Source organism: Bradyrhizobium sp. 187, from assembly GCF_023101005.1.
Classification (GTDB): Bacteria; Pseudomonadota; Alphaproteobacteria; order Rhizobiales; family Xanthobacteraceae; genus Bradyrhizobium; species Bradyrhizobium canariense_D.
Genome location: NZ_CP064693.1, coordinates 1,255,540 through 1,312,101 on the forward strand (window position 1 = coordinate 1,255,540; position 56,562 = coordinate 1,312,101).

Consider the following 56,562-nt stretch of genomic DNA (forward strand, 5'->3'; position numbering starts at 1 on the left):
CGACAGCGTGCCGGCGGCGACGCCAGCTTTGGCGCGGGGCATCGCCTTCGGCGGCGATTGCGGTGTTGCCCGCGTCGATCTGTCCATTGATAGCGGCAAGAGCTGGCAGCCGACCCAGCTCGGTGCTGAGCATGGCACATACGGCTTTCGGCAATGGCAGACGCAATTCACCTTGCCGGCGCGCGGCGCGCACACGCTGATGGTTCGTTGCACCAACACTAAGAACCTGGCGCAGCCAAACTTCCGGATCTGGAATCCGGCCGGCTACATGTTCAATACCATTGAAACGACCCATGTGGCCGCGGTTAAAGGATGATCTGAGAATGCTACGCGCTGTTTTGCCGGTGGTCACCCTTCTCGGTCTTGCTCTGTTGCCATATTCTGATCTGGCCGCAAGCGTCACCACGTTGAAGTCGCTGAAGCTGGATGTCCCCACCAGCGACACGATGTTCCCCGCCGGTCCGGAATCGGATGCGATCAACAACAACTGTCTCGCCTGCCACTCGGCTGACCACGTGTTGAACCAACCGTCGCTCTCCAGGGAGGCCTGGCAAGAAGTCGTCAACAAGATGATCACAGCCTACAAGGCTCCTGTCAGCCCTGACGACGCCAAAGCTATCGTGGACTACCTGGTTCGCACCAAGGGCACTTCATAGGTATTGTGACGCAAGCTGCCCGCGATAGCATCCCTCGCGGCGGTAAACTTCATGAACTGAGTGAACGCGCATGACGAAATTTGAAATTGGCGTTGGAATGTTGGCAACGGTCTTCTGCTTTGCAGCCGGGGCGCAGACCATCAACGTGATGATCCTTGATCAAACCGGAGCCCAGACGGTGCTGCAGGCGGCACGTGAGAACGCAGAGCAGCGGAATGCGCCCTCGGCGATCGCGGTGGTTGATCCTGCCGGCGATCTGCTTGCTTTCCAGCGGATGGATGATGTCCGCCCGGCAAGCGCGGACCTCGCTATCGAAAAGGCACGAACGGCGGCGCGGCTACAGAGGTCGACGGCAGAGATCGAGGACAGCATAAATCAGGGCCGCACGGCGTTCGTCACTGCCGGCATCCCGGTGCTGCGCGGCGGCACGCCGATCCGTGTCAATGGTGCAGTCGTGGGCGCAGTAGGTATTGCCGGCTTGAGTAAGGAGACCGACGCCGAGATTGCGAACACCGCCGCGGCGGCGCTGAGCCCTTCACCCATGAGGGCTCAGCGTAGGTGACTGGAATGATCTGTTCTTGGGGGCTGTCGGCGCGGAAGGTGATGCGATAGTGAGTTGCGGCGGGCGCGGGCGAACGAGCTGCGACGCTCCCTTAAGTCGCGGCGTCGTTCGAAGAGGCTATTGCAGGTGCGGCTGGCGGCGGCACTCGCCAACGGCTTTTGGCACCTGGGAGAGTTCCCGCGCGTCTACCGTCGCGCCTTTCGTGAGCTGCCTTCGCAAACGCGCGCATGGGCCAAGCAATGCAGACAGTTGGATTTGTCAACTCAGCTGCCCCACAGGAAGCAAACTGACACTGGTCTCGCCGTCGTCTCCCGTCCTTTTCGAGACAGCGTAGTCGATCCGTTTTTGCGGATGCCTGTATGTCCATTGTAGCCACGTCGCGCGAGTTGGGGCAGGGCAGCGATATGTCCATCGCCGGGAGTAGCTCGGAAGTGACGAATTTGAGGCAGATCGACGCGACTGCCGCCTTTGGCGGAAGTGGCCGGCTTTAAGAGAAGGCGCCCTAAACCTTCGTATCGGTCCGCGACACCATTTAGATAACGGGACGAATACCGACATTCAATTGAGTTGCTGATCGTGGTCGTCCTAGGCTGCATGCGTTGGAAAGCGCACGATCTCACGAAGTGCGATCGTGAAAAAAGGATGATCCACGAACAGCTGCGATGAAGCCAAGAGGAGACTACAATGCCCAACTGCTCCGATAGTCTTAGATCTGGCAATGCCGCGCGATGCGCAATTTGTGATGGCAAGTTTGGTCTCGTCCGGCACTACTCGTGCCGAACGCCTCTTTGTTCCCAGAAGTGCGTCGATCGCTTCAGAGCTCGCAGGGAAAGTGACCGCAATTGGGTGGGCTGGCTCCAGATCACCTTCAACCAGCCGCCGGAGAACCGCGCGAGGGCTGTGTGATGGTCCAGATCTCACAACGCGGCAAGGCATATTTAGAGACAGCACGGACTTTGCTCCGCGCCGCCCAAACCATGACCGACTCAGCGATTGCGGGTCAGCTTAAGGCCCTTGCCGACGACTACGAGCGGCGATCCGAGCAAGCTTCGCAAGTTGATGCAGCCAAAGCATTATCACCATCGTCTGCTGGCGCTGAGCGCGAATGGCGTGCATGACCTGGTGGGCAGCTTCAAACATGTTCCTCGAATTCTGTACCATTGAAGCGCTGAACCTGCGCCCCGGCTCCAAGGAGCTAGAGGCATTCAACGTCGAGCGAGTGCGCGGCGACCTCAAGTGCAATCTCGGCTGCAAGAAGAAGGAAGTGATCCACGCGCTCGGCCTGCATCCGCGCACCGTGGCCAAGGCCATCAAGATCATCCGGGCAAATGCCCATCGCAGCAATGGGGCTCTCCAGTCGTGATCAAGATTATCGCCGTGCTCTGCAATCTTTCCTCTCCGGCAAATTGCCATGAGCAGACCGTCACCACCTCGGACTTCGCAGACGTCTCGATGCAGTCCTGCCTCATGGGCGCGCCGCAGCTTGCCGACTGGATGAAGCTGCATCCGGCAGAACGCCTGGCGGGCTGGCGCTGCGTGATCGGCACACAGGATGGCAGGGCAGCTTAGGGTCGAAAGCCACTTCCCCGGATGCGTTGAACCGCTGAAACGCAAAGGCTGCGATCACTGACCGGGACCGCTCGACAATCAGCGGGCCCTACCGATCGAGTAAGTCTTTGTTTGCGGTGCACGGGTCCGGAAGCAGGGCCGAGATACCAGAAGGTTAAGGGACGGGAACGAACCGGAAAGAGTTGCCGCAGGATGGCGCGACGTTTTGTTGCCAATTTCAAAGGGACAATCCGCAGCTGGGAGCTGCCGCCGCTGCATGGCCGCTCTTGCCCGCTGGTGTGCCAAGGCGCTAACCTTGCCACCTTTCCTGGCATCTTCGATGTGCGGCGATGATCGACCGTTGGACGAGGAGCGCGGTGGTTGCGATCGGGTTGCTCGTTGCGTCCAACTGCGCGGACCACGTCGCGTTCTGTAAACATACCGACCGCGGTATCGCACTCGGTCCGGACAACGTCCTTAACCACAAGCGCGCTTATCTTGTTAGCGCGCATCAACTGCGCGGCAATGGCGACGGTTTCGTTCATTCTGACCGTAACAACGCGAGAGGCTTTCTTGCGCAGCACGTCTCCGACTTGCATCATAACCTCCTTCAAATGGGGGGCCCGGGCTCGTCGCATTGGCTTGGCCGTGGTCCGTTCCTACAGGCAGCTCAGCGCGTATCGAGCTAAAATCGGACGAGAACGTTCGCATTTGAGAGACGCCATCGGCCCCCTGCCCGCATCTCGATGGGACTCTCGCGCCACGACAGCACACCAACGCTGTTTTTCAGATCGATTCGATCACAAGATCCGATGAATACAATGCGATAGGCGTTGCGCTCGCTCATTCGGCAGGCGCCGGATGGACGTCACGTGATACTGCTTGATGTCGCCGCGCACCGAACAGCCAATTCTGCAGCCGATCGAGGTAGAGGTAGACGACGGGCGTCGTGTACAAGGTGAGGATCTGCGACAGAGCGAGACCACCGACGATCGCGTAACCCAACGGTTGACGGATCTCCGATCCAACGCCGGTGCCGACCATCATCGGCACGGCGCCAAGGAGCGCTGCCATTGTCGTCATCAGGATTGGTCGGAAGCGCTTGATACAGGCCTGGTAGATCGCTTCCTCCGGCGTCAGACCTTCGGCTTGTTCGGCCTGGATGGCGAAATCGACCAGCATGATGCCGTTCTTCTTGACGATGCCGATGAGCAGAACGATCCCGACCACTGCGATCACGCTCAGGTCGAAATGCGCGGCCATCAGGAGCAGCAGTGCGCCAACGCCTGCGGAAGGGAGTGTCGAGATGATGGTGATCGGGTGAATGAGGCTTTCATAGAGCACCCCGAGGATGAGATAGATCACGAACAGCGAGGCAGCGATCAAAATCGGCGTGCTTTTCAGCGAGGCACCGAAGGCCTGCGCATTGCCCTGGAAACTGGTCTGCAGCGAGAGCGGCGGATGCAGCTCCTTCTCGACGGATTGTATGCCGCTCACTGCGTCGCCGATTGCGGCACCGGGTGCCAGGTTGAACGAGATCGTCACGGAGGGGAATTGCCCTTGGTGGTTCACGACGAGCGGCGAGACCTTCACCACTGAATCGACCAGCGTCGATAGCGGCACCTGCTGACCGCTGGAGGATTTGACGTAGATGTTATTGAGCGCCTCGGGCCCATACTGGAATTTCGGATTGACCTCGAGGACCACATGATATTGCTGCAGCGGCGTGTACATCGTCGAGACGATCCGTTGTCCGAATGCATCGTCGAGCGTGTTGTCGATCGTGTACGGCAGGATGCCATAGGACGAAGCGACCTCGCGCTTGATCGTGATGTCGAGCAGCGGACCGGCATTGAGCTGATCAGTCGTCACGTCAGCGAGCGGAGGCAGCGTCTTGATCTTGTCGAGGAAAAGAGTGGCCCAATGGCTGAGCTCACCCGGATCGGCGTCGTTCATGGTGTACTGGAACTGTGTCTTGTTCAGCCGCGCGCCGACCGTGATGTCCTGCGCGGGCTGCATGTAAAGGGTGATGCCCTGGATCTTGGCGAGGTTGGTTCGCAATCGTCCTATCACTTTGTCGATCGGGTCGCGCTGGTCGGCCGCCTTGAGCTGGATGAACACGCGGCCGTCATTGACGGTGGAGGTACCTCCGCCAGCGCCGACGGCCGAGCCAATCGATGCTACGGCGGGGTCACGCATGACCGCATCGAGCATGGCCTGCTGGCGCTCGGCCATCGCCTGGAATGAAATGTCCTGGGCAGCTTCCGATTGACCCAGGATCAGGCCAGTATCCTGCTGAGGGAAGAAGCCCTTGGGAATGATGACGTACAGATACCCGGTCACCGCGATGGTACCGATCATCACCATCATGGTGATGAAGTGATGCCGCAGCACGACCTTCAAGCCCGCCTCATAAGCGCTGAGCAGCAGATCGAAGCCGCGCTCGGACCAGCGATAAAGGCGGCCGTGCTCATGGCTCTCGGGTTTGAGCAGGTAGGCGCACATCATCGGCGTGAGCGTCCTGGAGATCACCAGGGAAAGGACCAGCGCGACACTCACGGTGATTGCAAATTCGCGGAACAGCAGGCCGACATAGCCGCTCATCAGGAAAAGCGGAATGAAGACGGCGATTAGAGAGAACGTGATTGCCATGACGGTGAAGCCGATCTCGCCGGATCCCTTCATCGCGGCGTCGTAGGGGGATAAGCCTTCCTCGATGTGCCGCGTGATGTTCTCGATCTCGACGACGGCGTCGTCGACGACGAATCCGACCGCGATGGAAAGCGCCATCAACGACAGATTGTCGAGGCTATAACCCATTTCATAGAGGACCGCGAAGGTGCCGATCAGCGAGAGTGGCACGGTGACAGCCGGAATGATGGTTGCCCAGAAACTGCGAAGAAAGATGAAGATCACCATCACGACGAGAGCAATGGTCAGCAGCAGCGTGAACTGGACGTCCGCGACCGAAGCCCGGATCGTCTGGGTGCGATCCGAAATAACGTTGAGCTTGATGTCGGCGGGAATCGACGCCTGAAGCGTCGGCATCATCGCCCTGATGCGCTGCACCGTCTCAATGACATTGGCTCCGGGCTGACGCTGTACGGAAAGGATGATGGCGCGGTGGTTATTGTACCAGCCGGCGATCAGATCGTTTTCGCCCGCGCTGACGGCGCGTCCGATGTCCCGAATACGAACCGGCGATCCGTTGCGGTAGGCAATGACCAGGTCGGCATATTGCTCCGGGTGAAACAGCTGGTCATTGGTGTTGAGAGTATAGGTTTGACGCGGGCTGTTCAGCGTTCCCTTGGCGAGATCCACGTTCGCTTGGCCAAGTACGGTCCGTACATCCTCCAGATTGATCCCGCGCGCGGCCAGCGCCTGTGGATCGACCTGCACCCGAACTGCGGCTTTCTGCTGGCCGCCGATGCCGACAAGGCCTACACCCTGTATCTGCGAGATTTTTTGCAGAAGAATGTTCTCGGCATACGCGTCGACTGTGGTGAGCGGCAGGCTGCCCGAGGTAAGGCCGAGCACGAGGATCGGCGTGTCGGCCGGATTGACCTTCCGGATCGTGGGCGGATAGGGCATGCCGGTGGGCAGGTACGGGCTTGCCGCGTTGATGGCTGAAAGCGTATCGCTGACGGCGCCGTCGATCTGGCGGTTCAAGTCGAATTGCAGCGTGACCTGGGTGTAGCCGAGCGCGCTCGCCGACGTCATTTGCGTCAGTCCGGGAATTTCCCCAAACTGGAGCTCGAGCGGCGAAGCGACCGATGAGGCCATCGTCTGCGGGTCCGCGCCAGGCATCTGGGCGGTGACCGTCAGCGTCGGATAGTTGACGTTCGGCAGAGCGGCCACCGGCAGCAACGGATACGCGACAAGGCCGGCAGCCAATAATCCGATCATCAGCAGCGCGGTCGCGATCGGTCGTTGGATGAAGGGTGCTGATATATTCATGGGATCGGTGCCTGTAATGCGTCTTGAGCGGCGGCTTCTTCCGCAGCCTTGCCATGCAATGGGATGACGAGCGTTCCCGGCCGCAGCTTGTATTGTCCGTCGACCACCACCTGCTCATCGGCCTTCAGACCGGAATCAATCAGCGCCTGACCGTCACTGACCTGGGCAACCTTGATCTGGCGGAGAGATACCGTGCCGTCCGGATTGACGACGTAGGCATATGGTCCGTTCGGTCCTTGCTGGACGACAGAGGCGGGAACCGTCAGGCCGTTGTGTCGCGTATTGAGCAGCAAGCGTGCATTGACGAGTTCGCCCGGCCACAGGCCGTTCTCCTTATTGGCGAAGTTCGCCTTGAGCTGGATCGAGCCGGTCGTCTGCAGGATCTCGTTGTTGACGAGCCCGAGCTGTCCCTCGCCCAGGCGGATCGTGTTGTCCTGATTGTAGGCCAGAACAGATAGCGGTACCTTCGTCTCCCGCTGCTGTTGCTGGATCTGCGGAAGAACGGTCTCGGGCAGGGTAAAGATCAGCGAAATCGGGTCCAGCTGTGTCACCACGCAGAGGCCGTTCGTATTTGACGGGCTGATGATGTTGCCAACATCGATCTGGCGAATGCCCACCACGCCCTCTATTGGAGATGTGAGTCTCGTGAAACTGAGCTGCACGTTCGCAGCGTCGATCAGAGCCTGGTCCGCCTTGATCGCCGCCTGTAGCTGACTGACCTGCGCATTCTGCGTTTCAACCAATTGAGGCGTCGCCCAGCCCTTGTCGCCGAGCTGGGAGTAGCGGGTCTGATTCGCTCGTGCATTTGCGAGCTGCGCCTGATCGCGTTCGAGGTTGGCGGCATATTGATCGATCAGGGCCTGATAGGGCCGTGGATCGATCTGTGCGAGCAGATCGCCGGCGTGGACCCGCTGTCCTTCGGTAAAGTTGATGCTGGTGATCTGACCCTGGATCTGCGCCCGTACGATATCCGTGTTGTAGGCAATCACCGTACCGACGCCAGTCAGATAGATCGGAACGTCACGCTGGGTGACAGTCCCGGCAACGATCGGAACAGGTGGCGCCGGAGTCGGTGCAGCCGCGGCCTTCGCCATCGGGTGAAAATGCGTCAAGTGCAGCAGGCCGGCACTCGCGGCGACCGCAGCCAACACGGCGACAGAAATGACGATCTTCTTTTTCATAGAGGGTTGCTCCGGAGGGCAGAAGCTCAGCAGCCGCCTGGTAAGCCTGTGGATGTCGACGTGCCGAGGGATGAGCATCCAGGTGTGACGACCGAAGCGGACGCCGCAGGCTGCGTCACGATCGGCATTGCCGGTAGGATCGGCGCGACGCTGCCTGTCACCAGCGGGACTGCCGGCGTGGGAAGCAGGGCCGCAGAGCTGACACCGAGATTGCCGATCTCTGTTGAACCAAAGGGGAGGCCGGTCTTGGGACTGCCTCCGGGCGTTGTCGGAACGGTCGAAGTCGGGCTGGAGGATGCGGCGATGCTGCTCGAACCGGAGCCGCACATGCCCGACGTGCCAGCGGTATCGAGCGTGCCCGAGATGGGGCTCTGCATCGTTGCTGACGTCATTGACAATGATGAGGTCGTCCCTATTCCCGACGACGTCGATGCCGCTGTGTTCCCGACTCCGCCCGTTGCTGGTGTTGACCCAGCCATCGCCATTCCGCCGCCGTCATATGTCGACGTCGAGCCATACATTTCGCTTGGCGAGGACCCAAGTGTCGAGCATGCAGTCCCGGTCGTAGGTGTGGCAATGCTACCGGTGACAACAGGAGCCGGGCTGAGGCCTGCTGAAGGCAGCTCGGTTGCGCCTAAACCAATTCCCATCGGTGAAATCGGCGAACCAGTCGTGCTGCCGAGCGGGGAGGTTGCACCGACTGTAGGCGTCGGAACGGCCATTCCTGTCATCTGAGCGAATGCGGCACCGCTCGCGAACAGCGCAAAACCGGCGGCGATCAACCAACACCTCACGTGCATCCTCCATTCGAACCAATTGGGCGCAGGTAAGAAGTGTCCATGCGTTGGCGCGCTCCTTCCGAATTCGCACGAAGATGGTAAGCTGGACGGATTGCCGACCATGCTCGGATACGCATCGAAAGAAGACCCGCCGAAGCGGGTCTGTCTGCTTGCCGGAGTGGCGCGCCTAGGGCATCGCCGCGGGGCGGCGTGCCGATGGCTTGGCGGTGTCAATCGTTGACCTTCGGACCGCCGTGATAAACGTGCTCATTGAGTTCCGTTGCGGTTGTCGGCGCCTGCCCGTCAAATGCAGCGTAGGCGTTGCCGGCGCGGGCGATTGCCGTCTCAGACATGCGCGGGGGATATGTTGAGATACCCGCAATAGCCGGCAGAACGAATGCAACGAGCATCGTGATGGATGCGATCATGGTCGAGAGCTTTCTCATGGTGTATCTCCTATTGGTGAACCCTAATAGATAAGTTGGCTGGCGCGGCCAGATAGGACAAAGCGTTTCCCGAAGAGTTGAACGTGCCGGTACGCGGCTATCCCTGATCAGGCAAACTAGCGAGCACCTTGTCGAGCGTGATTGGATAGTTCCTGATCCGTGCGCCGCAGGCGTTATAGACAGCGTTGGCGATCGCAGCTCCGGCGCCGCAGATTCCGAGCTCACCGATTCCCTTGCTCTTCAGCGGATTGGATCGCTCGTCCAGCTCGGGAAGGAACACCGCCTCCAGGCTGGCAGGAATATCCGCATGTACCGGCACATGATACTCAGCCAGGTCGTGGTTGACGAAATGACCAAAGCGGGGATCGAGCACGAGATCTTCGTGCAGGGCAGCGCCCACACCGAACACCATTCCGCCAATGGCTTGCGACCGCGCTGTCTTTGCGTTCAAGACGCGGCCGGCTGCGAACACCCCGAGCATCCGCCGCAAGCGCACTTCTCCGGTGTCCTGGTCAACGCCAACCTCTGCAAAATGGGCACCGTAGGACTGCTGGGAGAAGTCCTGGTTGTTGCGGCCCGGCTTGATCTCGCCATCGGCTTCAACTCCCGAGCCGACAAGTTCTGGAAGGCTCACAGAACGCTCACCCGTCGCAATGTGGCCGTCGCCGAAACGTGCTGTATTGGGGTCCATGCCGGCGAGCCCCGCAAGTTTCTCGCGCAGCGCCTGGCACGCTACGAACAGTGCTGATCCAGAACTCGCCGCGCCGAACGAACCACCTGAGCCGGCCGCCTCCGGAAAAATCGTATCGCCGAGATCGACGCGCACTCGTTCTATTGGCAATCCCAGCATTTCCGCCGCGATTTGTGCCAGGATCGTGTAAGTCCCGGTGCCTATGTCGGTCATCGCCATTCTCACCGTAGCTATGCCATCGGGATCCAGCCGCACATTGGCTTTTGAGAACCGGAGGGGATTGCCCCGGGTTGCCGCTGACATGCCCATTCCGACCAGCCATCGTCCATCGCGAACCTGACCGGGCGTCGAATTGCGCTTGTCCCAGCCGAACCGGCGGGCGCCCTCCTGCATGCATGCAACCAAGTGACGACTGGAGTAAGGAATGTGCTTCTCAGGATCCTCGGCAGGCTCATTCCGGATCCGGAGCTCGATCGGATCGAGCCTCAGCTTGTTGGCAAGCTCATCCATAGCGCACTCGAGCGCCATCAATCCGACTGCCTCGCCGGGCGCGCGCATCGAGGATGCGACGGGAATGTCGAGCGGCACCAGGCGATGCCGGGTCAGCCGATTGGGGCCGGCGTAGAGCGAGCGGGTTTGAAGCGCGGCAGCCTCGTAGACCTGTTCGCTCCGCAAGTTGCCCGAGAAGACATCGTGGCCGATTGCGGTAATCCGCCCGTCGCGGTCGCTCGCAACGCGGACGCGCTGGATGGTATCCGAGCGATGCGTCGTCACATGGAAGATCTGCTGCCGGGTGAGCGCGACCTTCACGGGGCGCTTGAGGTACCGCGACGCGATTGCGGCGAGGATAGCATCGGCGTTCACCCATAGCTTGCCGCCGAAGCCGCCGCCGATGAAAAGGCTGACCAGCCGCACGTTTCCGACGGGGATATTCAAGGTCTTGGCGATGACCCGCTGACCCTGGTTCAGCATCTGGTTCGCCGTATGCAGAATCAACTTGTCGCCGTCCCACATCGCAAGCGTTGCATGCGGCTCCATCATCGCGTGGCTTTGCAGTGGTGTGCTGTAGGACACGTCGATCTGCACTGGAGCGTCGGCATATGCGTCCGAGAAGTTTCCGACTTCGCTGTCGGCCGGCGCACCGTCCGGCTGGTGTGGGACGCGGGCCAGAGCGAGGTGATGAGGCAGGGCGTGTTGTCCCTTCTCCCGATCGTACTTGACTTTGACCAGATAGGCGGCGGCCCTCGCCTGCTCGAACGTCTCGGCGACCACAAACGCGACCGGTTCGCCGTAGTGGGACACGACAGGACCCGTGAGCACAGGATGCGCTTCACGATGATTCCCGGTGCCCTGTTTGGGAGCGTCGCGATAGGTAAGGACAAGTTTGACGCCGGGCGATCGCTCGGCAGTCAGCGTTTCGATCGAGGCTATCCGCCCTTTTGCGATCGAAGCCTCAACGACAAAGCCGTAGAGCGCATTCTGCTGCATTTCATAGGCGTAGTGCGCGCCGCCGGTAACCTTTAATCGCCCATCGACGCGATCAAGCGGTTTTCCGACGATCTTCTCGGCATCCAGCGCGTTTGCCCCGACAGGTCCATCCATTTCCATCTTGATGATCTCTCAAGTGCGGGTGATTTGGCCGAGCACGGCATGCAGGGCGCGGCGGGTCAGCGGGATCTTGAAATCATTTGAGCCATATCCATGCGCGCCCTCCACAACCGCGTCCGCGGCTGCGTCGAACGAATTGGCGCCGGCAGCTGCATTCGTGAGACTGTGTTCGGCGGCGGCGACGCGCCAGGGCTTGGGAGCGAGACCACCGAAGGCGAGCCGCGCCGAGCGGATTCGTCCGCCTGCGCTGTCGACGATGGCGGCCACCGAAACCAGCGCAAAAGCGTAGGACGCGCGATCGCGCACCTTCCGGTACATCTGAGCGCCCGGAGGCGGCGGCGGCAATGTGACAGCCGTGATGATCTCGCCGGAGGCAAGCGCCGTTTCAATTTCCGGCGTGCGGCCGGGGAGCCTGTGGAAATCGGCGATCGGAATCGTGCGGGCTTTTCCTTCGCGATCGATCGCCTCGATTTTTGCGTCGAGTGCGCGCATGGCGACCGCCATATCCGACGGATGCGTCGCGATGCACGCCTCGCTCCCGCCGAGGATCGCATGGATACGGTTGAAGCCGGCGAGCGCCGAACAGCCCGAGCCGGGTACGCGCTTGTTGCAGGATTTTGTGACGTCGTAAAAATAGTAGCAGCGCGTCCGCTGCAGTAGATTGCCCGCCGTCGTTGCTTTGTTGCGCAGTTGGGCGCTCGCTCCGGCGAGCAGGGCTCGGCTTAGCACGCTGTAATGCTGCCGTACCCGCGGATCCGCCGCGAGGTCGCTGTTGCGGACCAACGCGCCGATGCGCAACCCGCCTTCCGAGGTCTCATCGATTTTGTCGAGCGGCAGCCGGTTGATGTCGACCAGGGTCGACGGCGTCTCCACCTGCAACTTCATGAGATCGGCAAGTTGGTGCCGCCGGCAATGATCTTGACGCCGGGCTTGCTCGCCGCAATAGCTGCAGCCGCGACCGATTGCGCACGCCCATAGGAGAAGGCTTTCATGGCTGTTCTCCCATTGCCTGTTTGATCGCCGCGACAATGTTCGGGTAGGCCGCGCAGCGGCAGATATTGCCGCTCATCCGCTCACGGATTTCATCGTCGCTTAGCTCTGCTGCCGGTTGGGTCAGATCCGCGGTCACATAGCTCGGCATACCCTCGCGGGTTTCGGCCAGCATGCCCACTGCCGAGCAGATTTGGCCTGAGGTGCAGTAGCCGCACTGAAACCCGTCATGCTCGACGAACGCCGCCTGCATGGGATGCAAGTCTTGGCCGAAAGCGAGCCCCTCAATGGTGGTGATCGATTGGCCGTCGTGCATGGCTGCGAGCGTAAGGCACGAGTTGATGCGGCGTCCTTCGACCAGAACGGTGCAGGCACCGCACTGGCCGTGATCGCATCCCTTCTTCGAGCCGGCGAGCGCCAAATGATCACGCAGGGCGTCCAGCAGGGTTGTACGGGGATCGAGCGCAAGATGGTGCAGATGGCCGTTCACCCGCAGTTCGATGGACATGAGGGACGGTTCCGCCTGATCGGTCTCGGCGGCAAGCGCGCCACGTGGAAGGCTACCCAACAGGAGCGCGGTGGTGCCGGTCTCGATGACCGTACGGCGCGTGACCTCCATCGTTGGAAAGATGGATGATGTACTTTCCATGTCTGTTCCGTATTTGCAGAGGCAGATCAAAGATAAAGATGTTGGGGCACGCTCACATCGCTCATGACCAGAACGTGTCCGGTAGATTGACAACGATCGGTACGGGCGTGCTGCGCACCACGACCCACCGGAAAGGCAAGACGGATGGATTGATCTCCATATGCGGAACAAAAGCAGGAACGTGAATGAAGTCGCCGGCCTTGGCTCGTGAAGAGAACTCGCCCTTGCCGCCCCATCGCACTTCGCAACGGCCTGACAGGACGAATGCGATCGTGTCTTGTTCGCCGTGGTGGTGGATTCCGGTTCGTGCGCCCGGCTCCACTTCAAAAAGGCCGCCCCAGATTGTCGAAGTGATGCCCAGCGACGGCCCGATCGCGGCGAAACGATGGGAGCCCGATGTTTGAGCGGTCGTCGTGTCGAACCGATCGCGGCTCACGATTTGGATTGCGGATCGTGTGTCCATCATGCCGCCTCCCGATCCGGCGGCGCCATGAATTCGGGGCCTATCGGATCCTTGATTGTCTCCCGAAGAATTCGGTCGATTTCGGCCATGGCGGCATCATCGATTCGCCAGCCGAGCACGTCGGTGATCGGCGAGAGTTGCGCCGCGCGCCTGGCACCCCACAACGCAATGTTCAACTCGCCGCGATCCAACACCCAGCGCGCCGCCAGATGGATCACTCTCCTGTTGAAGCGCTCCTGCGCGAACTGGTCGAGGCGCCCCACGGCGTCGAGATATTGCTGAAAGCGTGGCGGTCGAAACTTTGGATCGCTCTTCCGCAAATCGTCGCCGGTGAAATGGCTCGATGCCGACATGCTGCCGGACAGCAGGCCTCGGCACAACGAACCATAAGCGAGCAGGGCGATCTTCTTCTCCCGGCAATAGGGGAGCACGTCCTGCTCGATCGCGCGTTCGAACAGATTGTAGGGCGGTTGCGCCGTATGAAGTGGCGCGACCTTACGGAATTCATCCATTTGCGCCGGGCTGAAATTGCTGACGCCGACCGCCCGAATCTTGCCGCCACGGTGCAGCGCGCCCACAGCCTCGGCCGTTTCGGCAATCGGCGTAAGGGGATCGGGCCAGTGCACCTGATAGAGATCGATGACATCCGTCCGAAGCCGACGCAAAGACCCTTCGGCTTCCTCGATCATTCGGGTCTTGCGCGCATTGCGAAATGGCTTGCCGTCCTTCCAGTCGAGTCCCGCCTTCGTGGCGATGATTGCGTTCCAGCGCCGACCGCCGGCGAGGGCCTTGCCGACGATCTCCTCCGAGCGACCGAAACCGTAGACGGGCGCTGTATCGATGAGATTGATTCCGCGATCGAGCGCTTCCCGGATCGTCCTGATCGCATCGCTTTCGTCGGTTCCGCCCCACATCCAGCCACCGATCGCCCAGGTGCCGAGCGCAATGCGCGACGCGCGAATGGATGTGCCGGGAATGTCGATGTATTCCATCTTCGTGTTTGGAACGACCTTCATTGTTTACTCCTTTGTGGGCTGCGCCCGATTGCATGAGACGGCGCGCGGGGGATGATCGCGCGAACCAGTCTCGGTGCACTGGTCGGACGCTGGCTTCTCTGAAACTCGCGGCACCAATTGCAGACCGGCGGCATTGGGTGGGCGAACTTGACAAGTCCGAGGTATTCCCGCTGGCGATGCGTCGCCATTGAATTGCACTTCAGAGTCGTCACTATGAATTGACGCCCTCGACAGGCGGCCATCGGTCTGGATGACGCGAGCGGATCCAGACCGAAGGCAAGGAGCTGCAGGTGCATTAGCTGCAGCTGAGCGGCAACGGCTGATCAGGATGCAAGACGTACCAATCGTAGCAGTCGGAGCCGCCATAGTACCCGTACCCTGGGCGGTATCGGCCGTAGTGATTCATGGCGTGGTCATGGATACCTGTCCCATGAGCAAGGGAATGCTCGGCAAGGCCGAGATGATCACGACCGCTCGGACCCATGTCGCTACGCATTGCCATGCCGCCGACATGAACGCCTCCGCCGAGGCCGCCCACGTGGGCACCGCCGCCGATACCGCCCATGTGCGCGCCTCCTCCGAATCCGTCCATGTGTCCGCCACCGCCAAAACCTCCGCCGTGACCGCCACCGCCGAAACCGCCGCCGTGACCGCCGCCACCTCCGCCTCCGCCGCCGCCTCGTGCGTCCGCCGCGCCAACAGCCAATGCGGAGGCAAGCGCGGCCGTGGCCATGATCATCATCACTCGTTTCATCAGAACACTCCTTGTATTTGATTTCATCGGCCGGCGCGGCATCCGTACGTGGCTGCGGGGCCAGGCTTTCGTGATGCTGATAGAGTAGGAATGCTCGACAGCGTCGCCATTCAAATTGCCATCACAAGGGCCGGAGCAGTGTCTGCTCTCGGCAAGTTGAGAAATTCCGAGACCTTCGAGACGCTCGGTTGTTGCTCACTGCCGTAGGGAAGGATCAACAGAAAAACGGGCTGGAAGAGAATCCAGCCCGCTTTTTGTCTGTGCGCTGATCGACGGAGTCACAAGCGCCAAGGCGCAAGAAGAACTGTCGAACAAGCGAACGGCAGTACGCAGATCAGAACGCGCCCGTGCCCGGTTCGCAAGGAACGTTATTGCCGGTCCACGGCGCCGTCGCAAATGCGCCGACGCGCGGCGCCGGAACGCAAGCACGGTTACCTGAATAGAATGGCGCTTCCGGCGCGGCGGCATTGGCTTCCATGGCGGCCCGCCGGGAGGCGACTCCGCTTTCGCGAGCCATGGCCGGCGTTGCGAGCATTGCCACCGCAATGAGTCCAGTCGAGAGCAGTTTGAGATCAGTCATTGAGCTTCTCCGTTGAAAAACAGCGGGCCAGGTCAAGGGGCCCGTCTGAGCAGATGCGGTGGATCACGGATCAGCCAAACGCACGAAATGCTCACGCGGTTTCAATGGAGCGTGAGTCAGGAGGCGTAAGAAGCGGGACGGCAGTCGGCGTCCTTAAGCGCCATTGCGACACGTTTCTAACGCGTGCGCGCTCAATCGGGCGTGCGAATGTTGGTTTCAAGGCTCAGCAGGTTCGTGTTTTGCAGCGCCAAGCGACTGCGCAAAATCGCAGTTCGCAAAGAGAGCAGAAACGTCTCCGTGCGGCGCTCCCTTGAGGCCCGGCGTTAATCGTCGCGTTGAGCCGGTCCGACCACGTTGCAGGGCCGACCGGTCTAAAGTCCCGCTTCCTCCGAAGCCACCAGACCGAGCGCCGTCCAGTCGAGTCCACCGTGACCACGCGCGATTCCCGTGATCAGGCGGTCGCGAACGACACCCACCGACGGCATCGGAGCGCCGGCCAGCTCCGCCTCGGCCAGCGCCAAGCGGACGTCCTTGAGCGCCGCCGGCATCGTCAGTCCCGGCTCGTAGCTGCCGGCAATGAGCCGGCTGCTGTAGTTCTTGTGGACGCGACTGTCAAACGTTGTGCCCGTCATGATATCCACGAATTGCTGAGGGTCCTGTCCGCGCTTGCGCAGAACAGTCACGATTTCGCCGAGGACCTCGAGAGCTGTCGCAGTCATCATGTTGCCGAGCAACTTGAGCAGATTGGCCTGTGCGGGATCCGTCCCGATGACGAAAGTCTTCCCCAGAATCCGTCAACGACCGGCAATGTTCACAGGACTCCGGCTTGCCCGCCACGATGACGGCGAGCTGACGCGCTCTCGCGGCGTCAGGGTTGCCGAACACGGGTGCCGCAACGTAGCCTTGACCGCGACGCTCGTGCTCGAACAGCAGCGCGGCCGAGGCCCCGGAGCTGATGGTGCTCATTGACAGATGGATCGCGCCGGGGCGTAACGACTCCGCGATCCCGAGTGGTCCAAAGAAGATATCTCGCACGGCAGCGTCATCGGGCAACATGGTGATGATGATGTCGCTGTCGAACAGGTCCGGCCGGCGAGTTGTGGCCGCGACGCCGAGCGCCCGGAGGTCCTTGATGCGTTCCGGCCGGCGTACATAGGCGCATACGTTGCGTCCGTCGGCCGCGAGATTGGCCGCCATGGCCGTACCCATCAGGCCGAGCCCGATAAATCCGATTTTGGAGGACATCCGCGAATCAACCTGCGGATTACCATTTGTGTTCCGTTCGACGTCATCCAGCATGGCGGCTCGCTCTCTTGATCGCGTACCCCAGAACGTAAGCAGCCGGCCACAGGATGTCGTCTAAAATTGATTTCAGTGTTGCGGCAAACGGGGCCGCGACGAAGCCGCGGCGGGGCGATCATGCGCCATGCGGTCCCCAACCCGCTAAGCCCGTTAAATTGCTATTTAATGGCGTCGCCCCAGCGGAGAGTTTATGTCGTTCCTCGAGGGCCTGCCGCGCTTTGCCAAGGGGGCGTGCTAGTCCGAAGCGGGCGGCGCTAAGCCAAATCGTTGGGTAGCACGGTCCGGCGCATTCCCGGTCGACTATTTTGGACGGTGCCTATGACTTTGCCAACGAGCGAGCATATGATTTTCAGCCGGCCGGCCGGGCATTTTGGCACACTTGAGATCGAGCTGATGATGAAGGTTCTACTGATCGAGGACGACGCCGGGACGGCCGAGGAGATCGTGGCCGAGCTGAGCGAGCTTGGGTTTGAGGTCGAGTGGGCGTCAAACGGAATCGAAGGCCTCGACAAAGCCCGGACGCTGCATCCCGATGTCCTGATCGTCGATCGCATGCTGCCCGGCATGGACGGGCTTACAATCATCGAGGCGCTACGCAAGGAGCAGGTTAGCACTCCGGTCCTGGTGCTGAGCGCGCTCGGCGCCGTCGACGATCGGGTGCGAGGGTTGCGAAGCGGCGGAGACGATTACCTGACGAAGCCCTTCGCAGTCGTGGAGCTCATAGCAAGAATAGAAGCCTTGCTTCGCCGTCCCATGGACAGCCGCGGAACGACGTTACGGGTCGGTCCTCTTGAACTCGATCTGATCGCGCGTACTGCGAGGCGCGGCGAGCGAAAGATCGATTTGTTGCCACGCGAATTCCGCCTGCTCGAATACATGATGCGGCGAAGTGATCAGTTGCTGACCCGTGCAATGTTGCTCGAAGAGGTCTGGAACTACAAGTTCGTCCCGGCCACGACCAATCTGGTCGATGTGCACATGGGCCGGCTGCGGCACAAGGTCGACGGCGCTGGGGAACCCCAGTTGATTCACAATGTCCGGGGCTCCGGGTTTATTCTGCGACCGCAGCAATAGGCGCTGCCAGCGCCGTTGCCTGGCGATCGAATGAGATACGAACACCAACCGTCGGGATCGATGCGCCAGCTCCAATTCATACGCTCGAACACCTTCCGCTGGGCCTCGGCAGTTGCCGCTGTTTTCGCCCTGTTCATGATCGTGCTGTTCGGCTTCATCTACTGGAAGATCGACGGCTACCTGATTGCGCGATCCGATCGCATGATCGCTCAACAGCTCAATTTCATGGCAGCGCTGCCGCGCGAGCGACGCGCCGCTGCAATCTCGGACCACCTTGGCCAGGATTCCCGAGGCGTTCAGTATGCGGGATTGTTCGATCCTGCCGGCAATCGGCTTGCCGGCAATCTCAGAGAGCTGCCGCGGGACTTCACGGTCGACGGAGCGGCACAGGCCGCGAGGGTAGTGCCGGTCGGCGGTGGCGATCCGCTGATTCGGGCGATAGGCCGGCGTCTGGAAAACGGCGATGTCCTCGTGTTGGGGCGGAACGTCGACGAGACCCGCGAAATATCGAGCGTCGTGGGGCAAGCCCTCGCGCTCGGGCTCTTGCCGGCGCTCTGTCTTTGCTTGCTGGCCGGAGCCTGGCTGAGCGTGCGCGCGCAACGGCGGGTGGAGGAGGTCAATCAGCGGGTTCAGCGCATCATCGCCGGCGACCTCCGCGAGCGCCTTCCGCATCGTAACGTCAATGATCCGTTCTCCAGACTGGCTGTGATTGTGAACAGCATGCTCGATGAAATGGAAACAATGATCAACGCGCTCGCTGGCGTCGGCAACGATATTGCCCACGATCTACGAACCCCGTTGACCCGCGCCCGATTGTCCCTGGAGCGCGGGCGTACACATGCAACCACCTTGGAGCAGCTTCAGAACGTCACGGACAAGGCGATCGGAGGCATTGATCAGTCGCTCGCGATCATCACCGCTCTCCTGCGACTGACGGAGATCGAGAACAGCCGGCGTTCGGCTGGGTTCGGCAACGTTGCGCTTCATGAAATCTTGCGAGAGGTATGTGACATCTACGAACCGATCGCCGAGGACAAGAGCATCAAGCTTGGCGTGGATATCGACCGCAAGCTGCACGTTTGGGGTGACCGGGATCTGCTCTTCGAGGCGGTGGCGAATCTCGTCGACAACGCGATCAAGTTCACGCCGGCGGGCGGGAAGGTCGGCCTGGACCTCCTGCGTGGGCACAGGGAAACCATCGTGCGCGTGAGCGATACCGGGCCGGGCATCGGCGAACAGGAGCGTGAAGCCGTGCTGCGGCGGTTCTACCGCTCCGACAAGATGCGCAACACGCCGGGTGCCGGGCTCGGACTTAGCCTGGTGGCGGCCATCACCAAGCTGCATGGCTTCCGGCTGATCATCCATCCCGGCTCGGGAGGGCGGATCGAGATCGTCTGTCTGGACAAGGCAAATGGACCAAACTCGTCGCAGATATGATCGAAGCACCGGGCAGATGCGTCGCTACCGTCCAGCTTTGTCGAAAATCAGGTCTGATTGGGATGGGCCGGCCGGGCGGCCAATCACGATCGTGCCGTGGTTCAACGCCTGGTGACAGGAGTTGCAGGCGTCGCTGAGCTCGTCATAGGCCTTACCAAAATCGGCGTCGTCCCTCCGATCAATCGCATCCTTCAGGTCCCCGAGCGGCTTTTGGATAACTGACTCGATCATGTCGGGGAACGGGGTGCCCTGTTCCATTGGATGCGCACGTCCGAGTCGGCCGAAGGCACCGCGGAGATTGCCTAGCTCGTAGGCGGCCAAATTCCAGTTGCCGGCCTGTTCGGCACGCCATATCCGCTCGTGCCTGGGCTGTATCGTGCCGATCATCATGTCGCTGATGCTCGGCAGATACGTCGCCGGTTGAGCGGAGACGCCTGCTGAGCCCGCATGAGCTCCGGGCAGGCGCACAAAGGCGGTTGTCAGCAGGATCACGATGGAAGCTGACAGCAGGCCAAGCGCCAGCGAGCTCTTCGATATCGACGCCAACGGGCCAAGGTTCATGGTGGTTGTTCCGAACGTGGGTAGCCGGTGTCATCGACGGCCGGGAAATCCGCTCCGTCAGGCCGGCATTGCAGTCGTCACGCTTACCGAGCGCCTCCCGCACGACGGTTCTGTCGCCCGCGCCCAGCGAAATGGCGCAAACCGCGGCTCCGCTGGCAAAAGCCGCTATCGACCTTCCCGTGAGCCACGCGCAAGGTGTGATTTCAAAGCCAACGCCGGCAGCGGTGAGGCCGTCAATATCTGGAACCAGATCCAGGCGGTCATGAGCGGTAGGAGGATCATCGTCTCAACTCGCAGATTGCCGTTGCTCGAGCTAGAACTAGGCTCTCAAAGAGCCGAAGCCTTTCGCAATTGCACGATGCTGGCGCCAGCTTGGACGGCTTTTCGGGTGCGGCAAGAACCTGCCGGGAGACTCAATCAGCGTGCTTGCCCAGACGCACGGCTCGAGGCCATTGTCTCCGCCGACCGAATCGTGAGTTGGGCCGCGGCGGAAAACGCGCGTGAGCGCATGAGAACCGTTGCAACGAGGCCCGTGATGCCGGAGGCGGCCAGGATCATTGCCACAATGATGAATTGGTAGATGCCCGCATAGACCGGACTGATGCCCGAAACCACCATGCCGGCCATCACTCCCGGGATCCACACCAGTCCCAGGGATTTCATCATGTCAAGGCGGGGCAGCAGGCTCGCATAGACGGCACTCTGAAGATAAGGCGCAACGGTAACGGCGGGCTCCGCGCCGAGCGACAGGCCCGCCTCGATCTGGCCGACGTGGGCAAGAACCTCTGCTCGGAGACGCTCGATTGCCTGTGCGCACGCATTCATCGCGTTGGCGATGATCATGCTGCCGACCGGGACGAGCATTGAAATATCCGGCTGAAGACTGCGGGTCGCGAGCATCACCGCGATGACGGTGCCTGCACCTGCGGTGATCGACCACAAACAGAGCGGAAGTGTACCAGCCATTCCCTTGAGACGTTGGGCCGCCGTCATCGCTGCGGCGATCGCCATCAAGAAGAGGATGAGGCAGCCGATCAGCAGACGGCCGTGCAGCAGAAGGGCCAGTACGAGGCCGACCAGAACCATCTGCACGAGGCCGCGCGCCATCGCGACGACCGCCTCGCGCTCCACATGCACGGATTGCCAGCGACACAGCGCGACGACGGCCGCGCACAGCGCGATCGCCCCGCCGGCCTGCGCGAGGCCAGTCAACACGTCGCCGCCGATACTGTTTTGGAGCTCAGCCAGCATGCAGAACCTGCTCCGTGGGGCCGAGCGCGGCCAGCCGGCCCGCTTGCATGACCATCGTCCGCCCCGCGAGCCGTTCCGCCTGGGCGCGATTGTGCGTGACGATGAGGCACGTCATTCGCCGTTCCCTGACGATGCCGAGAACGAGCTCCTCGATGCCGCGAACTGACGCCTCGTCGAGGGCGGAGGTCGGCTCATCCAGCAACAGCACCTCGGGCTCGTTCGCAAGGGTCCGCGCCAGCGCAACGCGTTGTGCTTCGCCGCCCGAGAGGTTGCTGACGTCGCGATCGGCAAGTCCGGGCAAGCGGACGCGCTCAAGGAGACCCTCGATTTGCGCAGGCGCCAGCATCTTGCCGCGTTGGTGCGGCCCAAAAGCGATGTTGGCGGCGATGGTGCCCGGGAAGAGATACGCCGTCTGCATCACCATGCCAACGCGGCGCCGCAACTCCGGTGGGGTGAGGGAACGGTAGTCTTGCGATTTGAGCAGGACGGTACCGGACGTAGGCTCGTCCAGACGATTGAGCAGCCGGAGGAACGATGACTTCCCGGCCCCACTTGGTCCAACGACGGCGAGTATCTCGCCGGCCAATACCTGCACACTGACGTCCTGAACGAGAACGCGCCCAGCCACCTGTCGTGACAGATGTCTGGTCTCGAGGTGGGTGATTGTAGTCGGCTCGGGCTCGGCTGCGGCCTGCGGAGAGGCACCCACTACTGTCCCAATGTCATTCGCGACGCCGTTCGGTCTTGTTGCCACGGAAAGTCTCTCGACAGGCGCCACGCGAAAAAGCCGGGGGAGGTCCAACGATCACGAGACGGTGGATAGCCCGGGTCGGATAGGTCGGGTCAGAATGATATCATGAGAGATGGCGACACGCGAAGCCTGGGCCGCACGTTTGGGAGTATACGGTCCAATCACTCACTTGTACCCCTGTAACTTCCACTGGCTGTATGGGCCAGGCGAGAGCCAGTCGGCGATTCCGGTCTGGGCATTGGTCTCGCAGGCGCTCATGGTGATGCCGGACTGCTCGCTATTGGTGACGACCTTTTCCAGGCAAGTGCTCCGTTGCAGAGAACTGCCACCAGCGTAATCACACTCTTGCCCCCAGGACGATTGCAAAACAGCTCGATCAGAATTTCTGCAGCACGTCGGCCGGGAAGGTGGCATCGTCGGGTTGGCCGCTATCGTCTGTCCAAATGCACTTCACCTGGTCGTCCTTGACCGCGGTGACTGTCATCATAGGTCCTCCAGATCGCAACCTGACGAGTTCGCCCCGCTCGAATTGGACCATGGCGTCGCCTTTCGAGGATAAAGATGCTGTGGAGGCGAGTGCCGGACACGATGCGCCGATCGCAAGAAGCAGCGTCGCAACAGTGATGCGTCGTTTGGTTCGCGGAGACATGCCAAGCTCCATCCGTTCTGATTTCAAGGTAGGCGCTCGCCGCGCCGGTCCGACTAAATTCGATGACAAGAGTTATCCCACGAGGGGCGAGGCGGGCCTGTTCCCAGGCCGTCTCGGCCACACGTCGTTTCGGTCGCTACGAGGCCGGCTTTGGCGAAGCCGAGATACCAGCCGATGAGACCCGCCACACCGCATTGCCGACGTCGTCGGCAATCAACAGTGCGCCACTCCGATCCACGGCGAGGCCGACAGGCCGGCCATGGGTGTGGTTGTTCGCATCGAGGAAGCCAGTGACGACGTCCTGCGCTGGGCCGGAAGGTTTGCCATCCCTGAAGGGGACGAAGACCACCTTGTAGCCGTTGAGGGGAGTTCGATCCCAGCTGCCGTGCTCTCCGACGAAGGCGCCGCTCTGATAGGTCGCAGGAAGATTGTGGCCGGACGACATGGCAAATCCCAGGGGAGCCACGTGGGAGCTCAGGGCGTAGTCCGGCACGATCGCTTTGGCGACCAGATCGGGCCGTTGCGGCTGAACGCGCGGATCGAGATGCTGACCGTAGTAGCTGTACGGCCAGCCGTAGAACCCGCCATCCTGCACTGAGGTGAGATAGTCCGGCACCAGGTCGGGGCCGATCTCGTCGCGTTCGTTGGCTATCGCCCACATCTTGCCGGTCGTCGGCTCCCACTGTAGCCCGGTCGGATTGCGCGTGCCGCTGGCGAAGATGCGGTGAGCGCCGGTCGCGCGATCGACTTCCCAGATGGCGGCGCGCTCGTACTCGGCTTGGATACCGTTTTCCGCAATATTGCTGTTCGACCCGACGCCGACATAAAGCTTGGATCCGTCCGGGCTCGCCAGAAGGCTCTTCGTCCAATGGTGATCGATCGGTCCACCCGGCAGATCGGTCAGCTTGGTACCTTTGGCGGTGATGCTGGTCTGCCCGTCCTGATACGGATAGCGCATGATCGCATCCGTATTTGCGACGTAGAGATCGTGACCGACCAGCGCGACGCCGAACGGAGAATTGAGGTGATCCAGAAACACCGTCCGTACGTCGGGAATGCCATCGCCATTGGTGTCGCGGAGCAATGTGATCCGGTTGGCGTCCTTCGCCTTGGCACCGGCGAGCGTCTCTACCACGCCGGTGACCAGATCCTTGGGACGGAAAATCGGCGCCTTTGGACCGTTGCTCTCGACGACCAGCACGTCGCCGTTCGGCAGGACGTAAACCGATCTCGGGTGCTGCAGCCCTGTGGCAAGCGCATGGACCTGCAGCCCCTGCGGGACCTTGGGTGTCTCGGATCCCCAGCCCACCGGTGTCGCAATCCGGATCGGTGGCAGCAGATATTGATGCAGCGGGGGCAGCACGGGATTTGCGCCGATCTGCAGCTTCGGGTCACCTCCAGTGTCGTTGCAGCCGGCCAGACCCAATCCGGCGACAGCGGTCATGATGGCAGCAACCCGCGGCAAGCTCGTCTTGATTCCGGTCATGCCTTTGCTCCGATGCGATAGCGATGCGTCAACGACCAGCCGGGGGAGATCGCGAAAAGCAGAACAATGACGACGACGCCCGAGAGGGTTAGCCCCGTGGGTACGACCGCAGTATAGCCGTCCCGGCTATGGACAAGGACGTTGAGAACGGACAGAACGACCGCGGTCGCGTAGGCAAGTGCGTGGGTCCATGCCGGTCTTTGGTTACGAAAGAGATCGACCATCGCGGCCAGCGCGACAAGCGCAGCCATGACCAGTCCGCCCGCGATCAGCCAGACGGAAAACCGGTACCACATCACTTCGGCGGTCCTCCAATAGGCCAGGTCGGTCGCGAATGCCGCCGCAAAGTAAGCGACTGGAAATGGCACCAGGATCTGGTGAATAGGTCGTCTGAGTGCACCTGCCCGTGGTCGGTCGGCGAGGTCAGTACTTTCCGGCTTATTCATGCTCGTACGCTCCGTGCATTGAGTTCGCTGTCCTCAAGCCCAAGAATGTTCAGGGGGCCCTATCGGCCTGGTTGGGCTTGCCTCCGATATCGTCGTCGATGACCGAATGATCTTTCGAATTCGCACGCGGCAAGGGCGCGTCGATTGCCCAGAGGCGCCGTCGTGCGATCAAGAAAATGCGATCGCGGTGCAGGAAACGTCTGTCGGCAGGCGAGGCTATCTTAACGGGTACGGTACTTGGAAGGAGCAGCAATGATCAGCGATGGCACGCTTCGGCAGCGTGCGAAGCTTCTCTGGTGCGGTGGAAACCCCACCCTTTCATCGAGATATGTGGCCGAGGAGAGGGCGATTGCGCTCACCTTTGGCGGGTCCACCAACGCAGTGATGATGGCCACGCCGGCCGATCTGGAGGATTTCGGAGTTGGCTTTGCCCTGACGGAAGGGATCATCGAGCAGGCGGACGAGATTGCCAGCATCGAGATCGTGAAGAGCAGCCTCGGGATCGAGGTCCGAATGTGGCTGGGCCGAGACCGGGCGGACGAGCTCTCGGCGCGTCGCCGGGCCATGATCGGTCCGGTCGGCTGCGGCTTATGTGGGATCGAAAGCCTGGAGCAGGCCTGTCCCACGCCACCGCATGTTTCAACCACAGCGACCTTTCGCGCGCGCGACCTGTTGAACGCCATGAGCGCACTGGCGCCATTGCAAGAGCTCAATCAGAAGACACGGAGCGTGCACGCCGCTGCCTTCTGGCAACCGCACAACGGCATAGGTCTGGTGCGCGAGGATGTTGGCCGTCACAACGCACTCGACAAGCTCGCCGGTGCGCTCTTGCGGGAGAACATGGCGCGGACAGGCGGTGCGATCCTTCTAACAAGCCGCTTGTCCGTCGAGATGGTGCAGAAAACCGCGCGGATCGGCGCTCCTGTCCTCGTCGCGGTCTCGGCGCCGACCTCGCTCGCTGTCGAGACCGCCGATCAGGCGGGCATCACGCTGATCGCGGTCGCCCGTTCAGACGGATATGAGATCTTTACCCATCCCAATCGCCTGATCTTTTCCGACTTCCCGACTGTCGCGGCCTGACAGGCTGCTGGCGCCCACAGGATCACGCCGCCGCCTGGACCGCTCCGCGTGCAAATGCGCAAAATCCGTTCGCAGCGGAAAAGGCCGCGGTGAAGCAGCTCCTACCTGCATCAAGGCGGGGATTAACGCGGTCCGTGAGGGGAAGAGGATGTTCACATGGATGCAACGGCGCTTCTGCTGTCGCGGATACAGTTCGGCTTCACCATTTCATTTCACATCATATTCCCGGCCTTCACGATCGGTCTTGCGGCCTGGCTGACCGTCCTCGAAGCAATGCACATGCGAACGGGCCGTCCCGTCTATCAGGCGCTGTTCGAATTCTGGCTCAAGATCTTCGGCGTCGCCTTCGGCATGGGCGTCGTCTCGGGCGTCGTCATGGGATTCCAGTTCGGAACGAACTGGAGCGTCCTGGCGAAGATGTCCGGGCCTATTCAGGGGCCGCTTCTCTCCTACGAAACCTTCACGGCGTTCATGCTGGAAGCCAGCTTCTTCGGAGTCCTGGTGTTCGGACGCAAGCGAGTGCCGCCAAGGTTCTATCTGTTCTCCACCGCGATGGTGTCGCTCGGGACCACGTTGTCCGCCTTCTGGATCATGACCAACAACAGCTGGATGCAGGTGCCGGTCGGTTATGTCCTGCAGAACGGCTACTTCGTGCCAGACGATTGGACGAAGATCATCTTCAACTCGGTCGTATGGTCGCGCTTTCCGCACATGCTGCTGGCGGCCTACCTCACGGGTGCATTCTGCGTTGCTGCGACCGGTGCATGGTATGTGTTGCGTGGCGACCACTACGCCGAGTCCAGGGTGATGCTGAGGATGGGACTGTTCCTCGCAGCGCTTCTGATCCCCGTCCAGCTCGTGTTCGGTCACCTGGTCGGCGACTACGTTCACGACTACCAGCCGGCAAAGTTCGCGGCCATCGAGGGACGCTGGCATGACGAGCAGCCTGCGAGTGAAGTGCTTATCGGGCTTCCCGATCCGGCGACTGAAAGCAACAAATACGAGATCAAAGTGCCGATTCTCGGCAGCATCATCGCCAGCTCGAGCCTGACCTCGAAGGAGGTGGGGCTAACCGACTTCGTGCCGCAGGATCGCCCGCCGGTGCTGATACCGTTCCTAACGTTCCGCATCATGGTCGGCTGCGGGCTGATCATGCTCGCGATCGCGTGGTTCGGGTCCTATCTGAGCATCAAACGGCGCCTGCGCCGAAACCGCGCCATGCTTTGGGCCATCTTCCTCAGTTTCCCGCTTCCGTTCATTGCCATCCTCACCGGCTGGTATGTTGCCGAGGTGGGACGACAGCCCTGGGCGATCTACGGATTGCTGCGGACGGCCGACGCCGTGACGCCGTTCCTGACGGCGCCCGCGGCGATGACCTCGCTTGTGCTATTCGGAGTGGTTTATCTCTTCATCTTCTCTTTCGGCACATTCTACATCTATCGGCTTTTACGCACCGGTCCGACGCGCCTGGTCGTCGAGGCGCCGCACGGCGCCTCTCCAAACCGCCCGATGTCGCTCGCCGACCCGAAGCTCATTCAGTCAGTTTACCCGAGCGCAGGAGAATAGAGATGGTCTTGTTCTGGGTTGCTCTTCTGGCCATCAGCATATTGATCTATCTGTTGCTCGATGGATTCGATCTCGGGGTCGGCATGTTGTTTGGTCTCGCCGGCACCGAGGCGAATCGCGACACGATGCTCGATACTGTCGCGCCGGTCTGGGATGGCAATGAGACCTGGCTCGTCGTCGCCGGCGTGATCCTGTGGGGTGCGTTTCCACTCGTCTATGCCACGCTGCTGTCGGCCTTCTATCTGCCCGTCATCATCATGCTGCTTGGGTTGATCCTGCGCGGGGTGGCCTTCGAGTTTCGCCACAGGGCGGCGCCGCAGTTTCGCTGGATCTGGGATGTGAGCTTCGTGGGCGGGTCGTTCGCTGCAAGCTTCATGCAAGGCGTGACGGTTGGTGCGCTCGTGCAGGGCCTGAAGTTCACCAACGGGGCCTATGTCGGCGGTGTTTTGGGCTGGCTGAGCCCGTTCTCGCTGATGTGCGGCATCGGGCTGTGCCTCGGCTATGCTCTTCTGGGCGCCAGCTGGCTGGTGCAAAAGTGCCGGTCTGGCGTCCGTGACACGGCTCGTCGCCAGATTCCCGGGCTGGCGCTCGCCGTCCTGGCGTTTCTGATCATCGTCTTTGCGCACGCCCTGATCGAAAACCTTCCGATCATGCATCGCTGGCTCGACCGGCCCTACCTGTTCGTATTTCCGGCGGTCGGAGCCGTGGCCGCGGTCGTGCTGGCCAGCAGCATCCTCCATCACAACGACCGCTGGCCGTTCGCCGCTGTCGCCGTCATCTTTGTCGCGGCGTTTGGAACGCTGGCACTGTCCTTCTGGCCTTACATGATTCCGTTTGCCATCACCATTGACGAGGCGGCGGCGCCTCACGCCAGTCTCGCCTTCATGTTCTGGGGCGAGGGCCTCTTCGTCTTCCCCTTGATGGTGCTGTATGTCGCGATCGGGTATCGGGTGTTCAGAGGCAAGGTGGGAACGACACCCGATCACTAAGATCCTTCCCCTTTATCCGCGGAAGCGCGCGCGATGCTCGCTGGGACCGGTGCCGACGCACGCGCGGCGGAGTTGTTTGTTCGTTCGGAAACGCTGAGTCAGATCGCCAGATCTTCGAGGACGTGAGGGTGATTTGACGACATCGCGTCGTCGGCATGCTCCGGCATACGCTCCGAAAGCGAAAGGGCCGGCCACGAAGGCCATCGATCAGATTCTTCTGATCGATGGTCTTTCGCACGTTCAATCGAGCGAAGGGTTGGGTTTATCGCTTCGCCATCACGCCCGGCGTATTGTCGGGCCAACCCGCGATCGTGCGTTCGTCGACATTGAGATGCTGCGCCACGAGTTTCGGCGGCGTGTGCGTGAGCCAGTTGGAGAGCGAGACTTCTTCGTAGCGGGAGGAGCGGAACACGCCGATGAATTGGAGATCGGTGTCGCCGACGTTCTCGACATAGTGGCCAAGGTTCCGCCTGACATAGCCGATGTCGCCGGCATTGAAGTCCATCGTCAGAGCGTTCGGCCCGGTGTCAAACACCGTCATGCGCGCCTTGCCCTTGATGTAGTATTGCCACTCGTCCGCATTAGGGTGCCAGTGCATCTCCCTGATGCCGCCGGGACGAACTGTGACCAGCGCGGCCGCTAGTGCGGTCGAAACCTTGAAATTGCTGCTGTCGGCGATCTGGATGGTTCCAGTATCGGACGATCTGAACGGACGGGAGGATCCGAGCGGGAAGATGAAGGGATGGGTGGGGACGGGGGCTTCCTTCTGAATCGCGGCGCGGTCGCCGGCGAGGTCACCGGGCACGGTGCCCTGGAATATCCAAAGATTGTGCAGCGGGATCTTCGAAAATGTATCTGCCGGGACGCCAAAGTTCTTGGCCAGGACCTCGGGCTGTGTATGCGCGAACCAGTCCGTGACGAGCAGGGTATTGAATTCATCGGCATGCCCGTCATCGAAGCAGATCACGAATTCGCATCCATCCGGGCCCAAGCCCTGTAGTGAGTGCGGCGCTCCCGGCGGGAAGTACCAGAGATCACCCTCCTTGACGTCCGCAGCATAGGGGCGGCCCTGCGCATCGAGAACCGTCACACGGCACGTGCCATAGGTCATGATGGCCCACTCGGCAGCCTGGTGCCAGTGCAACTCGCGGATGCCGCCGGCCGTCAAGCGCATGTTGACGCCGGAGATCTCCTTGGAAATGGCAAAATCGGCAACTGTGACCTGCCGCGCCCATCCGCCATTCTGGATCCGCTTCGGCGCGTTGTTGAAGGAGGCCCACGGTGTCGGCATGCCGCCGACATCTGTCGCGGGGGGATTTTGTGCGGAGGGAAACTGGTTGCCCAGAACCTCACTCTGCGGGCCCGGATCACGAAGATTTCCCGGACCTTTTGCGTTGATGGCGCCCTGCGGCGGCTCGTCCGGATTGCCGAAGGATCCGGCCTTCGCTGCGGACACCGTCATCGCCGCGCCCATTGCCGATGCCGCCAGCAGGTTTCGTCTCGAAATCATGATCGTACCTCCAAAGGATCGCTCTGCAGAGCCGTCAACAGCGGCCTCTCTCTCGATGGAGTTAGGAAAGCGCCGACATGTACCAATCCGGAGAAGGCATCAGCTTTTCCAGAATGCACTGCGACGTCTTCGTGATCCCACCTTCCGGTCCGTCGTGCTGGCACGAACCGGCATTCTCGAAAGAAAGTCAGCGGCCGGAATTGCAACTGTTCTGCATCGATACCCGCAGAGGCTCTCGCGATGTCGGAACGGAAAGACATTCACCCCTATCATCATCCGGCCGGTGGTTGGGGTGCGCTCAAGGCTCTCAGCGAGCACCTGATCGAGCAGCGGATTCCGTTAAAGGGGGCGAACACGCTCCGACGCATGAATCAGCCCAAAGGTTTCGACTGTCCCGGGTGCGCCTGGCCCGATCCGAAACACACCTCGTCATTCGAGTTCTGCGAGAATGGTGCCAAGGCGGTGGCGTGGGAAGCGACTGCCAAGCGCTGCACGCCGGAGTTCTTCGCCGAACACTCGGTGGCAGAGCTTGCTACCTGGAGTGACTATGATCTCGAAATGGTGGGTCGCCTCACGCATCCGATGGCCTATGACGGAGCAACGGACAGCTACCTCCCGGTGAGCTGGAGCGAGGCGTTCTCGATCACCGGTCGCCATCTGAACGCGCTGCCCGACCCGAACATGGCGGAGTTCTATACCTCCGGCCGCACCTCGAACGAAGCCGCCTTTCTCTATCAGCTCTTTGTGCGGGAATACGGCACCAACAATTTCCCCGATTGTTCCAACATGTGCCACGAGGCAACGAGCGTCGGCCTGCCGCAGTCCATCGGTGTGGGCAAGGGGACGGTCCTGCTGGAGGATTTCGACAAGGCAGACTGCATCTTCATTTTTGGCCAGAACCCAGGTACCAACAGCCCGCGCATGATGACCAATCTGCGCGATGCCGCCCGTCGTGGTGCTTCGATCATCTCGTTCAATCCGTTCCGTGAGCGCGCGCTTGAACGTTTTCAGGCCCCGCAGAGCCCGATCGAGATGGCGACGCTGAGCTCGACGCAGATCAGCTCGCGCCTCTATCAGGTGCGGGTCGGCGGTGACGTCGCGGTGATCAAGGGCCTCATGAAGGTTCTGGTCGATGAAGACGCAGCGGCACGGGCGAGAGGCGCGCAGGCCGTTCTGGACTGGGATTTCATCACTGATCACACCCGAGGCCTTGATGAACTGGTGAGTGACCTGAGCGCCACGCCTTGGACGGATATCGAGCGTTACTCGGGGCTCAGTCGCGAAGAGATCGAATATGCCGCGCAAGTCTACATGAAAGCCGAGCGCGCGATCATCGTCTATGGCATGGGCATCACCCAGCATCGGCGCGGCGCGCAGAACGTTCAGCAATTGGCCAATCTCGCCCTGCTGCGCGGCCATATCGGCCGGGAGGGCGCAGGCATCTGCCCGGTCCGCGGCCATTCGAACGTGCAGGGAGATCGTACAGTCGGCATCACCGAGACGCCGTCCGAACACTTTCTCGATCGGCTGGAATTCCGCTTCGGTTTCAAGACTCCTCGTGCCCACGGCCATAATGTCGTCACGGCCCTCGAAGCGATGATTCGCGGTGACGCCAAGGTGTTCATCGCGATGGGCGGCAACTTTGCTGCTGCCATTCCCGATTGGCAGCTGACGCAAGATGCGCTCAGGCGGCTCGATCTCACGGTCCACGTCTCGACCAAACTCAACCGCAGTCACCTGATTCACGGGCGCGATGCCCTGATCCTGCCGTGCCTTGGCCGCACAGAGATAGATATACAGGCGACCGGGCCGCAGTCCGTTACCGTGGAGGATTCCATGTCGATGGTGCACGCGTCCGCCGGTCGCAACCAGCCCGCGTCCGAGCATCTTTTGAGTGAGCCCGCGATTGTTGCCGGCATGGCCCGGGCGACTCTAGGGCAGTCCTCCGTCGTCGATTGGGACGGTTTCGTCGCCGACTATGATCGCATTCGTGAGGCGATCGAGGTCGTGCTTCCGATATTCCAGGCCTACAACGAGCGAATTCGCGTGCCCGGCGGCTTCCATCTCGTCTCAACCGCGCGCGAGCGCATCTGGGCGACGCCGAGCGGCAAGGCCAATTTTCTGGTCTTCGACGGCGTTGGCGAAGATCCGAACGACGATCATCCGGAGACGCTCTGGCTGAGCACAATCCGCAGCCATGATCAGTACAATACCACTCTCTATTCGCTGTCCGATCGCTATCGAGGTGTCTATGGCCAGCGCGACATCGTGTTCCTCAATCAGTTCGAGCTGGACAAGCGCGGGCTTGCGGACGGCGATCGCGTCGATCTGGTGACCGTATCGACGGATGGAAGAGAGCGGCGGGTGCGCAACTTCCGCGTCGTCGGATATTCGTTCCCGAACGGCTGCTGCGCGGCCTACTACCCCGAGACCAATCCGCTGGTGCCGCTCTATGCGCACGATCCTCTCAGCTTCACACCGTCTTCCAAGGGCATCCCGGTCCGGATCGAGCGGACCGGCGCCGACGTGACGGACGAGTCCCCGCATCAGGATTAGAGCACAATGCAAAATGAGCTGCACAAGGCGTCGGTCTGGATCCTCGGGAAATGGCTCGGTGGGATCATACGCTACGACGATCGCGCGGATGCGCGAACCGATCTCGCCGAGTTTGGTGCGTTCGAGGCCAATCTCGCTGAAGTCACTGTGGTCGACCATGGTGCTGATTTCCTCATCTCCAGATGGGGCGCAGAGATTGGCATGCTTTGCGGAGGCAACCAGCGAAACCGGCTTCTGTCAGAGCTGCCGCGGCCGAGCCGCGGTCAGCTGCGACGGATCTGCGTGAGGGCAATGACGTCGAGGGCACCGGCCGCTGAAAACGCGATCTGGGCTGTTCGCGGCGGCATTTGGGAGTGTGTGATGCTGGCGTTGCCGGCCGCCGGCAGCGAAGACGGCGTTTCGCGCCTGCTGATCGGGTTGCTCTTCGCGCCTCATCCGCTGTTCCCTGATCCGTTCCAGCACGAAGATGCGGCGCGCGCGATTGCAACGCCATCGATCGACAGCTGAAGCGCCAGTTAGCGAATTGCGATCAGAGGAGTTGAAACGATGGAACCGAGCACAAACCTCGCCATCGGCATGGCTGCTGCCGTTTCGATTGTGGTCACTCCCGACATGACGGTCGGGTATTTCGTGCCGGGTATGCCACAGGTCTATGCGACCCCGATGATGATCCTGCACATGGAAATGGCCGCTGGCGTCGCGGTCGCTGCCGCTCTGCCCCTGGGCTACGTCAGTGTCGGCATGTCAGTTGATATCCGGCATCTGGCGGCCACGCCGATCGGCGGGCGAGTACGCGCCGTTGCGCGTGTCAAAAGCATCGACTCAAAGAGCGTACTCTTCGAGATCGAGGCGTGGAATGATCTAAGAAAGATCGGTGCCGGAACCCACCGCCGAGGGATCGTGAATGTCCCTGAGTTCGAGAGGCGGGCCGGCGTTCACCAGGCCGTGAGCTGACGCACGCCGCTTGCCTGGCAGCAAAGCGGTCATCTCGCAGGGCGCGCAGTGTCGAAGTCGACGGCGCCGCTTTCGCTGCCGTCGACGTCGACCGGTTCATATCTGCAGATCGGGGACTGCCGTCACAGAAGCTCTGCGGCGGCCTCCTCGAGTTCGGATCGCGGGAGAATGTGGTTGCCGACGCGCCAGTTCCGGGGAGTGCATCCCGTGAACTGTTTGAAGACGGTGGTAAAGTGCGCTTGGGTCTGGAAACCGACCGAGAGCGCGATCTCTATGATTGGCATCGTGGTGTCCCGCATTAGCTCCGCGGCTCGCCGAATACGTCGCTGCAGCAGGAATTCGTGCGGGCGAAGGCCTGTGGCCACGCGGAATTGAGAGGCGAAGTGCATGCGGCTAAGTCCTGCGACCGCAGCCAGATCACGCGAGTTGATCTTCGAGGACATGTCGGCATCGATGTAGTCAATGACCCGTTTGAGTCGCCATCTCTGCAGCCCTTGGACGTGGCGGCCGCGAACGGAGGGTCGATCGGTCCCCTCAACGGCAATCCGTAGACCAAACTTCCTGACCGCAATCGCGAGCCGAAGCGACTCCATACATTGACGATCATTGTTGTGCGTGGCGACCTTTAGGGCCTCAAACAGCGACTGAACGACTTCATCTCCGGACCCCATCTCAGCGTGAACCGACGGCGGAGTCGACAGGTGACCACTTGCAATGGAAGCTGAACGTGCCGCCTCGTTCCCGCTTGGGGCGGAATGCGCGAACAACTGTCGAAGGGGATCGTGGGTCTGGACGGACATCTTGCGTCGCTCCGGAATAGAGAAGTGCTGTCAGGTCTTCATGATGTGGCGAGATGCCATCAATTCGGTGCGTGCGAGGCGATCTGGGCGCCGGTCGATGGCGTCAAGCTGGCGGCGGCCGGCAGCGCGTGACGAAGGGAGGAGATTTCGTCCTCCTGCTGGCTCACCATTCGCCTTGCGAGCTGCCGAAGTTCGTCGTTGCGCCCGTACTTGATCTCCGCACGCGCCATGTCGACCGCGCCCTGGTGGTGAGGGACCATCACGTTGACGAAATCGCGGTCGATGTCGCCGGTCGGCGTCATCAGCATGCTGCGGTTCATGTTGCTCATCGCAAGATCGATTTCGAACAGAAACTGCTGCTCGTCCGCATCCGTCACCCTACGGGCCTCAGAACCGTGCTTTGGATCCTGCGCGAGGGCGAAGGATGTCGCCATGACCGATAGGCTGGTTGCCAGCGAGATAGCGCGTCTGCGTACGAAACCGCGGGAAAACAAGGGCACATCGAACTCCATGGCAAGCTAATGTGATCGGTGTCACGCGGACCAGTGCGTGTTGCTTCGCCTGAAGATGCCAAGGGGAATCGATCAGCTCAATTAAAACTGGATTTAAGGTTCGGCGAGCGAGCGAGCGCGCGCCGGCCGGTTAAACCCAAATTCAGATTTCTTAAGCCCAATTTAGTGGCCGCCCCACCCGCGGTCTTCCTACAGTCGAGGTGCCGGACTCAACGTAGGAGCAGGAAATGCAGGCTCAGAATGCCACCGCCAATGTCACCGGAGTGCCAGTTCTGCAAACAGCTGGCATTCTCGCCTATTCGGCAGCCATCAAGCGCTTCGATTTCCTCGAGCGCAGCCGAGAGCAGCAGCTCGCGCAGCGTTGGCAGGAGCGGCGCGACAAGAGCGCGACTGACGAGTTGGTCACGAGCCACCTCCGTCTCGCTGCCAAGGTGGCACGAGGCTACAAGGGCTATGGTCTTCCGATCGCCGACCTGATCGCGGAAGCCAATTTAGGGCTGGTGATTGCCGCCTCCCGTTTCGAACCGGGACACGGTGCGCGGTTTTCGAGCTATGCGATCTGGTGGATCAAAGCGACTGTCCACGAATACATCTTGCGCTCATGGTCTCTGGTCAAGATCGGCACGACGGCCGCGCAAAAGAAGCTCTTTTTCCGGCTGCGCGGTGAAATAAGGAAGCTCGCGGGCGAGACGGCAGCCCTGACGCCCGAAATGGCGCAGGTCATTGCGGAAAAGCTTGAGGTGACCGTTCGCGACGTGACTGAAATGGATAGCCGGCTCTGTGGCGATCTTTCCCTGCATACCCGGGTTGGTGACGGCGATGGGTCGGCGGAATGGGAAGCTACGCTCGTCGATGAATCTCCGGACGCAGAGGAGATCGTGGTGGAGCACGACGAAGCGACACGCAGGTCAAGGGCCCTGCGCGCTGCGCTGGAGGTCTTGACGGGGCGCGAGCGGCGCGTATTCGAAGCGAGACGGCTTGCGGAGCAACCGTTGACGCTCGAGCAGCTCAGCTGCGAGCTATCGATCTCCAGCGAACGGGTGCGGCAGATCGAGGCAAGCGCGTTCGCCAAGGTCAAGCGCGCGACGATACTAGCGGCCAGCAGGGCAGGCAGCGAAGCAATGGCTGCGTGAGGCGCACGGACATCGCGTGCCGAGCTCTGGTGCGCGCATGCTCATCTCGAAGTGAATAGGGATCGGCAGCCGATCACGGCTGCTCGAAACCTGACAAAAATGTGAAGTCGCGCGATAGCTTCGTCATTTCATGTTGCTACGCTCAGCGGGCTGCCTGGCGACTTCGTGTCTCGTCGCGTTTTTCAGAACCGGCAACGGCGCAGGGATCTAGAATGGGAATTGTTCGATTTGCACTGCGGTTCCCGCACACCTTCTACGTGGTGGCGGCACTGATCCTGTTTCTGGGCGGTGCAGCGCTGTGGTCGATGCCGACGGATATCTTCCCGGAGATCCGTATCCCTGTGGTGACGGTCATCTGGCAGTACACTGGTCTATCCACCCCGGAGATGGAGCAGCGCGTCAGTACCTATAGCCAGTATTCCATCAGCGCCAACGTCAACGGCATCAAGAACATGGAGTCTCAGACCCTCAACGGTCTATCGGTACAGAAGATCTATTTCCAGCCCGATGTCAATCTCGACCTGGCAATCGCGCAGATCGTCTCCGCAACCAACTCCATTCGTGCGTTGATGCCGCCGGGCATCCAGCCGCCGATCGTCGTGCAGTTCAATGCGTCGAGCGTTCCCGTGCTGCAGCTCAGCCTGAATTCGGACAATCTCAATGAGCAGCAACTCTATGACTTCGGCATCTATCGTGTCCGGCAGCAGCTTGCGCCCGTTCCCGGTGTCACCTTGCCCACGCCTGCCGGCGGAAAGTACCGCCAGATCATGGTGGACATCGATCCCGACAAGCTCCTGTCCCGAGGTTTGACGCCGCTGGACATCGTCAACGCGGTCAACACCCAGAATCTCACGCTGCCCTCCGGCACCGCGAAGATGGGAGACATACAGTACACGGTACGCACCAACGCGACGCCGGCGACCATCGACGATCTCAATAAGATTCCGGTCAAGTTCACGAACGGCGCCACCATCCTGCTGAAGGACGTTGCCCAGGTGCGCGACGGTTCGATGGTGCAGCAGAACATTGTCCGCGAGGACGGCCGTCGCTCGGTCCTTCTCAGCATCATCAAAAACGGTAACGCCTCCACCCTGGCAGTCGTCAACGGCGTGAAGAAGGCGCTGACTGCTGTTCGCGCTGCCGCACCTCCCGGACTCAAGATCACCGAGCTATTCGACCAGTCGGTCTTCGTCACGAATTCAGTGAATGGCGTGCTCCGGGAGGGGGCGATCGCGGCGGGGTTGACCGCCATGATGATTCTCCTGTTCCTGGGCTCGTGGCGCTCGACCTTGGTGGTGATGATTTCGATCCCGCTGGCGATCCTGTCGTCACTTGTCGTGCTCTACTTTCTCGGGGAAACGCTGAACACGATGACGCTGGGCGGCCTTGCCCTGGCGGTCGGCATCCTGGTCGACGATTCGACCGTCACGATCGAGAACACTCATCGGCTGTGGACAGAGGAGGGGATGTCGCTCGCGGACGCGACCTTGCATGGAGCGGCCGAGATCGCGGTACCCACACTGGTGTCCACCCTTGCCATCAGCTGCGTGTTCACGTCGGTGGTGTTCCTGGAGGGGCCAGCCAAATACCTGTTTACGCCGCTGGGACTCGCCGTCGTATTTGCGATGCTTGCGTCCTACGGATTGTCGCGAACGCTGACACCGATCACGATTGGGCTGCTGCTGAAGGGCGAGCGCCGGCATGTCCACGGCGAGGTCCCAGGCGGGCTGTTCTCGCGCCTGTCCGGCGCCTTCGATCGCAACTTCGAGCGGTTGCGTGAGAGCTATTCCCGGCTTCTCGGGGTACTGCTTCGACGCCGCGCCGTCGTGCCGATTGTCGCGATCCTGATGCTCAGCCTGGGCGCGGTGATGCTGAGCCTCGTGGGAAGGGACTTCTTCCCGTTGATCGACGGAGGCCAGATCCAGCTCCATGTCCGCGCGCCGGCGGGTACCCGGATCGAGAGCACCGAAGCCATATTTCAGAAGGTCGAGGACAAGATCCGCGAAGTCATTCCCGAGAAGGATCGCTCGCTCGTCGTAGACAATATCGGGCTGCCCGCGCGGGCGTATAATTTGGCCTTCGCCGACGGCTCGACGATCGGCATCAATGACGGTGTCATCCTGGCCTCTCTCCGGGACGGCCACAAGCCGACAGCGGAGTATATCAAGAAGCTGCGTCAGGTCCTGCCGGCGTCGTTCCCCGAGGACACTTTCTATTTCCAGGCCGCCGACATCGTCACGCAGATCCTGAATTTCGGACTGCCGGCGCAGATCGACGTGCGAACCGTCGGCTATGGAGCCGACAATCTGGCCATTGCCAAGAAGCTGCAGAAGCGGCTGGCCGCCATTCCTGGCGTCGTGGATGCCCATCTCCAGCAGGAGATCGACGGTCCGGCGTTCTATGCGGATATCGACAGGACCCGTGCCGCCCAACTCGGCCTGAACGCCAGCACTGTTGCGACCAACATCAATGTCAGCCTCAGCTCGTCGGTACAGGTCTCGCCGAATTTCTGGACCGATCTGAGCTCCGGCATCCCCTACTATCTCGCCGTGCAGACGCCGGAATACAAGATCGATTCGCTGAATGCGCTGGCCAATACGCCCGTGTCCACGTCACTCGCTGCGAGTGGTCAGACGGTGCCGGGCATGCTCGGAAACATCGCAACCTTCAAGCGCGATACAGTGCCGACCAACGCCAATCAGAGCAACGTCCAGCCGGTTTACGAGGTCTATGCCAGCGTGCAGGGTCGCGATCTCGGCAGCGTCGCAGCCGATCTCGGCAAGGTCACCGCCGATCTTCAAACGCAACTCAAGCCGGGCAATTCCATCCAGGTTCTGGGCCAGATCCAGAGCATGAACGACTCATTCCGGGACCTCGGCATCGGCCTCGTATTCGCGGCAGTGCTCGTCTATCTGCTGATGGTCGTGAACTACCAAGGCTTTGGTGAGCCTTTCGTCGTTATCCTGGCGTTGCCCGCGACGCTGTGCGGCATCGTGACCATGCTGTTCATCACCGGGACCACGCTCAATGTCCCATCGCTGATGGGGGCAATCATGTCCGTGGGTGTCGCATCGGCGAACTCAATCCTGCTGGTGACGTTTGCGCGCGAGCAGCAGTTGAAGGGCCATTCCGCCTTTGAGGCTGCATTGAGCGCCGGCCGCACCCGCATCCGGCCAGTGCTGATGACGGCTGCCGCGATGATCGTCGGTATGATCCCAATGGCGATCGGCGGTGCCGGCGAGGAGCAGAACGCGGCACTCGCTCGCGCCGTAATAGGCGGACTGCTGTTTGCAACGCCGACGACCCTGCTCATCGTCCCCTATCTGTTTGCCATGCTGCGCAAGGGCAATGACGGAAAGCCGCAGCATGGCGTGTTCGAGGAAACGCAGGCATGACTGAGATCGATGTGAGTCCCGATCGCCCGCTCCACGACCTCGATCTTCCGGACGATGCGGATAGGCCTCTGCTGCGGGCCGAAGGCCGGCTCAAGCGGCGATTCAGAGCGGCCGTGTTTGGGTCAGCGGCGCTGCTCTTGCTTGCCGGAGGGCTCGCTGTGGGTGGCTGGCGCCACTATCAGGCCGAGCGCGCGCTGGCCGCGACGTCCGAACAAGCGCGTATGCTTGTGCCGGAGGTCCGCGTCGCGACCGTCCGCGCCGGTGACCGCAAGATAAACGTCACCTTGCCGGCGACAACGGCAGCCTTCGAAGCTGCCAACATATTTGCCAGGACCAGCGGTTACATCGAAAAGCGCTACGTCGATATCGGCGATCGCGTCAAGGCGGGAGCGTTGCTGGCCGAGATCGTAGCGCCCGAGTTGGACCACCAGATCGCGCAGGCACAGGCTACCCTGGCGCAGACCCAGGGAACTCTTCAGCAGACGCAGGCGAGCCGTGAACTCGCCGAGGTCACCAACGCGCGCGACAGCGGTCTCGTCAAGCAGGGATGGCTGACCGCCCAGCAGGGCGATAATGACCGTCTGACTCTGCGCGCACAGCAGGCGGCCGAAGCCGTGGCGAAGTCGAACATCGCTGCTCAGCAAGCTCAGATCAAGGTTCTGGAGCAGGACAAGGCCTATCAGCGCGTAGTGGCTCCGTTCGACGGCGTGATCACCCAGCGCAACATCGACAATGGCAGCCTCGTGCAGGCCGGTTCGACATTCATGTTCACGTTGATGCATGCGAATGTCATCCGCACGCAGGTGTTTGTGCCGCAGGACGAGGCGGTCGGAGTTCAGCCGGGTGTCGATGCGGTCATCCGGGTCCCGGAACTGCCTGAGCAGGCGTTTCCGGGAAAGGTTACGCGGATTGCCACCGCGCTTCAGCCCGGGAGCCGAACGTTGCTGACGGAGATCGACGTCCCCAATCCGGAGGGCGCGCTTCAGCCGGGCATCTATTGTACTGTCGAGCTGTCCATTCCGCGCAAGACGCCGTCGTTGATCGTGCCGGCCGACGCCGTTGTCTTCGACGAGAACGGCCTGCATGTTGCGGTCGCGGAAAATGGGGTCGTTCACATGCAGAAGATCTCGATCGCACGCGATTTCGGCACGCGGGTCGAGGTGCACGATGGCGTCAAGCCGGGCGATCAGGTGATCCTCAACCCGATGCTGAGCCTGACGGAGGGTAGCCGAGTTTCTGCTCACGGGTCGCAGACGAGCTGACTGCCAAACCCCGACGAGGCGACGATCGACAGCACGGCGTGCTGGATCGCAGCCTGATACTCCGCGAGCATGTTTCCGCGAATTGTCGACGGTGACCGCCAGGCGATCTGGTGAGAGCGCCTCCGTATCCAATGTCAGCGAGGCAATGCGCGCCTTGGCCCGGTTCGCGCAATTAAGTAATCGTAAGCGACTCACGGCTCATTGAGCGCCTGTGAGCAAGTCTTGCATTCGCTTCCGCTACATCGATCCGCACCTCCTTCATAGGGCAACACGTTCGTTGCATTTGAATGGAGAAGGTTGATGACGATGTTGAAGATTCTATCGGCGGGGCTGATCGCGACTGCGATGTTCACGACGGCCGCCAATGCACGCGAGACTTACGCGAACAAAGGCCACATCACCGAGCGCGCTCATCACCCGAGCGTGTCTCGGTTTGCAGAACCTTTTGGCGCCAATGAGGCCGTGCCCTCGGAGCCGCCTGGTGGCATCTGCGATCACGGTGACAATCCGCAGGTTTGCTGATGGGCAAACCAAGGAGGAAGGCGGCATAAGCCGACTGCGCAGCCGCGGGCGGTGCGATCGTCTCTTGCCCGCGTCCACATGTTCAGGTCGCGCCCGATTCTCATCCTCGAGGATGAGATTAGCCGCTAAGAATCCAAGAATGCTGACTCACTCTGCGGGACACGGCCCGGCGCAGCGTCCCGGACCGCGCCCGCGAGCCCGACCAGTGGGTTCAGTCGACCGAGTTATCGAGTATCGGAACAATTGCGCTTAGCAGCCAGCAGGCGGGGATGCTCCCGCCGCCGCAGCAGTGCCGCTGGTGAGGGGACTAGCTGGACCCGGATTAGCGAGGTCCATCGATATGCTTTCGGAACATGCGCTCGTGTTCGGGGTGGGCATCACGCTCCGGGCGGGGCTAATGCTGGTGTCGGCGGTGTCGGCTTCGATCGCCGGCGGTTGAATGGTGCCGGGGGCGGGGGTTGACGGGATATCAGACGTTGACGCCGGCAGAGCCGCTGCATTGGTCAAGGTGCTTCCGGGTGCCGACGTGCACGAGCTTCCGGGAGTTGAGCTGCCGAGTAGGGACGCTGGCGCCACAGTGCCTGTTGTGCTGCCGGTGACCGTGCCGACGATGGTCACGGGCATGGCCGCCGGCAAGGTCGGCGGCAGGCTTGTAGCGGTCATCGGCGCAGCCAGCCCCGTCATGCCAGTGATGGTCCCCATTGCGCCCATCGGGCTCGTTGCACTCATCGCCGCGGTGGGGCTCGCAGAAACGCCGCTGCTCGTGGCGGTGACGCTCTCCACGGATGGTGAAAGCTCCACCGCGGTCGGCGCACAATTCACGCTTGTTCCTGGAAGTGTGGGGTCTTGTGCCAGTGGGGGCGAAGCCAGCGTGGTTGCTGGCGCACCGGGAATGGTCGAGGCCGAGAAAAGGCTCGTGAACGGGCTTGGCCCAGCCAGCGGGGACGACACGATCGCGCCCGGTGTTGTCGGAATGGCCATGGCGGTCGTTCCCATGGTCGAGACTTGTGCCAAGCAGCCGCTGCCGCTCAGCAGGAGGGCAGTCGTCGCGCAGATGAGCGTACGCATTCAAGATTCCAGAGGTTCGATTGTCGAGATGAGACGTAAGTGCTGAGGCCTGTAGATCCAATGCACGTTCGAGAGCGGAGATTGATGGCTCCAAGTAGTCGGCTGCCGGCAGCGCCGGTGATGCGGGCCCCTATGCGCGGCGCTCGATCACGATGTCCGGGAAATCCTGACGGCCGGCCGAGAGACGGCGAATCCAAATGTAATTGCTGCGCAAGATGGCTACGCGAATGACAAAGCAGCTGGTGCAGTAGTTTCGAACAGCAAACAGGGTGCGCCGCAGGTTGCGGCAGCACCCCGTATGACGCTTCGCGGTGCCTTGCGCTCAGCGGTATCTCGGCCCGATAGGGACGTTGCGGCCCGCGAACACGGGAGCCGCGCCGCCGGCGCGCTCGAGGCCCATCCTGCCTGCCGGCGTCAAGGCGCCGCCGTTCAGGACATCCCGGTTGGGATACATCGATGCGTACGCCGCTGGCTCCTGGTCCGCGAAGGACCACGCTGCAAATGCGGATGGGATTGTCGCCGTCGAGATCAACGCCGCAGCAATCAGTGTCTTGAACATAGTCATCATCATTCTCCATTGTTTCATTCGTGCGGAGAATTCGCGGCCCGCGATCACTGCTGCTCTCCTTGTTGCGTTTCCCGAACCGAATGTTCTTGATGTGTCTGATGTAGGCATTTCCATCGACGACCGAGCATCGTCGCAATCACTCTTCCGAGAAGGCGAAATACGCTTGCAGCTGTGAACGCGCCGATGTCGAATCTGTATTCTTTGTCATGATCGCTCTCGCCATCGTGCTCGGCGACTGGCGTGCCTGAGGCCTACTTCGAATTCAGTTCACCTCAACCCCCGGAGTATGAATCATGAGGCTGTTCTCCCCGCTTTGCGTCGCACTTTGTCTCGTCCTCTCCGCCACCACAGCATTCGCCCGCGGCGGCATGGGATCGATGGGATCGCACATGTCCATGGGTGGCGGCGCGCTCGGCACGAGCGCTGCGGCGCCGGGAACGAATTCACTAGGTACCGCGCTGCCCTCATCCGGGACAATCGGTCATGCCATGAAAGGCCCGCTGCTCGGTACGAACGCTGCCATCGACAAGGAGGATGCGCGAGTTGAGAAGATGCTGGAGGGGTCGATCTGTCGCGGATGTTGAGCCCATGCATCTCTCAGGCCAAATTGATGATACCCGCTCTTCTCGTTCTGCTGGGGTGTGAGCTCGCCGGCAACGCGCTCCACCAAATGATTGGGCTTCCCGTACCGGGGCCTGTGATCGGCATGTCAATTCTGGCCGCCGCGCTGGCTTTCAGAAAAGGAGGCGCGAGCTCCGGGTCGCCGATCACGTGCAGCCTGCAGCAGACCGCCGAAACCCTGATCCGTCACATGGGACTTCTGTTCGTGCCGGCGGGTGTCGGCCTGATCGCGGAGATCGGGGTGTTGCGGTCGGCATGGTTGCCGATTGCGGCCGGCCTGATCGGTTCGACGTTGCTGAGCCTGGCCGTCACTGGCCTCGTGATGCACTGGAGCATTCGCCGCCGCGCCGCGCGGCGATCGCCAGACACCGTGCACGGTCTGGAGCAGGGTTGATCCAAATCGGACCGCTGCCAATGATTGCAATTGACCATCTCTGGAATTCGCTTGCCACGACGCCGTTGGTTTGGCTCGTCGTAACGCTGGCCGCTTATACGGCCGGCAACGCGCTGCAGCGGGCTTGCCGAGGGGCGACGTTGGCGAATCCGGTGCTGATAGCCATCACTATCGTGGCTGCCATCGTCGTCGTGACCCGCACCGACTACACGGTCTATTTTAAGGCGACCCAGTTCATCAATTTCCTGCTCGGACCAGCAACCGTCGCCCTGGCCATTCCGCTGGCGCGAAGCGCCCGGCTCGTGAGGGAGAATCTTGCGGGCGTCGGACTGGCGCTGTTGGCGGGCTCCGTGACATCGACGATCAGCGGCATTGGCCTGGTGTGGTTGTTCGGAGGTTCACGCACGGTTGCGCTTTCCATGGCGCCGAAGGCCGCGACCACTCCCATCGCTGCCGCGGTGTCGAGCCAGATCGGCGGTATTCCGGCCCTGACGGCCGCGCTCGCGATCGTCGGCGGCATCGTGGCGGCCGTTGTTGGTCGGACGATGCTGACCAGGCTGAACGTCAACGACTGGCGGGCCCGTGGCCTCGCAGCAGGAGTTGCCGGAAGCGGCATTGCGGCCGCCCAAGTAGCCGAGCGCAACGAGCTTGGAGCCGCATTTGCCGCGCTTGGCATCGGGCTCAACGGCGTACTGGTTGGTATCGTCGTGCCGCTCGTTGCGCAGTATTGGAGGTCATGAGATCGATCGTTCGCGCCACCCGAGGCGATGCCGGCAACGTGATACGCGGCGCGACTGCCCGGATTGGGATGATCAACGGCACGTCCTACCTCCGGGAATGAGCAATTGGAGAAAAGTTCGATGCGTTCTCTCTTGACTGTTGGCTTTCTGATTTCGCTGACCGCCTGCGCAAGCGCGGCCCCCATCCATGGTACGCACGCATGGCATCGGGCCGTGGCTCATCATGGGCCGGTCGTGTCACTGGGTGACTTCGTCATCCCGAGGGGAGCCTATGCAGGCCCTCGGCCGCCGGTCTATTACAACGATACGCCCAGCTACAACGATCCGTCCAAGTTCGGCGGCCAATCGCTCGGGATGGACCCGTAGAGCCCGGCCCGTTCGCCCGCCGTGCCCGGTCTGATGCTGAAGGAAGATGCTCGGAGCGACTCAATGCGTTGTCTACTAGTGTTTGGTCTTTTGCTGGCTTCGTGTGCGACTGCTTCCGCTGCAACGCACCGTCCAATTCGTCCGGCAGCGCGTCTGCACGTGCAGAAACATCGACCGACAAATCCAAGCGCGGCTTTGCCTGCCGGGCCACGGTTCGCCGTCCCCGGCTGGAGCAATGAAGACACCGAGCGCTGGCTGGACAACGCCAGTTCATCCTGGTCGCAGGCCTGACGTTAGTTGGGTCCTTCGTGCTGCGAGCTAGTCGACGTGTAGAAGCGCGTTGCCGCCTATGTCTTACGAGAGAGGACCTTATCATGACGACCAGCCACTTCATGACCGCCGCCTGCCTAACCTTGGGGCTCGCGGTCGCGCCCCTTGCTGCGGAAGGGAAGAACTACACGTCTTTGAGGCACGATGTCTCGACAATGCAATCTGCTGCCTATGGGACGTCCGGGCTGTCGACACCGCCGTCCGAGACCTATGGGACGTCCGGAACGTCCGTCGGGACTGTCACCGCACCCTCGGTGGGATCGTACAACTGGCCTTCGGTGGGCGTGACAAACGCAGTGCCCACTTGGCGCAATACCAATCCTCCTGTTCGCAGGTAGCGAGATCTGCCGCCACATCTCGAAGCTCGTTGCGGAACAGGCGCTCCGTCGATGAGCGCGAATCGGTCTTGAGCGATGGTCTGGCCGAAACGCGACGACTCGCATGCCTTGTGGTGTCATCATCGTGAGCTGAGTCCTCACGCGAGGTCGGCCGCCGTGCGAGCGAATGAATCCGTATTTAATCGAAATCTGAGCGCGGACTCTTACTTCCACTCTATTGGCACCGTTGCGCGCGGTTCCTAAACCACGTTGCGCGGCCCGTGATTTATTGTCGAGTGGCCACCAAAAGTCGATCGTCGGAAGTGTCGCGCCCCCGTGCTGTAAGCAGCCTAGGAGTTCTGGCAATGTGCTCTCTTCATCAATTGAACGCCTTTGCGGCATCATCGAGAGGCGAAGGTCTTCACCCGAAGTTGCGCGCACTGCTCGAGCGGGCGGCCGCATCGCCGTTTCGGAGGTCTCGCTGCGCCATGATGGTCCGGTTCAGGCTGGGCCAGATCCGGTCCCGGAAATCTTAACGTCGCGCGCCAAGATAGTTTTGCTCTCGCGACAGCCGGCCAACCGGTAAGCGCGCCTAAATCGAGTTTTAGTGGTGACGGGTTTGTCGCTCCCTACTTCTAGATCGTTCCTACAATGTAAGGAGACGACCATGAACGCCACCACACCGACATCTGCGTTCGCGACAAACCACGACGAATGGATCAGTTGTTCTCACTGGGGCATGTTTCCGCCGCCCCGAAAACAGCGCTGACTTCGCGATCGCGCTAGTTCAAAGCCGGTCCCCGCGAACAAATCATCAGCATGTCTCGACCCAAGTTCCTGCCTGAGAATTTCACCCTGGCGCTGATCGCGATTGTCGTCGCGGCAAGCGAGCTGCCATGCCGAGGCGCGGCGGCGCTGGTGGTGGATCACCTCACCGACTTCGCCATCGCATTGCTGTTCTTCCTGCATGGAGCAAAGCTGTCGCGCGAAGCCGTGCTCGCTGCGGCAGGTCACTGGCGGCTGCATGCCCTGGTGCTGCTGACGACATTCGTGCTGTTTCCGCTGTTCGGTCTGGCCTTCAGGCCGATACTGTCTCCGCTTGTGACGCCGGCGCTTTACGTCGGCATCCTGTTCCTCTGCAGCCTGCCGTCCACGGTGCAATCCTCGATCGCGTTCACCGCCATCGCAAAGGGTAACGTTCCCGCCGCGATTTGTAGTGCCTCGGCCTCAAGCATCGTCGGCATCTACGTGACGCCGCTCGTGGCAGGTCTCGTACTCTCAAATCACGGCGGAGCTGTCTCGGGCTGGGACGCTATCGGACAGATCACCTTGCAGTTGTTCGTGCCGTTTGTCTGCGGACAACTGCTCCAGCCGTTCATCGGCGGATGGATTGGACGTCATGATGGCATTGTCGGCGCGGTCGACCAGGGATCAATCTTGCTCATTGTCTATTCCGCCTTCAGCGCGGCCATCAGCGAGGGCTTGTGGCATCAGGTTCCGCCGGCTGCGCTCGAGGGGCTGGTCGTCGCCGATGGCATCCTTCTTGGCGCCGCCCTGATCACGACCGGACTTCTCGGCAAATGGCTGGGCTTCGATCGTGCCGATCGAGTGGCCATTATCTTCTGTGGCTCGAAGAAGAGCCTCTTCCAGGGCGTTACCATGGCGAAAGTTATCTTTGCTTCCCATGGGGCGGGTGCAGTGATCCTCCCGCTGATGGTCTTCCATCAGATTCAATTGATGGTCTGCGCCGCGCTGGCCCAGCGATGGGGTCGTCGTGCAGAGCTCTCTGCACCCGCCTCGACCGAGGCCAGGTCCGTTGTGATGCGCTGACGAAAGTCGTCTCGACGGTTTTGACTAAGCAGTGCTGAACCTGTGCCCCGGCTCCAAGGAACCGGAGGCATTCAACGTCGATCGTGTGCGCGGCTACCTCGAGGGAATCTCGGCCCCAAGACAGGCCGGTGATCGACGCCGCTGTGGGGCAAGCAAGGTCGACATATGCACATTTGAGTGGTACAAGCAGCATAACCGTTGTCGTGGTAGGTAATTGATTTTACTTAGCTTTGATTGATCGATGTCCAGCCCGCCCCTGGGCACCACCCTCTTGAAGGTTCCTTATCCTTCAATAAGTTAAGCCCCTACAGTGACTTGCGCTCGCCCGACTGTGTAACAACGGTGAGCAACATGCTGTATCGGGTGGTGCGTCCAAGCGCAACGCGCGGGCCTCAGTACCGGCCCTGAGGTGGTACCGAAAGTCACTTGCCCAGATGCGAAACAGGCACGCCGCGCGTTCGAATATCGATGCCCATCGGGCGGTCGCACAAATCTAGCTAGCCGAGGGGTGCCTGCGGGATACAGGGGAGTATGCGAGCGCGGATGAATACGTAACGCTAGCGCTTAGGATCAAACTCTTTCGATCTATGAACAATCTCTTCCCAATCCAGAATGGCGATCGTCTTCTGGGACCGGCCCTTCCAGCTTCCCCCGTAGACCACTAGCTTGTCGTTAACCCCCGCTGTCGTCGACGGTAAGCTCAGTTCTCACTGGCTTCCGATCCACACCGTCATTCCCGGCTGGAGGCCCGCCGGCCATCCCTGTGGGTCGAGGCGCAGGCGCAGCGTGTTGCGGTCATGATCGCCGATCACCCGCTCCGCCTGCCAGGTGGCAAACGTTCCGAGTGGCCGCAGTTCGGTAATCACGGCTTTAGTCGAGCCATCGGTTTCGTTCCGCATCACGCTCGCCGTTTTTCCGATCGAGAGGCGATTGAGCTGATCCTCGCGCACATTGAACGAGAGCCATTGCTTGCCCGCCACCTCGACCATCAGGATCGGCTGCCCCGCGCGAACATTTTCGCCCACCTCCGCGGCGATGACGCTGACCACGCCGTCGGCCGGCGCGCGCAGCACCATCTTGTCGAGACGGCGCTCGAGCACCGTGACCGCGGCGGCGGCAGCCTGCACCTGCGTGTCGGCGATCGCGCGTTCCTCCCGGGTCGGACCCGCCACGGCCGCATCGTAGTTGGCTTGGGCCTCCGCGACGTCGGCACGTGCGGTTGCGGCCTCGTTTTCGGCCTGATCGAGCGACTGCTGCGATTCAAAGCTCTGGCGCGCCAGCGTGCTGGTACGGGTGAGCTGGGCCTGTACGAAGTCGAGGCGGGCGCCGGCCTTGGCGATGGCGGCTTTGAGCGAATCGACCTGCTCGCGACGGACGCCGACATAGACGTTATTCCGGTTAGCGGTCACTGACGCCAGCGCGGCACGCGCCTGGTCCACGTGTGCTGTCAACTCCACCGCGGAGAGCCGGGCCAGGATTTCGCCCGCGCGCACAGTGGCGCCCTTCTTGACGGCAATCGACTGGAGTTGGCCGCCCACCTCCGGCTCCACCCGTACTTCGGTCGCGCGCACCACACCGACAATTGCAGGCTCCGACTCGGAACGACGCGCGAAAGTGAGCAGGACGCCCGCGGCGAGCGCGAGCGGGATCGCAACGATGGCGGCAAGCCTAGCCTTGTGCATGTCGCTGCCCTCTCTTGACAACAAATGCCGAGATCACGGCGAGCGCGAAATAGACCAGCGCCAGCAACCAGAGGCCGAGCCAGTCATGGGCGACTTCCCAGATGCCGGCGCCAAGCTGGTTGATGCGGACGAGACCGTCGATCGCGGAGTCGGCGGGAAAAATCCGGCCGAACGCTAGGGCCACGTCAGGAATCGCTTCGCGCGGCCATGCAAAGCCGGCCATGAAAAACTGCGGCAGGCTGGTCGCCAGCAGCAGGATGGTCGCGTTCTCCGGCCGCGTGAACCAGGCGCCGACGGCCTGTCCCATAAAGCTCGTGGCCAGCAGGAAGATGGTCGCGAGCGCGAGGATTTGCGGCGGATGGCCGAGTGTCGAGAAGCCGTAGATCCGCGGCAGCACGATCAGATAGAGCGCGACCGCCGGCAGGTAGATGGTCAGATGCGCAACGCCGCGGCCGAGCACGCCGGAGAAGGCGCAGCCCGCGCCCGCCAGCGCCGAGCCGGTCAGCATCGCCGCGCCGATCAGGAGGGTTTGCTGGAGGATCAGCACGAACGCGGCCGGAACGACGTAGCTCGCATAGCCGCCGACCGGGTTGAAGATCGGTTGCAGCAAAACGTCGGCCGGGCTCGAGCTTGCCAGTTTCGCCTTGACGAGACTGCCATCCGACCGTCCGCCGCGCGACACGAGCTCGGACGTCAGGGCGCCGAGGGCGGCGGCCACGCCGCTTGCGGTCGACCTGAATATGAAGAGGTAGGTGGCGTCCGCATAGACCGGAATGTGAGCCGTGATGCCCTTCAGAACATCGCGCTCGGTGCCGGCCGGGATGTCGACGGCGGCAAAGGCCTCCCCGCGATTGATCGCGGTGTGCGCCTCGGTAAGCGTTCGGGCGCGAACCGCAACGCTCAATGCGCCGCTCGCATCCAGCGTCTGGACCATCCGGCGGCTGAGATCGCTGAGATCATTGTCAACCACCGCGATCGGAAGCTTGCGCAGGATTTGATTGAGATAGGGTTGCGGATAATAAATGCCGTAAACCAGCGGCGCCAGGAACAGCACGCTGAAGGCGCTCCTCATTCCAAGCACGCGCCGCCACTCCGCCATGAAGGCGCCGCCGATCCCGCGCGGCGTGCGCTCGGCCGCGCGGGGCTCGGCAGGTTGCGCCGTTTCGAAGCAACCTTTTCGCGCGAGGCTCGCCATGCGCAGCGATGCCAGACCGGCAAACAGCACCGCCAGCCCTGCGAGCGCAGCGAAGGGGACGGCGGAGTCAGCAACCGGCAAACCGCGCGCGGCCTGCCCTAGCAGGACGGCCATGTACCAGCGCAGCGGCAGGATCGCGCTCCAGGCATGCGCAAACGCATTCATGCCGAACGTCGGGAAGCCGACGCCGGCATAGCCGAACGCGGGGGAGGCAAACAGGCCTGCAAGTCCGAGCCCGGTTGCGAGGTCGCGAACCAGGAGCTGAAGCAGGGCGCCGAGCGACAGATAGGCAATGATCAGGAGCGAGCCGGCGGCGACGACCAGCGGCAGGTCTCCCTTGAACGGGACTTGCAGCACACCCTCGAGCACAAGCGGCTCGGCCAGCATGATCAGGAGGAAGACGCAAAAGAGCGGCGCGAGCTTGCCGGCGAGCGCTGTGACCGGATCGCCTCCGGCGCTCGCGAGCCACGCCCGCGCATCGCGGCGGCGGAATTCGGAGCCGACTGAATAGCCGGCCGCGAGCGTGATCACGACATGGATAATCGTCGGCAGCAGCGCCCGCAGCAGGAACTGCGCATAATTCTTCTGCGGATTGACCAGCGCGATGGTCTCGGCGGAGAGCGTCCCGACCGGAACCGCGGCGGGGGCGGCGCGCCTGGCGGGAGCGGCCACAGCCGCCGCGGCGGACACCGCATCGCTCAGACCCGAGGAGGCGATGCCGGCCGCTGTCAGGAACTGCTGGTTATAGAACCCGACCACCTGTGGGCGGCGTTGGGCTTCCAGGTCGCGCTCGAAATCGGGCGGGATGTGAATTGCCGAGATTGCCTTGCCCGAGCGTATGTCCTGCACCGCCGTGGACAGGGTACCGGAGCGGTCGACGATTTCGAGACTCGGCGACGCCGCGACGTATTCCACCAGCGCACGCGAGGCATCCGATTTGTCTTCATCGACCACCGTGACGCCGAGCCCACGGATGACCGGATGGCTGAAGACCGTGGTCAGCACCACGAATGCAAACAGGGGAACGCCGAAGATCAGGAGCAGCGCCACGCGATCATGAAGCAGCCAGCGGCACTCCCGCCGCGCGACCAGCAGAAACCCGGGCTTGGGCGGGGACCTCATGGCCGCGACCGCCAGTCCAGATAGGCGCTCATTCCGGGTCGCAGCTCGGGCACCGGCTGCACCGGATAGGCGCGGATGGAAAATGTCCTCAGATCGAAATCGCCGGTGGCGCGCGTGGCTCGCCAGCTCGCATATTCCCCTTTGGTCGCGATGAGCTTGACCGCGACCGTGATGGAGCGGTCGCCGAGCGCCGGAATGCGGACATCAAAGCGATCGCCAATCTTGAGGCCTTTGACCAGATCCTCGCGGAGATCGAAATGCACCCAGAGGTCGGCCAGATCGATCAAGGTCACGAGCGGGACGCCCGGCGACACGTATTCGCCAGGCTCCACGTTGCGCTGGTAGACCTGGGAGGCGACGGGCGCATAGACCACGAGCTGATCGAGGGTCGATTGGACGCTCTGGATGTCGGCGCTGGCCTTTTCGACGTTGGTCCCGGCGATGGCCCGCTCCTCCTTGGTGTAGCCGTTGACCGCCTGGTCGTAGGCCGATTTGGCCTGATCGACACCACGCTCGCTTTCATGCAGCGCATCGGTCGCCTGGTCGAGGCGAGCCTGCGGCGCGTTCCCCTGTTCGGTCAGGGTGTGGGTGCGGTCGAACGTCTTCTGCGCCAGAACCAGCGCTGCCTGCGCCCGCTCCATTTCCGCCTTGCGTGCCGCAATCACTTCCACCCGCGTTCCGACTAGCACGTTGGCAAGCTGCGCATCCGCAACGGCCTTGGCCGCCTTCATCTGCTCGTGCTTGGCTAGCGTTTCAGGGTTGTCGATCTGGACTAGCACCGCGCTCGCGGCAACGTTCTGACCACGTTCGACCGAGATTTCCTTTACCCGCCCGTCAACACGCGCTGCTATATCGAGGCGCGTCGCGTCGACTTCGCCCTGTACGAGAAGCGGTTCCGGTCGCAAGAGGTAGAAGACAGACAACCCCACGACAATGGATGCAACGATGCCGACGATAATGGAGGGAGCATGTGCCGCCCTGGGCGTCTTCTTGTTCTGTCCGTCAATCGGTGCGTCGGACGTATTGTGAACTTCCTCACCAGAGGTCGGGATGTCCATGCCTGCCTCAACTTGGTTCACGACATATTGGGTTTTAGGTGTCTCGCCGGACCTGCATGCGCCCTATCGGTTTTGGCGGTACTTTGACTTAGCCAGCACCTGCATTTCGCCGATTGTCTCGACGCGCTTCGATTTGAATATTCGTGCGGTGTCAATTGCGCACCCGCAAATGAGCAGTCCGGGAGACTCCGCAGGTGCCAATCAGTGAGGCTCTTGCGGTCCGCCGTCCGCGCTAAGCTCTCCTATGTACCGGTCGTCGGCTCCTCCGGAAATGTCATGCGCCTACGAAATGCATCGCACAGCAGAGCGAAACGACCGGTGCAGCTCAGCGATGGAGAAGCACAACCATTCCAGCGACGATCGTCCTATTCAATATCGTGGCAAGTATTCGCGGCACAGTCGCGGTCAAGCGCTGATCAAGTTCACGTCAGATCGCCATACGGGTGCCACATGTCTGAAGCCGTCAAGAAGAGCAATCGAAGTGCTGCCGCTGTTGTCGCTCGTCTGTTTGTCCTTGAACTGAATGCCGGCCACATACACTCAATGAGTCTCGACGGTTCCGACCGCAAGACCATCGTGTCGGATTGTCATTTGCCCGACGGTATCGTCGTCGACGCCGAGGCTGGCCATATCTACTGGACCAACATGGGCATCCCAAACCTGAATGACGGATCTATCGAGCGCGCCGATACCGATGGCAAAAATCGCAAGACAATCGTCGCACGAGGGCAGACCCACACTCCGAAGCAAATCATCCTCGATAAGAGGGGCGGTAAGCTCTATTGGTGTGACCGAGAGGGCATGCGCGTCATGCGCTGCAATTTCGATGGCTCGAAGCTGGAGACGCTCATTGAGTCGGGGCACGGCGATGCCGATAGCCAAGATGCGACGCGATGGTGCGTTGGACTAACGATCGACCCGAAATTTGGAAAAATCTACTGGACGCAAAAAGGTCCAGACAACGCCGGGCTCGGTCGCATCTTCCGAGCCAACCTCGAGATTCCCGCCGGCCAAACTGCAGCGGCCAGGTCCGACATCGAGATCTTCTACGACGGTCTGCCGGAGCCGATCGATATCGAGTTCGATCACGAGAACCGTGTACTCTACTGGACCGACCGCGGCGATCCTCCGCGCGGCAACACGGTGAATCGGGCTTCGATCGACAATAAGCCCCCCGAGCCGGAGATCGTGGTCACCCATCTCATGGAAGGGATCGGTATCGCGCTCGACGTTCCAAACAATCGCATGTTCGTGACCGATTTCGCCGGTTCGATTTACTCCGCACGGCTCGATGGATCCGGTGAACGAAATTTCCTCTTCGCCCAAGGCAATCTCACCGGCATCGCCTACGCTGAAATCCCGCAGGAGAAGTGACATGTCGCAGAACAAACCCATTCGGCGTATCGCCATCATTGGCACGGGCGTCATTGGCGCAAGCTGGGCCTCGCTCTTCCTTGCTAATGGCCTGGACGTGGTGGCGACAGACGTTGCGCCAGGCGCGGAAACTGCCCTGAAGCGCTTTGTTGCGGCGGCCTGGCCTGCGTTGCAACGGCTTGGGCTCGCATCCGGTGCCTCCCAGAACAGGCTGTCATTCACCGCGGCTCTGACGGATGCCGTCAAGGACGTAGATCTGGTCCAGGAAAACGGGCCCGAGAAGATCGAGTTCAAAAAGACGCTTTATCGCCAACTGGACGAGCTGCTGCATCCCAGCGTCATCATCGCCTCAAGCTCGTCGGGCTTGACCATGAGCGAAATCCAGTCCGCGTGCGAAATGCATCCTGAACGTTGCGTGATCGGCCACCCGTTCAATCCACCGCATCTGATCCCGCTGGTCGAGATTGTCGGCGGAGCGAAGACGTCGAGGAATACCATCGAGCGCGCCGACGAATTCTATACATCGATCGGGCAGCGGACAGTGCGCGTCAACAAGGAAATGCCGGGCCATGTCGCCAACCGTCTCCAGGCGGCGCTGAGCCGGGAGGTCTACTACCTTGTCTCCGAGGGCGTGGTGAGCGCCGCCGATGTCGACACCGCCCTGAGCTGGGGCCCGGGTCTGCGCTGGGGCGTGATGGGCAGCATGATGCTCAACCATCTCGGCGGCGGTCCGGGCGGCATCGAGCATTTCTTCCAGCAGTTTACCGGCCCGATGACGGCCTGGTGGAAGACCCTCGGCTCGCCGGTATTAACGCCGGAAGTGCAGAAGAAGCTTATCGATAGCGTCCATGCCGAGGCCGGATCGCGCAGCATCGTGGAGCTGGAGGCGGAGCGCGATGAAGTGCTGCTCGGGCTGATCGAGCTGCGCAACAAGGTTGCCAGTTCAAGCCAAACGAAGTCGACGGAGCCGGCCTGAGATTAGGCGCGGCCGGCGCGATCGATCATCCAAAAACACGTTCTTCAATCCCTTCCGGCTTTCGAGCCGCAGCACTAGGAGTCCAACAATGCCCACTGCAACCGCGGCAAGCAAGGTCGCTTCACCGAAGCCGGCGCCCGTCCCCGACGGCGATTTCTATCAGCTGGTCGATCTTCTCACCCCCGACGAGAAAGCGGTGGTCAAAAAGGTGCGGACCTATATGGAGGCCAAGGTGCAGCCGATCATCAACAAGTATTGGTCCGATGACGCGTTTCCGTTCGAATTGCTGCCATCATTCAAGGAGCTCGGCCTTGGTGGGCTCGGCTTCGAGGGGTATGGCTGCGCCGGCGGCAGCCAAAAGCTGTTTGGCTTCGTGGCGATGGAGCTGGCGCGCACCGATGCATCGTTCTGCACGTTCTTCGGCGTGCACAGCGGCCTAGCGATGGGGTCGATCTACCTCGATGGCTCCGAGGAGCAGAAGCAGAAATGGCTGCCGCCGATGGCGCGGCTGGAGAAGGTCGGCTGCTTCGGCCTCACCGAGCCGCTGGTCGGTTCTGGAACGAGCGGCGGTCTGACCACGACGGCGAAGCGTGAAGGCGATACCTGGATTCTCAACGGACAGAAGCGGTGGATCGGCAACGCTCCGTGGTGCGACCTCTCTATCATCTGGGCGCGCGATCTTGCCGACAATCAGGTCAAGGGCTTCATTGTCGAGAACAAGTCGACGCCCGGCTTCAGCGTCGAGAAGATCGAGCACAAGATCGCGCTCAAGGTGGTCCAGAACGGCCAGATCACGCTGAAGGACGTGCGGGTGCCTGAAGCGAACCGCCTGCAGGGCGGAAATTCCTTCCGCGATACCGCACGCGTGCTGCGGATGACGCGATACATGGTGGGCTGGGCGTCGACCGGCATCCAGATGGGCGCATACGAAGCAACCCTCAAATACGCCCAGGAGCGCCTGCAATTCGGCAAGCCTGTCGCTTCGTTTCAGATGATCCAGGATCTGCTCGCCAAGATGCTGGCCAATCTGACCGCGTGCCAGTGCATGATGCTTCGTCTGGCGCAGCTCGATGACGAAGGCAAGCTTGGCGACCATCACGCGGCGCTGGCGAAGGCGTTCTGCACTGCGAAATCACGCGAGACGGTCTCCTGGGGCCGCGAGGTACTGGGCGGCAACGGTATCGTCGCCGACTACAACGTCGCGCGATTCTTTGCCGATGCCGAAGCTCTCTACTCTTACGAAGGCACTTATCAGATGCAAAATCTGATCGTGGGCAAGGCCATCACCGGTCACGGCGCTTTCCTCTGACATCTCAGCGGCGCCGGCGCACCAGCGCCGGCTGCCTCACCCAGGAGACATGACTATGGTTTCGCAAGCTGCACCTTTAAGCGCTTCGCCTGCAACATTACCCAACTCCCTGCCCAGAGCGGCGCTAGCGCTGGCGAATGTCCAATACGAGAAAAAGGGCTCGATCGCCTACGTCACGGTCAACCGGCCCAAGGTGCTCAACGCGCTCAACACGCCCACCTGGACCGATCTGCACGCCGCATTCGAGGACGCAAAAGCAGATGCCTCCGTGCACGGCGTGATCCTCACCGGGGCGGGCGACAAGGCGTTCATCGCCGGCGCCGACATCAGTGAACTTGCACATGTAGATGCCTATGAAGCGGAGGAGTCCAGCCGGTTCGGGCAGGGTGTGCTGGACCTCGTCGAAAATCTCGGCAAACCGGTGATCGCGGCTATCAATGGTTTTGCGCTGGGCGGCGGCTGCGAGACCGCGATGGCCTGCACCATCAGGATAGCA

At 61.6% G+C, this 56,562-nt stretch carries 53 protein-coding genes and 2 pseudogenes (2 of these 55 cut by a window edge); 31 read left to right on the top strand and 24 right to left on the bottom strand.

Annotation, left to right across the window (positions count from 1 at the left end):
• The 5 genes from IVB19_RS06135 to IVB19_RS06155 all read left to right on the top strand — a co-directional run.
• Positions 1–316: the 3' end of a molybdopterin-dependent oxidoreductase gene (locus tag IVB19_RS06135; RefSeq protein WP_247821107.1), read on the top strand. It extends 929 nt beyond the left edge of the window; only the last 316 of its 1,245 coding nucleotides appear in the window; the start codon falls outside the window, past its left edge; its stop codon occupies positions 314–316.
• A 7-nt stretch (positions 317–323) separates the two neighbouring features.
• The gene (locus tag IVB19_RS06140) at positions 324–656 is read left to right on the top strand and encodes a c-type cytochrome (RefSeq protein ID WP_247376684.1); all 333 of its coding nucleotides are present in this window, start codon (positions 324–326) and stop codon (positions 654–656) included.
• Between the two features lie 70 nt (positions 657–726).
• Positions 727–1,218, top strand: coding sequence for a GlcG/HbpS family heme-binding protein (locus IVB19_RS06145; RefSeq protein ID WP_247821108.1), 492 nt, complete (start codon positions 727–729; stop codon positions 1,216–1,218).
• A 1,138-nt stretch (positions 1,219–2,356) separates the two neighbouring features.
• A complete protein-coding gene (locus tag IVB19_RS06150; RefSeq protein WP_247376687.1) occupies positions 2,357–2,581 on the top strand; it encodes a hypothetical protein in 225 nt (74 codons plus the stop codon).
• On the top strand, positions 2,578–2,787 hold the full coding sequence (locus tag IVB19_RS06155; protein WP_247821109.1) for a hypothetical protein: 210 nt from the start codon (positions 2,578–2,580) through the stop codon (positions 2,785–2,787). The genes IVB19_RS06150 and IVB19_RS06155 overlap by 4 nt, the downstream gene beginning before the upstream one ends.
• A 377-nt stretch (positions 2,788–3,164) precedes the next feature.
• On the opposite strand, the pseudogene IVB19_RS06160 reads toward IVB19_RS06155, so the two are convergent.
• From IVB19_RS06160 to IVB19_RS06170, 3 genes and pseudogenes are all read right to left on the bottom strand, one after another.
• A pseudogene (locus IVB19_RS06160) lies at positions 3,165–3,365 on the bottom strand (CBS domain-containing protein); the annotation flags it as partial.
• Between the two features lie 244 nt (positions 3,366–3,609).
• Positions 3,610–6,723 carry an efflux RND transporter permease subunit gene (locus tag IVB19_RS06165; protein ID WP_247821110.1) on the bottom strand — a complete coding sequence of 1,038 codons (3,114 nt, stop codon included), beginning with the start codon at positions 6,721–6,723 and terminating at the stop codon, positions 3,610–3,612.
• On the bottom strand, positions 6,720–7,904 hold the full coding sequence (locus tag IVB19_RS06170; RefSeq protein WP_247821111.1) for an efflux RND transporter periplasmic adaptor subunit: 1,185 nt from the start codon (positions 7,902–7,904) through the stop codon (positions 6,720–6,722). The genes IVB19_RS06165 and IVB19_RS06170 overlap by 4 nt, the downstream gene beginning before the upstream one ends.
• A 48-nt stretch (positions 7,905–7,952) precedes the next feature.
• Here IVB19_RS06170 and IVB19_RS06175 point away from each other — a divergent pair, with 48 nt between their 5' ends.
• Positions 7,953–8,639, top strand: coding sequence for a hypothetical protein (locus IVB19_RS06175; protein ID WP_247485611.1), 687 nt, complete (start codon positions 7,953–7,955; stop codon positions 8,637–8,639).
• 274 nt (positions 8,640–8,913) lie between these two features.
• Here the strand turns inward: IVB19_RS06175 and IVB19_RS06180 are convergent, their stop codons facing one another.
• From IVB19_RS06180 to IVB19_RS06205, 6 genes and pseudogenes are all read right to left on the bottom strand, one after another.
• Positions 8,914–9,129: a hypothetical protein gene (locus tag IVB19_RS06180; protein ID WP_247376700.1), complete on the bottom strand. Its 216-nt coding sequence runs from the start codon at positions 9,127–9,129 to the stop codon at positions 8,914–8,916.
• Positions 9,130–9,226: 97 nt separating this feature from the next.
• Positions 9,227–11,428 (bottom strand): molybdopterin cofactor-binding domain-containing protein, encoded by a 2,202-nt coding sequence (locus IVB19_RS06185; RefSeq protein ID WP_247821112.1) that lies wholly within the window; start codon positions 11,426–11,428, stop codon positions 9,227–9,229.
• Between the two features lie 12 nt (positions 11,429–11,440).
• Positions 11,441–12,420 (bottom strand): annotated as a pseudogene (locus tag IVB19_RS06190) (FAD binding domain-containing protein).
• The gene (locus IVB19_RS06195; protein ID WP_247821113.1) at positions 12,417–13,067 is read right to left on the bottom strand and encodes a 2Fe-2S iron-sulfur cluster-binding protein; all 651 of its coding nucleotides are present in this window, start codon (positions 13,065–13,067) and stop codon (positions 12,417–12,419) included. The pseudogene IVB19_RS06190 and the gene IVB19_RS06195 overlap by 4 nt, the downstream one beginning before the upstream one ends.
• 61 nt (positions 13,068–13,128) lie before the next feature.
• Positions 13,129–13,533, bottom strand: coding sequence for a cupin domain-containing protein (locus tag IVB19_RS06200; RefSeq protein ID WP_247821114.1), 405 nt, complete (start codon positions 13,531–13,533; stop codon positions 13,129–13,131).
• Positions 13,530–14,546 carry an aldo/keto reductase gene (locus IVB19_RS06205; protein ID WP_276017583.1) on the bottom strand — a complete coding sequence of 339 codons (1,017 nt, stop codon included), beginning with the start codon at positions 14,544–14,546 and terminating at the stop codon, positions 13,530–13,532. The genes IVB19_RS06200 and IVB19_RS06205 overlap by 4 nt, the downstream gene beginning before the upstream one ends.
• 430 nt (positions 14,547–14,976) lie before the next feature.
• On the opposite strand from IVB19_RS06205, the gene IVB19_RS40330 reads away from it, so the two are divergent.
• Positions 14,977–15,321: a hypothetical protein gene (locus tag IVB19_RS40330; protein WP_346283645.1), complete on the top strand. Its 345-nt coding sequence runs from the start codon at positions 14,977–14,979 to the stop codon at positions 15,319–15,321.
• 313 nt (positions 15,322–15,634) lie between these two features.
• Here the strand turns inward: IVB19_RS40330 and IVB19_RS06215 are convergent, their stop codons facing one another.
• The 3 genes from IVB19_RS06215 to IVB19_RS06225 form a co-directional block, all read right to left on the bottom strand.
• The gene (locus tag IVB19_RS06215) at positions 15,635–15,880 is read right to left on the bottom strand and encodes a hypothetical protein (protein WP_247376713.1); all 246 of its coding nucleotides are present in this window, start codon (positions 15,878–15,880) and stop codon (positions 15,635–15,637) included.
• 371 nt (positions 15,881–16,251) lie between these two features.
• Positions 16,252–16,602, bottom strand: a complete 351-nt coding sequence (locus tag IVB19_RS06220; protein ID WP_346283646.1) for an NAD-binding protein — start codon at positions 16,600–16,602, stop codon at positions 16,252–16,254.
• The gene (locus tag IVB19_RS06225) at positions 16,493–17,179 is read right to left on the bottom strand and encodes an NAD(P)-dependent oxidoreductase (protein ID WP_247821117.1); all 687 of its coding nucleotides are present in this window, start codon (positions 17,177–17,179) and stop codon (positions 16,493–16,495) included. The genes IVB19_RS06220 and IVB19_RS06225 overlap by 110 nt, the downstream gene beginning before the upstream one ends.
• Positions 17,180–17,575: 396 nt before the next feature.
• On the opposite strand from IVB19_RS06225, the gene IVB19_RS06230 reads away from it, so the two are divergent.
• Both IVB19_RS06230 and IVB19_RS06235 read left to right on the top strand, forming a co-directional pair.
• A complete protein-coding gene (locus IVB19_RS06230) occupies positions 17,576–18,256 on the top strand; it encodes a response regulator transcription factor (RefSeq protein ID WP_276017731.1) in 681 nt (226 codons plus the stop codon).
• Positions 18,257–18,316: 60 nt separating this feature from the next.
• Positions 18,317–19,693 carry a sensor histidine kinase gene (locus tag IVB19_RS06235; RefSeq protein ID WP_247376837.1) on the top strand — a complete coding sequence of 459 codons (1,377 nt, stop codon included), beginning with the start codon at positions 18,317–18,319 and terminating at the stop codon, positions 19,691–19,693.
• Positions 19,694–19,717: 24 nt separating this feature from the next.
• Here IVB19_RS06235 and IVB19_RS06240 read toward each other — a convergent pair whose 3' ends face one another.
• From IVB19_RS06240 to IVB19_RS06265, 6 genes are all read right to left on the bottom strand, one after another.
• Positions 19,718–20,254, bottom strand: a complete 537-nt coding sequence (locus tag IVB19_RS06240) for a cytochrome family protein (protein WP_247821118.1) — start codon at positions 20,252–20,254, stop codon at positions 19,718–19,720.
• A gap of 417 nt (positions 20,255–20,671) precedes the next feature.
• Positions 20,672–21,505: an ABC transporter permease gene (locus IVB19_RS06245; protein ID WP_247821119.1), complete on the bottom strand. Its 834-nt coding sequence runs from the start codon at positions 21,503–21,505 to the stop codon at positions 20,672–20,674.
• Entirely contained in the window at positions 21,495–22,100 is a 606-nt protein-coding gene (locus IVB19_RS06250) for an ABC transporter ATP-binding protein (protein ID WP_247821120.1), read from the bottom strand. Before IVB19_RS06250 ends, IVB19_RS06245 begins: the two co-directional genes overlap by 11 nt.
• 532 nt (positions 22,101–22,632) lie before the next feature.
• Positions 22,633–22,917, bottom strand: coding sequence for a YodC family protein (locus tag IVB19_RS40335; RefSeq protein WP_346283660.1), 285 nt, complete (start codon positions 22,915–22,917; stop codon positions 22,633–22,635).
• Between the two features lie 124 nt (positions 22,918–23,041).
• A complete protein-coding gene (locus tag IVB19_RS06260; RefSeq protein WP_247821121.1) occupies positions 23,042–24,391 on the bottom strand; it encodes a PQQ-dependent sugar dehydrogenase in 1,350 nt (449 codons plus the stop codon).
• Positions 24,388–24,837 (bottom strand): DUF2231 domain-containing protein, encoded by a 450-nt coding sequence (locus IVB19_RS06265; RefSeq protein ID WP_247485607.1) that lies wholly within the window; start codon positions 24,835–24,837, stop codon positions 24,388–24,390. The genes IVB19_RS06260 and IVB19_RS06265 overlap by 4 nt, the downstream gene beginning before the upstream one ends.
• Before the next feature lie 252 nt (positions 24,838–25,089).
• Here IVB19_RS06265 and fdhD point away from each other — a divergent pair, with 252 nt between their 5' ends.
• The 3 genes from fdhD (at position 25,090) to cydB (ending at position 28,472) form a co-directional block, all read left to right on the top strand.
• The gene (gene fdhD / locus IVB19_RS06270) at positions 25,090–25,917 is read left to right on the top strand and encodes a formate dehydrogenase accessory sulfurtransferase FdhD (protein ID WP_247376730.1); all 828 of its coding nucleotides are present in this window, start codon (positions 25,090–25,092) and stop codon (positions 25,915–25,917) included.
• Between the two features lie 156 nt (positions 25,918–26,073).
• Positions 26,074–27,483 (top strand): cytochrome ubiquinol oxidase subunit I, encoded by a 1,410-nt coding sequence (locus tag IVB19_RS06275; protein WP_247821122.1) that lies wholly within the window; start codon positions 26,074–26,076, stop codon positions 27,481–27,483.
• Positions 27,484–27,485: 2 nt separating this feature from the next.
• The gene (gene cydB / locus IVB19_RS06280; protein WP_247376734.1) at positions 27,486–28,472 is read left to right on the top strand and encodes a cytochrome d ubiquinol oxidase subunit II; all 987 of its coding nucleotides are present in this window, start codon (positions 27,486–27,488) and stop codon (positions 28,470–28,472) included.
• Between the two features lie 262 nt (positions 28,473–28,734).
• Here the strand turns inward: cydB and IVB19_RS06285 are convergent, their stop codons facing one another.
• Positions 28,735–29,982, bottom strand: a complete 1,248-nt coding sequence (locus tag IVB19_RS06285) for a cupin domain-containing protein (protein ID WP_247821123.1) — start codon at positions 29,980–29,982, stop codon at positions 28,735–28,737.
• Between the two features lie 240 nt (positions 29,983–30,222).
• Between IVB19_RS06285 and IVB19_RS06290 the strand changes: the two genes are divergently transcribed.
• From IVB19_RS06290 to IVB19_RS06300, 3 genes are read left to right on the top strand one after another with little or no spacing between them, the layout of a single operon-like run.
• Positions 30,223–32,538 carry an FdhF/YdeP family oxidoreductase gene (locus IVB19_RS06290; RefSeq protein ID WP_247821124.1) on the top strand — a complete coding sequence of 772 codons (2,316 nt, stop codon included), beginning with the start codon at positions 30,223–30,225 and terminating at the stop codon, positions 32,536–32,538.
• A gap of 6 nt (positions 32,539–32,544) precedes the next feature.
• Positions 32,545–33,045 (top strand): hypothetical protein, encoded by a 501-nt coding sequence (locus IVB19_RS06295; RefSeq protein WP_247821125.1) that lies wholly within the window; start codon positions 32,545–32,547, stop codon positions 33,043–33,045.
• Positions 33,046–33,084: 39 nt separating this feature from the next.
• Positions 33,085–33,492: a thioesterase family protein gene (locus IVB19_RS06300; RefSeq protein ID WP_247376741.1), complete on the top strand. Its 408-nt coding sequence runs from the start codon at positions 33,085–33,087 to the stop codon at positions 33,490–33,492.
• Positions 33,493–33,614: 122 nt separating this feature from the next.
• Here the strand turns inward: IVB19_RS06300 and IVB19_RS06305 are convergent, their stop codons facing one another.
• Together IVB19_RS06305 and IVB19_RS06310 are read right to left on the bottom strand one after the other, a co-directional pair.
• The gene (locus tag IVB19_RS06305; RefSeq protein ID WP_247821126.1) at positions 33,615–34,292 is read right to left on the bottom strand and encodes a helix-turn-helix transcriptional regulator; all 678 of its coding nucleotides are present in this window, start codon (positions 34,290–34,292) and stop codon (positions 33,615–33,617) included.
• A 59-nt stretch (positions 34,293–34,351) separates the two neighbouring features.
• Complete coding sequence (locus IVB19_RS06310; protein ID WP_247376745.1) at positions 34,352–34,726, bottom strand: DUF305 domain-containing protein; 375 nt, start codon at positions 34,724–34,726, stop codon at positions 34,352–34,354.
• 305 nt (positions 34,727–35,031) lie between these two features.
• On the opposite strand from IVB19_RS06310, the gene rpoH reads away from it, so the two are divergent.
• The 12 genes from rpoH (at position 35,032) to IVB19_RS06365 (ending at position 47,350) form a co-directional block, all read left to right on the top strand.
• Positions 35,032–35,937: an RNA polymerase sigma factor RpoH gene (gene rpoH / locus IVB19_RS06315; RefSeq protein WP_247376747.1), complete on the top strand. Its 906-nt coding sequence runs from the start codon at positions 35,032–35,034 to the stop codon at positions 35,935–35,937.
• 212 nt (positions 35,938–36,149) lie between these two features.
• Positions 36,150–39,332 (top strand): efflux RND transporter permease subunit, encoded by a 3,183-nt coding sequence (locus tag IVB19_RS06320; protein ID WP_247821127.1) that lies wholly within the window; start codon positions 36,150–36,152, stop codon positions 39,330–39,332.
• The gene (locus IVB19_RS06325; protein ID WP_247821128.1) at positions 39,329–40,594 is read left to right on the top strand and encodes an efflux RND transporter periplasmic adaptor subunit; all 1,266 of its coding nucleotides are present in this window, start codon (positions 39,329–39,331) and stop codon (positions 40,592–40,594) included. Before IVB19_RS06320 ends, IVB19_RS06325 begins: the two co-directional genes overlap by 4 nt.
• 300 nt (positions 40,595–40,894) lie before the next feature.
• Positions 40,895–41,116, top strand: a complete 222-nt coding sequence (locus IVB19_RS06330; RefSeq protein WP_247376753.1) for a hypothetical protein — start codon at positions 40,895–40,897, stop codon at positions 41,114–41,116.
• Between the two features lie 577 nt (positions 41,117–41,693).
• On the top strand, positions 41,694–42,230 hold the full coding sequence (locus tag IVB19_RS06335; RefSeq protein ID WP_247821129.1) for a hypothetical protein: 537 nt from the start codon (positions 41,694–41,696) through the stop codon (positions 42,228–42,230).
• A 397-nt stretch (positions 42,231–42,627) separates the two neighbouring features.
• On the top strand, positions 42,628–42,927 hold the full coding sequence (locus IVB19_RS06340) for a hypothetical protein (RefSeq protein WP_247376757.1): 300 nt from the start codon (positions 42,628–42,630) through the stop codon (positions 42,925–42,927).
• Positions 42,928–43,045: 118 nt separating this feature from the next.
• Positions 43,046–43,336 (top strand): hypothetical protein, encoded by a 291-nt coding sequence (locus IVB19_RS06345; protein WP_247376759.1) that lies wholly within the window; start codon positions 43,046–43,048, stop codon positions 43,334–43,336.
• Positions 43,337–43,362: 26 nt separating this feature from the next.
• Positions 43,363–43,767, top strand: a complete 405-nt coding sequence (locus IVB19_RS06350; RefSeq protein ID WP_256474587.1) for a CidA/LrgA family protein — start codon at positions 43,363–43,365, stop codon at positions 43,765–43,767.
• A 20-nt stretch (positions 43,768–43,787) separates the two neighbouring features.
• Positions 43,788–44,507 (top strand): LrgB family protein, encoded by a 720-nt coding sequence (locus IVB19_RS06355; RefSeq protein ID WP_247376763.1) that lies wholly within the window; start codon positions 43,788–43,790, stop codon positions 44,505–44,507.
• Positions 44,508–44,741: 234 nt separating this feature from the next.
• The gene (locus IVB19_RS40185) at positions 44,742–44,873 is read left to right on the top strand and encodes a hypothetical protein (protein WP_256474588.1); all 132 of its coding nucleotides are present in this window, start codon (positions 44,742–44,744) and stop codon (positions 44,871–44,873) included.
• A gap of 374 nt (positions 44,874–45,247) precedes the next feature.
• Positions 45,248–45,541, top strand: a complete 294-nt coding sequence (locus IVB19_RS40605) for a hypothetical protein (protein WP_247376767.1) — start codon at positions 45,248–45,250, stop codon at positions 45,539–45,541.
• A gap of 798 nt (positions 45,542–46,339) precedes the next feature.
• Positions 46,340–47,350: a bile acid:sodium symporter family protein gene (locus IVB19_RS06365; RefSeq protein WP_247821131.1), complete on the top strand. Its 1,011-nt coding sequence runs from the start codon at positions 46,340–46,342 to the stop codon at positions 47,348–47,350.
• Positions 47,351–48,057: 707 nt separating this feature from the next.
• Here the strand turns inward: IVB19_RS06365 and IVB19_RS06370 are convergent.
• Genes IVB19_RS06370 through IVB19_RS06380 form a run of 3 tightly spaced genes read right to left on the bottom strand, consistent with a single transcriptional unit; the run spans position 48,058 to position 52,407 of the window.
• Positions 48,058–49,032 (bottom strand): HlyD family secretion protein, encoded by a 975-nt coding sequence (locus IVB19_RS06370; RefSeq protein WP_247821132.1) that lies wholly within the window; start codon positions 49,030–49,032, stop codon positions 48,058–48,060.
• Positions 49,019–51,349, bottom strand: a complete 2,331-nt coding sequence (locus IVB19_RS06375; RefSeq protein ID WP_247821133.1) for an ABC transporter permease — start codon at positions 51,347–51,349, stop codon at positions 49,019–49,021. Before IVB19_RS06375 ends, IVB19_RS06370 begins: the two co-directional genes overlap by 14 nt.
• Positions 51,346–52,407 (bottom strand): HlyD family secretion protein, encoded by a 1,062-nt coding sequence (locus IVB19_RS06380; protein ID WP_247821134.1) that lies wholly within the window; start codon positions 52,405–52,407, stop codon positions 51,346–51,348. Before IVB19_RS06380 ends, IVB19_RS06375 begins: the two co-directional genes overlap by 4 nt.
• A 450-nt stretch (positions 52,408–52,857) precedes the next feature.
• Between IVB19_RS06380 and IVB19_RS06385 the strand changes: the two genes are divergently transcribed.
• The 4 genes from IVB19_RS06385 to IVB19_RS06400 all read left to right on the top strand — a co-directional run.
• Positions 52,858–53,781 carry a 3-hydroxyacyl-CoA dehydrogenase gene (locus tag IVB19_RS06385; protein WP_247821135.1) on the top strand — a complete coding sequence of 308 codons (924 nt, stop codon included), beginning with the start codon at positions 52,858–52,860 and terminating at the stop codon, positions 53,779–53,781.
• A gap of 1 nt (position 53,782) precedes the next feature.
• Entirely contained in the window at positions 53,783–54,757 is a 975-nt protein-coding gene (locus IVB19_RS06390) for a 3-hydroxyacyl-CoA dehydrogenase NAD-binding domain-containing protein (protein ID WP_247821136.1), read from the top strand.
• An 88-nt stretch (positions 54,758–54,845) separates the two neighbouring features.
• On the top strand, positions 54,846–56,066 hold the full coding sequence (locus tag IVB19_RS06395) for an acyl-CoA dehydrogenase family protein (RefSeq protein WP_247821137.1): 1,221 nt from the start codon (positions 54,846–54,848) through the stop codon (positions 56,064–56,066).
• Positions 56,067–56,121: 55 nt separating this feature from the next.
• Positions 56,122–56,562: the 5' portion of an enoyl-CoA hydratase-related protein gene (locus tag IVB19_RS06400; RefSeq protein WP_247821138.1), read on the top strand. The gene runs 411 nt beyond the window's last position; only the first 441 of its 852 coding nucleotides appear in the window; its start codon is at positions 56,122–56,124; its stop codon lies off the right edge, out of view.

What these genes read in the sequence shown, in the direction of transcription:
- IVB19_RS06140 (WP_247376684.1), top strand. Translation starts at nt 324, where the DNA reads ATGCTACGCGCTGTTTTGCCGGTGGTCACCCTTCTCGGTCTTGCTCTG.
- IVB19_RS06145 (WP_247821108.1), top strand. Translation starts at nt 727, where the DNA reads ATGACGAAATTTGAAATTGGCGTTGGAATGTTGGCAACGGTCTTCTGC.
- IVB19_RS06150 (WP_247376687.1), top strand. Translation starts at nt 2,357, where the DNA reads ATGTTCCTCGAATTCTGTACCATTGAAGCGCTGAACCTGCGCCCCGGC.
- IVB19_RS06165 (WP_247821110.1), bottom strand. Translation starts at nt 6,723, where the DNA reads ATGAATATATCAGCACCCTTCATCCAACGACCGATCGCGACCGCGCTG.
- IVB19_RS06170 (WP_247821111.1), bottom strand. Translation starts at nt 7,904, where the DNA reads ATGAAAAAGAAGATCGTCATTTCTGTCGCCGTGTTGGCTGCGGTCGCC.
- IVB19_RS06180 (WP_247376700.1), bottom strand. Translation starts at nt 9,129, where the DNA reads ATGAGAAAGCTCTCGACCATGATCGCATCCATCACGATGCTCGTTGCA.
- IVB19_RS06185 (WP_247821112.1), bottom strand. Translation starts at nt 11,428, where the DNA reads ATGGAAATGGATGGACCTGTCGGGGCAAACGCGCTGGATGCCGAGAAG.
- IVB19_RS06195 (WP_247821113.1), bottom strand. Translation starts at nt 13,067, where the DNA reads ATGGAAAGTACATCATCCATCTTTCCAACGATGGAGGTCACGCGCCGT.
- IVB19_RS06200 (WP_247821114.1), bottom strand. Translation starts at nt 13,533, where the DNA reads ATGATGGACACACGATCCGCAATCCAAATCGTGAGCCGCGATCGGTTC.
- IVB19_RS06205 (WP_276017583.1), bottom strand. Translation starts at nt 14,546, where the DNA reads ATGAAGGTCGTTCCAAACACGAAGATGGAATACATCGACATTCCCGGC.
- IVB19_RS40330 (WP_346283645.1), top strand. Translation starts at nt 14,977, where the DNA reads ATGAGCAAGGGAATGCTCGGCAAGGCCGAGATGATCACGACCGCTCGG.
- IVB19_RS06215 (WP_247376713.1), bottom strand. Translation starts at nt 15,880, where the DNA reads ATGACTGATCTCAAACTGCTCTCGACTGGACTCATTGCGGTGGCAATG.
- IVB19_RS06220 (WP_346283646.1), bottom strand. Translation starts at nt 16,602, where the DNA reads ATGATGACTGCGACAGCTCTCGAGGTCCTCGGCGAAATCGTGACTGTT.
- IVB19_RS06225 (WP_247821117.1), bottom strand. Translation starts at nt 17,179, where the DNA reads ATGCTGGATGACGTCGAACGGAACACAAATGGTAATCCGCAGGTTGAT.
- IVB19_RS06230 (WP_276017731.1), top strand. Translation starts at nt 17,576, where the DNA reads ATGATGAAGGTTCTACTGATCGAGGACGACGCCGGGACGGCCGAGGAG.
- IVB19_RS06235 (WP_247376837.1), top strand. Translation starts at nt 18,317, where the DNA reads ATGCGCCAGCTCCAATTCATACGCTCGAACACCTTCCGCTGGGCCTCG.
- IVB19_RS06240 (WP_247821118.1), bottom strand. Translation starts at nt 20,254, where the DNA reads ATGAACCTTGGCCCGTTGGCGTCGATATCGAAGAGCTCGCTGGCGCTT.
- IVB19_RS06245 (WP_247821119.1), bottom strand. Translation starts at nt 21,505, where the DNA reads ATGCTGGCTGAGCTCCAAAACAGTATCGGCGGCGACGTGTTGACTGGC.
- IVB19_RS40335 (WP_346283660.1), bottom strand. Translation starts at nt 22,917, where the DNA reads ATGGAGCTTGGCATGTCTCCGCGAACCAAACGACGCATCACTGTTGCG.
- IVB19_RS06260 (WP_247821121.1), bottom strand. Translation starts at nt 24,391, where the DNA reads ATGACCGGAATCAAGACGAGCTTGCCGCGGGTTGCTGCCATCATGACC.
- IVB19_RS06265 (WP_247485607.1), bottom strand. Translation starts at nt 24,837, where the DNA reads ATGAATAAGCCGGAAAGTACTGACCTCGCCGACCGACCACGGGCAGGT.
- fdhD (WP_247376730.1), top strand. Translation starts at nt 25,090, where the DNA reads ATGATCAGCGATGGCACGCTTCGGCAGCGTGCGAAGCTTCTCTGGTGC.
- IVB19_RS06275 (WP_247821122.1), top strand. Translation starts at nt 26,074, where the DNA reads ATGGATGCAACGGCGCTTCTGCTGTCGCGGATACAGTTCGGCTTCACC.
- cydB (WP_247376734.1), top strand. Translation starts at nt 27,486, where the DNA reads ATGGTCTTGTTCTGGGTTGCTCTTCTGGCCATCAGCATATTGATCTAT.
- IVB19_RS06285 (WP_247821123.1), bottom strand. Translation starts at nt 29,982, where the DNA reads ATGATTTCGAGACGAAACCTGCTGGCGGCATCGGCAATGGGCGCGGCG.
- IVB19_RS06290 (WP_247821124.1), top strand. Translation starts at nt 30,223, where the DNA reads ATGTCGGAACGGAAAGACATTCACCCCTATCATCATCCGGCCGGTGGT.
- IVB19_RS06295 (WP_247821125.1), top strand. Translation starts at nt 32,545, where the DNA reads ATGCAAAATGAGCTGCACAAGGCGTCGGTCTGGATCCTCGGGAAATGG.
- IVB19_RS06300 (WP_247376741.1), top strand. Translation starts at nt 33,085, where the DNA reads ATGGAACCGAGCACAAACCTCGCCATCGGCATGGCTGCTGCCGTTTCG.
- IVB19_RS06305 (WP_247821126.1), bottom strand. Translation starts at nt 34,292, where the DNA reads ATGTCCGTCCAGACCCACGATCCCCTTCGACAGTTGTTCGCGCATTCC.
- IVB19_RS06310 (WP_247376745.1), bottom strand. Translation starts at nt 34,726, where the DNA reads ATGGCGACATCCTTCGCCCTCGCGCAGGATCCAAAGCACGGTTCTGAG.
- rpoH (WP_247376747.1), top strand. Translation starts at nt 35,032, where the DNA reads ATGCAGGCTCAGAATGCCACCGCCAATGTCACCGGAGTGCCAGTTCTG.
- IVB19_RS06320 (WP_247821127.1), top strand. Translation starts at nt 36,150, where the DNA reads ATGGGAATTGTTCGATTTGCACTGCGGTTCCCGCACACCTTCTACGTG.
- IVB19_RS06325 (WP_247821128.1), top strand. Translation starts at nt 39,329, where the DNA reads ATGACTGAGATCGATGTGAGTCCCGATCGCCCGCTCCACGACCTCGAT.
- IVB19_RS06330 (WP_247376753.1), top strand. Translation starts at nt 40,895, where the DNA reads ATGACGATGTTGAAGATTCTATCGGCGGGGCTGATCGCGACTGCGATG.
- IVB19_RS06345 (WP_247376759.1), top strand. Translation starts at nt 43,046, where the DNA reads ATGAGGCTGTTCTCCCCGCTTTGCGTCGCACTTTGTCTCGTCCTCTCC.
- IVB19_RS06350 (WP_256474587.1), top strand. Translation starts at nt 43,363, where the DNA reads ATGATACCCGCTCTTCTCGTTCTGCTGGGGTGTGAGCTCGCCGGCAAC.
- IVB19_RS06355 (WP_247376763.1), top strand. Translation starts at nt 43,788, where the DNA reads ATGATTGCAATTGACCATCTCTGGAATTCGCTTGCCACGACGCCGTTG.
- IVB19_RS40605 (WP_247376767.1), top strand. Translation starts at nt 45,248, where the DNA reads ATGACGACCAGCCACTTCATGACCGCCGCCTGCCTAACCTTGGGGCTC.
- IVB19_RS06365 (WP_247821131.1), top strand. Translation starts at nt 46,340, where the DNA reads ATGTCTCGACCCAAGTTCCTGCCTGAGAATTTCACCCTGGCGCTGATC.
- IVB19_RS06370 (WP_247821132.1), bottom strand. Translation starts at nt 49,032, where the DNA reads ATGCACAAGGCTAGGCTTGCCGCCATCGTTGCGATCCCGCTCGCGCTC.
- IVB19_RS06375 (WP_247821133.1), bottom strand. Translation starts at nt 51,349, where the DNA reads ATGAGGTCCCCGCCCAAGCCCGGGTTTCTGCTGGTCGCGCGGCGGGAG.
- IVB19_RS06380 (WP_247821134.1), bottom strand. Translation starts at nt 52,407, where the DNA reads ATGGACATCCCGACCTCTGGTGAGGAAGTTCACAATACGTCCGACGCA.
- IVB19_RS06385 (WP_247821135.1), top strand. Translation starts at nt 52,858, where the DNA reads ATGTCTGAAGCCGTCAAGAAGAGCAATCGAAGTGCTGCCGCTGTTGTC.
- IVB19_RS06390 (WP_247821136.1), top strand. Translation starts at nt 53,783, where the DNA reads ATGTCGCAGAACAAACCCATTCGGCGTATCGCCATCATTGGCACGGGC.
- IVB19_RS06395 (WP_247821137.1), top strand. Translation starts at nt 54,846, where the DNA reads ATGCCCACTGCAACCGCGGCAAGCAAGGTCGCTTCACCGAAGCCGGCG.